Source organism: Lactococcus muris, assembly GCF_042849115.1.
Lineage (GTDB): Bacteria > Bacillota > Bacilli > Lactobacillales > Streptococcaceae > Lactococcus > Lactococcus muris.
The window spans coordinates 1-40,624 of record NZ_BAAFQO010000020.1; the positions used below are offsets into that span (position 1 = coordinate 1).

The 40,624-nt window shown below is 40.1% G+C and carries 33 protein-coding genes, 1 tRNA gene and 1 pseudogene; 34 read left to right on the forward strand and 1 reads right to left on the reverse strand.

What is annotated here, in order from left to right; all coding sequences use genetic code 11:
* From ACGHCK_RS10155 to ACGHCK_RS10285, 27 genes and pseudogenes are all read left to right on the forward strand, one after another.
* Window positions 1–148: transposase (locus ACGHCK_RS10155; RefSeq protein WP_394304575.1), on the forward strand; the 148-nt coding region annotated here is incomplete at its 5' end.
* Between the two features lie 226 nt (window positions 149–374).
* A complete protein-coding gene (gene tig, locus ACGHCK_RS10160; RefSeq protein ID WP_251423265.1) occupies window positions 375–1,658 on the forward strand; it encodes a trigger factor in 1,284 nt (427 codons plus the stop codon).
* A 156-nt stretch (window positions 1,659–1,814) separates the two neighbouring features.
* Window positions 1,815–2,501, forward strand: a complete 687-nt coding sequence (locus tag ACGHCK_RS10165; RefSeq protein WP_251423262.1) for an HAD family hydrolase — start codon at window positions 1,815–1,817, stop codon at window positions 2,499–2,501.
* A gap of 312 nt (window positions 2,502–2,813) precedes the next feature.
* Window positions 2,814–3,481 (forward strand): annotated as a pseudogene (locus ACGHCK_RS10170) (phosphopentomutase); the annotation flags it as partial.
* A gap of 205 nt (window positions 3,482–3,686) precedes the next feature.
* Window positions 3,687–3,758 (forward strand) — tRNA-Arg (locus ACGHCK_RS10175).
* A gap of 168 nt (window positions 3,759–3,926) precedes the next feature.
* The gene (rnz, locus tag ACGHCK_RS10180; protein WP_251423259.1) at window positions 3,927–4,859 is read left to right on the forward strand and encodes a ribonuclease Z; all 933 of its coding nucleotides are present in this window, start codon (window positions 3,927–3,929) and stop codon (window positions 4,857–4,859) included.
* Complete coding sequence (locus tag ACGHCK_RS10185) at window positions 4,840–5,487, forward strand: SDR family NAD(P)-dependent oxidoreductase (protein ID WP_251423257.1); 648 nt, start codon at window positions 4,840–4,842, stop codon at window positions 5,485–5,487. The genes rnz and ACGHCK_RS10185 overlap by 20 nt, the downstream gene beginning before the upstream one ends.
* A gap of 38 nt (window positions 5,488–5,525) precedes the next feature.
* Complete coding sequence (gene recJ / locus ACGHCK_RS10190; protein WP_271328259.1) at window positions 5,526–7,760, forward strand: single-stranded-DNA-specific exonuclease RecJ; 2,235 nt, start codon at window positions 5,526–5,528, stop codon at window positions 7,758–7,760.
* The gene (locus ACGHCK_RS10195; protein ID WP_202230728.1) at window positions 7,750–8,262 is read left to right on the forward strand and encodes an adenine phosphoribosyltransferase; all 513 of its coding nucleotides are present in this window, start codon (window positions 7,750–7,752) and stop codon (window positions 8,260–8,262) included. The genes recJ and ACGHCK_RS10195 overlap by 11 nt, the downstream gene beginning before the upstream one ends.
* 157 nt (window positions 8,263–8,419) lie before the next feature.
* Window positions 8,420–8,980, forward strand: a complete 561-nt coding sequence (gene rpoE / locus ACGHCK_RS10200) for a DNA-directed RNA polymerase subunit delta (protein WP_202230726.1) — start codon at window positions 8,420–8,422, stop codon at window positions 8,978–8,980.
* A 105-nt stretch (window positions 8,981–9,085) separates the two neighbouring features.
* Window positions 9,086–11,188, forward strand: a complete 2,103-nt coding sequence (gene mltG, locus ACGHCK_RS10205) for an endolytic transglycosylase MltG (RefSeq protein ID WP_271328258.1) — start codon at window positions 9,086–9,088, stop codon at window positions 11,186–11,188.
* A gap of 23 nt (window positions 11,189–11,211) precedes the next feature.
* The gene (greA, locus tag ACGHCK_RS10210) at window positions 11,212–11,685 is read left to right on the forward strand and encodes a transcription elongation factor GreA (RefSeq protein ID WP_202230724.1); all 474 of its coding nucleotides are present in this window, start codon (window positions 11,212–11,214) and stop codon (window positions 11,683–11,685) included.
* Window positions 11,686–11,932: 247 nt separating this feature from the next.
* Window positions 11,933–12,385 carry a CtsR family transcriptional regulator gene (locus ACGHCK_RS10215; RefSeq protein WP_202230722.1) on the forward strand — a complete coding sequence of 151 codons (453 nt, stop codon included), beginning with the start codon at window positions 11,933–11,935 and terminating at the stop codon, window positions 12,383–12,385.
* A complete protein-coding gene (locus tag ACGHCK_RS10220; protein WP_271328260.1) occupies window positions 12,375–14,825 on the forward strand; it encodes an ATP-dependent Clp protease ATP-binding subunit in 2,451 nt (816 codons plus the stop codon). The genes ACGHCK_RS10215 and ACGHCK_RS10220 overlap by 11 nt, the downstream gene beginning before the upstream one ends.
* Window positions 14,826–14,948: 123 nt before the next feature.
* The gene (gene hpf, locus ACGHCK_RS10225) at window positions 14,949–15,506 is read left to right on the forward strand and encodes a ribosome hibernation-promoting factor, HPF/YfiA family (protein ID WP_202230718.1); all 558 of its coding nucleotides are present in this window, start codon (window positions 14,949–14,951) and stop codon (window positions 15,504–15,506) included.
* 244 nt (window positions 15,507–15,750) lie between these two features.
* The gene (pflB, locus tag ACGHCK_RS10230) at window positions 15,751–18,084 is read left to right on the forward strand and encodes a formate C-acetyltransferase (RefSeq protein WP_202230716.1); all 2,334 of its coding nucleotides are present in this window, start codon (window positions 15,751–15,753) and stop codon (window positions 18,082–18,084) included.
* A gap of 589 nt (window positions 18,085–18,673) precedes the next feature.
* A complete protein-coding gene (locus ACGHCK_RS10235; RefSeq protein ID WP_251423248.1) occupies window positions 18,674–19,123 on the forward strand; it encodes a hypothetical protein in 450 nt (149 codons plus the stop codon).
* Window positions 19,124–19,253: 130 nt separating this feature from the next.
* Window positions 19,254–19,490 (forward strand): hypothetical protein, encoded by a 237-nt coding sequence (locus tag ACGHCK_RS10240; protein WP_251423244.1) that lies wholly within the window; start codon window positions 19,254–19,256, stop codon window positions 19,488–19,490.
* Entirely contained in the window at window positions 19,487–19,954 is a 468-nt protein-coding gene (locus tag ACGHCK_RS10245; protein ID WP_251423241.1) for a hypothetical protein, read from the forward strand. The genes ACGHCK_RS10240 and ACGHCK_RS10245 overlap by 4 nt, the downstream gene beginning before the upstream one ends.
* Window positions 19,955–20,320: 366 nt before the next feature.
* Window positions 20,321–20,932 carry a dephospho-CoA kinase gene (gene coaE / locus ACGHCK_RS10250; protein WP_251423238.1) on the forward strand — a complete coding sequence of 204 codons (612 nt, stop codon included), beginning with the start codon at window positions 20,321–20,323 and terminating at the stop codon, window positions 20,930–20,932.
* A 52-nt stretch (window positions 20,933–20,984) separates the two neighbouring features.
* On the forward strand, window positions 20,985–22,169 hold the full coding sequence (locus tag ACGHCK_RS10255) for a multidrug efflux MFS transporter (RefSeq protein WP_271328257.1): 1,185 nt from the start codon (window positions 20,985–20,987) through the stop codon (window positions 22,167–22,169).
* The gene (rpmG, locus tag ACGHCK_RS10260; RefSeq protein WP_202230706.1) at window positions 22,166–22,312 is read left to right on the forward strand and encodes a 50S ribosomal protein L33; all 147 of its coding nucleotides are present in this window, start codon (window positions 22,166–22,168) and stop codon (window positions 22,310–22,312) included. Before ACGHCK_RS10255 ends, rpmG begins: the two co-directional genes overlap by 4 nt.
* A gap of 121 nt (window positions 22,313–22,433) precedes the next feature.
* The gene (locus ACGHCK_RS10265; protein WP_202230704.1) at window positions 22,434–23,657 is read left to right on the forward strand and encodes an FtsW/RodA/SpoVE family cell cycle protein; all 1,224 of its coding nucleotides are present in this window, start codon (window positions 22,434–22,436) and stop codon (window positions 23,655–23,657) included.
* A 306-nt stretch (window positions 23,658–23,963) separates the two neighbouring features.
* Window positions 23,964–27,377 carry a pyruvate carboxylase gene (locus ACGHCK_RS10270; RefSeq protein WP_271328256.1) on the forward strand — a complete coding sequence of 1,138 codons (3,414 nt, stop codon included), beginning with the start codon at window positions 23,964–23,966 and terminating at the stop codon, window positions 27,375–27,377.
* A gap of 281 nt (window positions 27,378–27,658) precedes the next feature.
* Entirely contained in the window at window positions 27,659–29,335 is a 1,677-nt protein-coding gene (locus ACGHCK_RS10275) for a hypothetical protein (protein ID WP_394304563.1), read from the forward strand.
* Between the two features lie 244 nt (window positions 29,336–29,579).
* The gene (gene rsmA, locus ACGHCK_RS10280; protein ID WP_251423782.1) at window positions 29,580–30,467 is read left to right on the forward strand and encodes a 16S rRNA (adenine(1518)-N(6)/adenine(1519)-N(6))-dimethyltransferase RsmA; all 888 of its coding nucleotides are present in this window, start codon (window positions 29,580–29,582) and stop codon (window positions 30,465–30,467) included.
* Window positions 30,468–30,471: 4 nt separating this feature from the next.
* The gene (locus ACGHCK_RS10285; RefSeq protein ID WP_202231371.1) at window positions 30,472–31,056 is read left to right on the forward strand and encodes a uracil-DNA glycosylase family protein; all 585 of its coding nucleotides are present in this window, start codon (window positions 30,472–30,474) and stop codon (window positions 31,054–31,056) included.
* A 73-nt stretch (window positions 31,057–31,129) separates the two neighbouring features.
* Here ACGHCK_RS10285 and ACGHCK_RS10290 read toward each other — a convergent pair whose 3' ends face one another.
* A complete protein-coding gene (locus ACGHCK_RS10290) occupies window positions 31,130–31,582 on the reverse strand; it encodes a GNAT family N-acetyltransferase (RefSeq protein WP_251423779.1) in 453 nt (150 codons plus the stop codon).
* A 107-nt stretch (window positions 31,583–31,689) separates the two neighbouring features.
* Between ACGHCK_RS10290 and ACGHCK_RS10295 the strand changes: the two genes are divergently transcribed.
* From ACGHCK_RS10295 to yjeM, 7 genes are all read left to right on the forward strand, one after another.
* Window positions 31,690–32,808 (forward strand): AI-2E family transporter, encoded by a 1,119-nt coding sequence (locus ACGHCK_RS10295; RefSeq protein ID WP_271328402.1) that lies wholly within the window; start codon window positions 31,690–31,692, stop codon window positions 32,806–32,808.
* Between the two features lie 48 nt (window positions 32,809–32,856).
* Entirely contained in the window at window positions 32,857–34,185 is a 1,329-nt protein-coding gene (locus tag ACGHCK_RS10300) for a hemolysin family protein (RefSeq protein ID WP_202231374.1), read from the forward strand.
* 264 nt (window positions 34,186–34,449) lie between these two features.
* Window positions 34,450–35,244 (forward strand): pyruvate formate-lyase-activating protein, encoded by a 795-nt coding sequence (gene pflA, locus ACGHCK_RS10305; RefSeq protein WP_251423773.1) that lies wholly within the window; start codon window positions 34,450–34,452, stop codon window positions 35,242–35,244.
* A 155-nt stretch (window positions 35,245–35,399) separates the two neighbouring features.
* Complete coding sequence (locus tag ACGHCK_RS10310; RefSeq protein WP_202231622.1) at window positions 35,400–36,344, forward strand: manganese-dependent inorganic pyrophosphatase; 945 nt, start codon at window positions 35,400–35,402, stop codon at window positions 36,342–36,344.
* Window positions 36,344–37,108, forward strand: coding sequence for a DUF1803 domain-containing protein (locus ACGHCK_RS10315; protein ID WP_251423768.1), 765 nt, complete (start codon window positions 36,344–36,346; stop codon window positions 37,106–37,108). Before ACGHCK_RS10310 ends, ACGHCK_RS10315 begins: the two co-directional genes overlap by 1 nt.
* A gap of 2 nt (window positions 37,109–37,110) precedes the next feature.
* Window positions 37,111–38,358, forward strand: coding sequence for a peptidase T (gene pepT, locus ACGHCK_RS10320; protein WP_202231620.1), 1,248 nt, complete (start codon window positions 37,111–37,113; stop codon window positions 38,356–38,358).
* Window positions 38,359–38,674: 316 nt separating this feature from the next.
* Window positions 38,675–40,276: a glutamate/gamma-aminobutyrate family transporter YjeM gene (gene yjeM / locus ACGHCK_RS10325; protein ID WP_271328401.1), complete on the forward strand. Its 1,602-nt coding sequence runs from the start codon at window positions 38,675–38,677 to the stop codon at window positions 40,274–40,276.
* Window positions 40,277–40,624 lie beyond the last annotated feature (348 nt).

The window sequence follows — 40,624 nt, forward strand, 5'->3', positions numbered from 1 at the left end:
AGGCATTGTCTCATCTTGTTCCAACGGCCCATTAGAGGGAAAAAATAATCTCTGTAAGCTTATCAAACGCATTGCCTTTGGTTTTGGGCGTTTTGATCATCTTAGAAAACGGATTTTGCTCCAACAACTCCTTGTCAAACGCAACTAAAAAAGCTGTCCTAAGACAACTTTTCACACACTGCTGTAACTCATTTTTTAGCGAGTACCACCGCAGAGTTGACAGAGCCAGAGTTTTCAGCTCTTTTTTTATTTTTAAACAAAGCAGATTCTGGGGAACAACTTGCTCAAAAAGTTGAATTAAGTCAGTTTTTATGCTATTCTAATGAGGTATGAAATTTCTGAGCTCAGGGCTCATAAATAAGGAGAAATAATTAATGACTGCAAGTTTTGAAAAAACTGGTGTTAACACTGGTACACTCTCATTTTCAATCGATCAAGAAACAATCAAACAGGGTCTTGACAAAGCTTTCAATAAAGTAAAAGGTAATATCTCAGTTCCAGGTTTTCGTAAAGGTAAAGTCAGCCGTCAAATGTTTAACCGCATGTATGGTGAGGAAGCGCTTTTTGAAGAAGCTTTGAATGCTGTACTGCCAGCTGCTTATGATGCAGCTGTAAAAGAAGCAGGTATTGAGCCGGTTGCACAACCAAAAATTGATGTCACTAAAATGGAAAAAGGTTCAGACTGGGAGTTAACAGCGGAAGTAACTGTTAAACCAGAAGTTCAGCTTGGCGACTACAAAAACATAGAAGTTTCAGTAGATGCAACGAAAGAAGTTTCTGATGAAGAAGTAGAAGCACGTTTGACTCAAGAACAAAATAATCTTGCTGAGTTGACGGTCAAAGAAGGTAAAGCTGAAAATGGAGACACTGTTGTTATTGACTTTGTTGGTTCAATTGATGGTGTTGAATTTGAAGGTGGAAAAGGTGCAAACCATAGTCTAGAACTTGGATCAGGTCAATTTATCCCAGGTTTTGAAGAACAACTTGTGGGTACTTCAGCAGGTGATGAAATTGATGTCAAAGTAACTTTCCCAGAAGACTACCAAGCCACAGAACTTGCAGGTAAAGAAGCAGTCTTTGCAACTAAAGTTAACGAAGTAAAAGCGAAAGAAGTTCCAGAACTTGATGACGAGTTGGCTAAAGATATCGACGAAGAAGTTGAGACTTTAGATGAACTTAAGGCTAAGTTCCGTAAAGAACTTGAAACTGCGAAAGAGGAAGCTTACAATGATGCTGTTGAAACAGCAGCCATCGAAACAGCTGTAGCTAATGCTGAAATCAAAGAAATTCCTGAAGAAATGATTCATGAGGAAGTTCACCGTGCAATGAATGAATTTCTTGGTGGTATGCAGCAACAAGGTATTTCTCCAGAAATGTACTTCCAAATTACGGGTACAACTGAAGAACAATTGCATGAACAGTATCAAGCTGATGCTGGTAAACGTGTGCGTACAAACCTTGTTATTGAAGCTATTGCGAAAGCTGAAAACTTTGAAACTACAGATGAAGAAGTTAAAGCTGAAATTGCAGAGTTGGCTGAACAATACAACATGCCAGTGGAACAAGTTGAAAAACTTCTTCCAGTTGACATGCTCCAACATGATATCGCGATGAAGAAAGCTGTGGAAGCAATCACAAGTTCAGCTAAAGTTAAATAGAAATCATAAAAGTATATCAATGAGGTGTTACGACCATGCTTGATATGCTTTTTTATTCCTTGAGATGTATTGCTATTAGAGTTAGGCTTAATTAATTTGATATAAAAAAGGTAAAATGATAGACTTTTAATAAAGTGGGGGAGGAGATTTTCAACCATGGATGAGATAAAAAATATTATTTTTGACTGGGACAATACTCTTTTCCCTTTTAAAAAATATTGGGAAATAGCACATCGCAAGGTTTTTTTAGATTTAATTACTTTTGATAGTGGTTTTTCAATAGATGATTTTATGTGGAAATACCATGAATTTGATGCGCAACTGTGGCCGCAGGTTCATGAAGGAAAATTAACAATTGAGCAACTGCGCGAAGAACGTGTTCGTATGGTTCTGGACTACTATGCTATCAATTATAAGGAAAATTTTATTCGACTTTTTTTTGATATTTTTCTTACAGTCCTGCTTGAAGAAATAGAGAGTGATTCTACTCTTCTCGCCAAGATGAAGGAGTTATCGGAGAACTATCGTATTGCGATTTTGAGCAATGGTGAAAGTTGGGAACAGAGAGAAAAAATTCGACGTTTTGGTTTTGAAAATATGTTTCCAGTCTACATTTCCGCTGAAACAGGTTTTAGTAAGCCAGATCCTGCAGCCTTTTGTCACCTTCTTGAAAAAGAAGCTTTTGAGCCTGAGCATACTCTTATGGTAGGAGATTTATTGGAACATGATATCATACCAGCCCAGAAACTAGGCTTGGCTACAGCTTATATCGGTCATGAAAAAAATACAGTTGCAGATAAGAATTACGAAGATATTGCTGCCTTTCTTGAAGACTTTTTGTAAATGTTTGCGTTTTAGAAAATATTTTGGTTCAGTCAAGTCTTCGGGGGTAATGGCTAAAAATGGGTTACAGTGACTATAAGAAAGTTGTCGGTCTGACAGCTTTTTAGTTGTGTTTGACAAGTATTTTTTGGAGTAAAATATGTTTTCCAAGGTGGTCAAAACGCCCAAAGCCAAAAGGCAATGCGCTTAACAAGCTTCCAAAGGTTGTTGAGCCTTCTAGAGGACCAGGGGAATAAGGGGAGACAATGCCTCTTTGGATAGCAGTCTTATGCTTGAGCAAGTAAGGACAAGACTTTTTAAAATCCTCTTTTTCGCGTCATTACTTTTGGTGGTAAAAAGATTACGCTTGATGATCTGCTTTCTGCAATGAAAGTGAAAAACAATGAAATCGCAGGTGTTGATGCACCGGAGTCATGCGTTTATAATAATGGTTATCAAGTTGTTCATCTTGGTTATGGGATTGATAAAAATGTGCAGACACCGGCCATTTTGGATAAGAAAGGAATTACAGTTTCGTTTTTAGGCAAAGTAGCGGACATTATCCAAACGAGCAGTACCTGACTTTTTCCTGGTGTCGATTCAGACATACTGTTTGACGACCTGATGAGTGAAGTTAAAGATATAGACAATGGATTTGTCGCATTGAATATCCAAGAAACGACCTTGCTGGACATGCAGAAGATGTGATGCGCTATTCTGACCGTTTAGAACGTAGTGATAAGCGGCTTGAGGAACTCCTTCCTTTAATAAATGAAGGAGATGTACGCATAGTTATGGCAGATCATGGTAATGATCCAACGATTGGACATTCTAATCATACGCGTGAACGTGTTCCCCTACTTATTCACAGTCCAGGCATCTATGGCAAGAATATCGGAGAAAGAAAGACGATGGCTGATGTTGGAGCGACAGTCGCAGCTTATTTTGGCGTTGATTCGCCCCAAAACGGGAAATCTTTCCTAAGTGAAATTTTTGAATAAGAGGACGACCTTATAGTGGGGAAATTTCCTTTCGTGATTTAGAATTCAAGGTTAAGAAGCCTCAAAAAGAACAAAGTAAATAGCGAAGTGAGCTGAGACGAGCAACTCTATTGAGTTGAGTGATGAAAGATTTTGAGTAATTTTTTGTAGATAAAGGGACTTGAAATTTCCTTGCTTTTCCTGTAAAATGATAGAGTTGTCAGTGCCGTCTGTAGTGTAATGGATATCACGCAAGATTCCGGTTCTTGCGATGGGGGTTCGATTCCCTCCAGACGGATAAATTTTTATGTTAAGCACTGTAAAACATTGTGAACTGCACAATGTTTTTTACATTATGTTCTTCTTTTTACCCTAGAAGAATGCTGTGAACTTCAAGGTAGTAGATATTTTTTATCTGCTGACATCAGTGAAAAACATAGACTACAAATAGAAGATTGAGGGAAATATGGAAATTCAATTCTTAGGGACAGGTGCAGGTCAACCTTCAAGAACCAGAAAAACTCAAGCTATTGCTTTGAAAATGCTGGATGAACGAAATGAAATATGGCTTTTTGACTGTGGGGAAGCGACGCAGCACCAGATATTGGAAACATCAATAAGACCGAGGAAAATTACAAAAATATTTATTACTCATTTGCATGGTGATCATATTTTTGGTTTGCCTGGATTTCTCTCAAGCCGCTCTTTTCAAGGCTCAAGTAAGGATGAGGAGCATACGAATTTAGATTTATATGGTCCAAAAGGTTTGAAGGACTTTGTGATGACCGCTTTGCGCGTATCTGGTACACGTCTTGGTTATAGGATTAATTTTTATGAGCTTGATGAGGCTGGGAAAATCTTTGAAGATGATACTTTTGAAGTTTATGCAGACATCTTGGACCATACGATTTTTTGTCTAGGTTATCGTGTAGTTGAAAAAGACCGTGTAGGGGAACTTGATGCTGAGGCACTGAAAGCAGCCGGCTTGCCTTTTGGTCCGCTCTTTGGCAAAATTAAGAAGGGTGAAACAGTGGAGTACGAAGGGAAGGTGTTTCGACCTGAAGATTATATCGGAGCAGATAAACGTGGAAAAGTAGTGACGATACTGGGTGACACACGACGTACATCAAGTGCAGTGAGACTTGCTGCTGGTGCAGATCTCTTGGTTCATGAGGCGACTTATGAAGCGAAAGAGTCAAAAATGGCGCGACGTCATGGACACTCTACAGCAAAACAGGCAGCTGATGTTGCAAGAGAGGCAGCTGCCAATCGCTTGATATTAACGCACATTAGTGCACGTTATGTTGGTCCCTTGGTTGCGCAGCTTGCGCAAGAAGCAAGAGGCATTCACGAGAATTCCTATGTGGCAAAAGATTTTTATGAAGAAAAAATTGACTAGAAGAAATATCGTCATCACTGGAGCTAGCGGAGATATTGCCCAAGAGCTTATCCAACGTTTACAAAATGATAATCTTATCTTGATGAGCCGCTCTCTCCCTTATCCCGAAATTCCTGAAAGAGTAGATATTCTTATCAATAACGCGGGTTTTGGTGAATTTGAAGAACTGGAAAATCTTTCGGATGACCAGATTGAGGAGATGTTTAAGGTCAATACGCTGGACTTGATGAAGCTGACACGTGACTTGCAGCCCCAAACACAAGTCATCAACATTGCTTCAATGGCGGGAAAGTTACCTACAGCTAAGTCAACGGTATACGCCGCCTCAAAAGCAGCAGTTCTGGCTTTTTCAGATGCCTTACGTTTAGAAAAGCCCGAACTGATTGTTACCACAGTTAATACTGGGCCTGTCCGGACAAAGTTTCATAAGGACAATAGGGCTTATCTTGAAAAGGTAGGCAAAAATGCAATCAGTGCGGCATATGTTGCTTCTAAAATTGAAAAGGCGCTTGGAAAAAGGAAAAGGGAAATAAATCTCCCTGTTCAGCTTGCTGTCGTTGCAAAGCTACGTGCTCTTTTTCCAAGGAGTGTTGACTTTGTAGGCAGAAAATTTTTCAATTACAAATAAGTTTCTAAAAAAATAGTTGCAGATGAAGTGGAGGAAACTTGATTAAATCAAAATATATATGGGATGTCACTGAGTCGGAGTTGCCGGATGAGTTTCTTAAGTTAAGTAAGAAATATAAATTAGACAAGTTGGCAGCACAAATCTTATGGCAACGGGGGATAAGGGAAGAAAAGGAAGTCAAATCCTTTTTGAATCCAGACCTTCAAGACTTGCATGATCCGTTCTTATTGCATGATATGGACAAGGCGGTAAAGAGAATACTGAAGGCCGTTGAAAATGGTCAGAATATCTTAGTCTATGGAGATTATGATGCGGATGGCATGACGGCCAGTGCTGTGATGAAGACAGCTTTGGATGAATTAGGTGCGGAAGTTCAAGTTTATTTACCTAATCGCTTCACGGATGGTTATGGTCCGAACATTGATGTTTATAAGTATTTTATCCAAAACGAAGGCATTGACTTGATTATCACTGTGGATAATGGCGTGGCTGGACATGAAGCTATTTCTTATGCGCAAAGTCAAGGGATAGATGTCATCGTGACGGATCACCACAGTATGCCAGAAGAATTACCTGCCGCTTATGCTATCGTACACCCAGAGCATCCTGAATCAGAGTATCCATTCAAATATTTAGCGGGTGTTGGTGTGGCCTTTAAGATAGCGACAGCTCTCCTAGACTATATCCCCTCGGATATGCTGGATTTAGTAGCTATAGGAACTATTGCTGACATGGTCAGTCTTACAGATGAGAATAGAATTTTAGTCAGTCAAGGTCTTAAGGTATTAGCAAATACAGAGCGTGCGGGATTATTGGAGCTGATGAAGCTTTCAGAAACGAATTTTGATCAGATAAATGAGGAAACAATTGGCTTTCAAATTGCGCCTCGTCTTAACGCTCTTGGACGCTTGGCTGATCCCAATCCAGCGATTGAATTGTTGACAGGATGGGATGAAGAAATGTCAGCGGATATTGCTCAGATGATTGATGAGAAAAACAAGGAACGTAAGGCCATTGTTGAGACTATTTTCAATCAAGCAATAACCATGATGACAGACGAGCCTGTACAAATTCTTTATCATAAAGATTGGCACAAAGGTGTGCTGGGCATTGTTGCTGGACGTCTTCTTAACCAATTTCACAAACCAGTACTTCTTTTAGCTGAAGAAGAAGGTATCCTTCGAGGCTCTGCGCGCTCTACTGAGAGTTACAATATTTTTGAAGCTTTAGATGCACATCGGGATTTATTCATTGCTTTTGGCGGACATAAACAAGCAGCTGGCATGACTTTTTCTCTAGAGAATCTTGATGCGATTAAGCAAGTGATGCTTGACTTTATTGCGGAAAATGATATTGATATGTCAAAGAAGAGCACACTGGGCGTTCAGGGGAGACTTCAGTTTGAACAAATAAGTTTAGAAACGATTCACAGTTTGTCTAAGCTCGCTCCCTATGGTATGGACAATCCAAAACCTCATTTTCTTATTGAGAACTATAAAGTTGAGCAGGCGCGCAGCATGGGTAAAGACAACAGTCATTTGAAGCTAAAGCTAAACCAAAACGGACAGATGTTAGATGCTGTTTATTTTGGGCATGGTTCTGAAAGTCTGGAGTTTGAGCAAAGTGATACAGAGCTTGTGGCCAGCTTATCAAGCAATACTTGGAACGGCACAACAGCGGTTCAGCTTATGGTCGAAGACGCTAGAGTGAATGGCATAGAGCTTTTAGATATACGAAGCCGACAAATTGAATTACCTCAAAATACAGTACGTTTTGTCCATAATGAAGTGAAAAATGGTACAATGGAAGAAGTGCTTATTATTGAGGAAGCCCCAACAAACAAGCTCGCTTTATCTGTTTTGGCTAAATTAATACATGAGCAGGATTTTGCATTGATTTATTTTAAAAATAACATCAAGAAAAATTATTATTTGACAGGAGCAGGGACCCGTGAACAGTTTGCCCGTTTCTATAAAACGATTTATCAGTATCCGGAATTTGATGTGCGCTTTAAGTTGAAAAACTTGGCAAATTATTTAAAAATACCAGAAATCTTGTTGGTAAAAATGATTCAAATTTTTGAAGAATTGAACTTTGTGACGATTGAAGACGGCATGATGACTGTTAACAAAGCAGCGGAAAAACGGGATATCTCTGAGAGTGGTATTTATCAAGAACTCCAAGAAATTGTGAAATTTCAAGAGCTTTTTGCCTTATCGCCTGTCAAAGAAATCTATAAAAAATTAAAAGAGGAAAATGCAGATGCAACTTAAAGATTACATTGCAACGATTGAAAATTATCCAACCGAAGGTATCATTTTTCGTGATATCTCACCACTTATGGCTGATGGCAATGCCTACAACTATGCAGTGACAGAAATTGTGCAGTATGCACGTGATAAAGAAATTGACGTGATTGTTGGACCAGAGGCACGTGGATTTATCGTTGGCTGCCCAGTTGCTTTTGCACTTGGCGTAGGATTTGCCCCTGTTCGTAAACCAGGGAAGTTACCACGCGAGGTTATTTCAGCAGATTATGAAAAAGAATATGGGACAGATACTCTGACGATGCACGCAGACTCTATTAAGCCAGGGCAACGTGTTTTGATTGTTGATGACCTACTGGCAACAGGTGGGACGGTAAAAGCAACCATTGAGATGGTTGAACGTCTTGGAGGTATCGTTGTAGGCTGTGCCTTCTTTATCGAACTGGATGCACTCAAAGGGCGTGAAAAGCTTGGTGACTATGATTACAAAGTTTTGATGCATTACTAAAAGTTACTGAGAGACGGTTTTGGCTGGACTTTCATTGCTATTTTGATGTTTACTAAAACCTACACATGATGAACCGCGTTAAATCCGTTTACATATTGACAATGGCGCGAATTTAATATAATATAGAAAAAGAAAATCTGAAAGAGAGCACAAAAGTTTGAAAATTGAAGCATTAGAAGGACAAAAAATTGAAGAACTTTCAATGATTGAAGTTGCTCATGCAATTTTGGAACAGAACGGTGAAGAAATGGCTTTTGCTGAAATTTTGAACACAGTTCAAGATTACTTGAAGAAGTCCGATGATGAAATTAAAGCCACAATTGCACGCTTTTATACAGAAATGAATACAGATGGAAGTTTCATTCCACTAGGAAATAATGTTTGGGGCCTTCGCTCATGGTATGCTATTGATGAAATAGATGAGGAAGTAATCGCTCTTGATGAAATCGAGGACGAAGAAGAAAAAACAGCGAAAAAACGAACAAAAGTCAATGCATTTGGTATCGAAGATGAAGTGGATCCTGAAGATGAACACATTGATAAAGGCAATGAGACGGATGATCTAACTTATGACGATGAAAATCCAGACGATGAAAAAGACGAAGTTCAGGCGTATGATGCTGAGCTTGCAGAAGTGGAACTGGATAATGTGGATGAAGACGTTGAACTTGATGAAGAGGACGACGATGACGACGACAGTGACTCAGAAGAGAGCTAAAATATAAAAGAGTGAGGTCCCTGACCTCGCTTTTGTAAATATTACCTAACAAACTTGCGCTTTATCCTCTCTTTGATAGGACAAGCGTGATAAGGAGGATTAACCTTGGTAGATAAAGACACGGAGAAGTTTTCGCGAGAGAGTTTCAAAGAAAAAATCTTGCGTGAACTTGAAGAAGGAAATCGAGCGAATACGGATGGAACCTTTGAAAACTATGCGCGTAAATCTAACAAAGAGCTTTCTTCATCTCATAGTAGACGTTCTCGACGAGAACTGACTGATTTTTCAAATTTTAAACGTCCAACGACATTTAAGTTAACTGAAGAACTTGATAATCGTCAAACAAATAGTAAGAGAGAAACTTCGGAAGTTTTAGAAGGACCTGACAATACAGTTTCTGAAAGTGCTGTATCTAGAGAGGAACCTGACTTTGCAACGGTTCGAGCACAAATGCTTCAGTCCATGCGTGCGCAAGAATATCCAGAGCTTGAGACACAAGCCAACGGGGCTGGGCATGGTAGCTCTTCATCTGAAATGGTTGAAGGATTGGCTGCTAATGAAACAAAGGATAGTCCAAAGCTTCCAAAAACTCCAGAGTCACCTGAGAGTAGAGTTTCTGACAAAACTGTATCAGGGACAAAATCTGACTTTGAGACAGTTCGAGCACAGATGCTTCAGTCCATGCAAAAGCAAAGCTATTCAGAGTCTGAAGGACAGGTAAAGGTGCCTAGATATGGTGGTTCTTTATCTGAAATATCTGAAGGACTTAGTGTGCATGAAATAAAAGATAAGGTAGAAAGCTCAAAAGTTTCAGAAGCATCAGAGAGTATAGCTTCTGAAAAGCCTGTATCGGGGGCAAGCTCCGACTTTGCAGCAGTTCGAGCGCAGATGCTTCAGTCAATAAATGGACAAAGTTATTCAGAACCTGATGGCCATCCAAAAGGAACAGGTGCTGCTTCGTCAGAAGATTCAGAAGGAGAAGCGCCTACAGAGGAGATGCAAAGCAAGCGAAGAAGTCGCCGAGCGAAAGCAGAGAATTCCGAGAGACCTTCCAAAAAGTCTAAGCAATCAAAAGCTCCGAAGAAAGTTTCTTCTGGCAAGATTATTGCCATTATCGTAGCAGTTTTAGTCCTAGCGGCTGCGGGCACAGGCTTTTACGGATATAACTTTATCAAAGAAGGGGTGCAACCCCTGAATGCATCAGAAACAACGAAGCGGCCTGTTAATATTCCAGCGGGAGCGAGCAGCAAACAAATCGGTGACATCTTACAAAAAGAAGGCATTATTAAAAATGGAATGATCTTCCAGTATTATACGAAGTTTAAAAATTTCAGCGGTTTCAAGAGTGGTTATTACAATCTTGCACCAAGTATGAGTTTATCTGAAATCGCGACCCTTCTAGAACAGGGAGGAACGGAACATCCTGTGGAACCAACTCTGGGTAAAATTTTGATTCCAGAAGGTTATACATTGGAGCAAATTGCCCAAGCTGTTACTGTCAATTCAGACAGCAAGGATGAGAAAACTCCTTTTAGTAAAGAAGACTTCATGAAGGTGATTCAAGATCAAGCTTTCATCGAAAAAATGAAAAAAGAGTTTCCGAAACTTCTCGCAAGCTTGCCAGCAAAAGACAGTGGCGTGAAGTATCAGCTCGAAGGTTATCTCTTCCCAGCGACTTATGAATATACGAAGAAAACAACTGTTGAAAGTCTGATTCAGACAATGCTTTCATCAATGAATACCCAACTTGAACCACTCTACGATAAAATGGAAGCTGCAGGTCTTTCAGTTAATGAAACACTGAGTTTAGCAGGTATTGTTGAAAAGGAAGCAAGAAGTGATGATGACCGTCGCAATGTGGCGCAAGTCTTCTTTAACCGCAGGGATTTGGGCATGACCTTAGACTCAAATACAGGTATCTTCTACGCTGAAGGAAAACTTGGTAAGGATACTTCACTTGATCAGCAGGCTGCAATTAATACACAACTAGATTCGCCATTTAATACATACTTGTACCCTGGATTTGGTCCAGGACCAATCGTCAGTCCAAGTTTGTCGGCAATCAAAGCGGTATTAAATCCGACTGCGAATAACTATCTCTACTTTGTTGCAGATACAGAAGGGAAGATTTATTTTGCCCAGACACTTGAAGAGCAAAATATAAATGTTCAAAAGTATGTCAATGACGCGATTGCAGCAGGTAATTAATTAACTTAAAAAAGGATAAAAAAATGGTAGAAAAAACTTTCCCTATGACCAAAGAAGGTCTGGAAAAACTAGAACAAGAATTAGATAACCTTAAATTGGTAAAACGTCCAGAAGTTGTTGAGCGCATCAAAGTCGCCCGCAGCTACGGAGATCTCTCAGAAAATTCAGAATATGAAGCAGCAAAAGATGAGCAAGCTTTTATTGAGGGACGCATTTCTACAGTGGAAACAATGATTCGTTACGCTGAAATCGTGGACAACGCCAATATCGATAAGAATGAAGTTGCACTTGGTAAGGCTGTAGTTTTCCAAGAAGTAGGTGATGACGAGGAAGAAGAATATCAAATCGTTGGTACTGCTGAAGCAGACCCGTTTGCAGGAAAAATCTCGAATGAGTCACCAATCGCTCAGGCTTTGATTGGTCGTAAAGTAGGTGATGTTGTAAACATTCCATTACCTATGGGTGAAATCGAAGTCAAGATTGTGGATGTAAAATAAAAACTTATCTCTATAGGATGGGCGCTGAAAAATATTTGACATATTTTCTTAAATGAAATAAGCCGTTTAAAGATAAGTAAGTGCTGCTTGTATTTTGTATAAAAAGTCGAGAAAGATGATTTTCTCGACTTTTTCATCAGTCCTTCGAGGATACTTTTATTTATTAAGGAAGCTCCAACCACTATTTTTGGTAAAAAAGTAAAAAATTCGATATAATAGTCAATAAAGGTCAAAGATTGGAGGTTCTATGTCTGCTCAAAATACTTCAGATATTATCGAAGCTTATTTGCGAAAGCTGTTGGAAGAAGCACGTGAGATTGAGATTAAGCGTGCAGATTTAGCCAACCAATTTGATGTGGTGCCTTCGCAAATTAACTATGTTATTAAAACACGCTTCACACCGTCAAAAGGCTTTGATGTAGAGTCAAAACGGGGTGGCGGCGGTTATATAAAAATATTCAAATATCATTATTCAGCAAAACACGAGTTTCTGCTTGATTTGATTCAGAAGTTGCCAGAAAGTTTGACAGAGAGCATGGCTCAAGATGTTTTGCAACTTTTATTTGATGAAAATATTTTGACTGAACGAGAAGGCAATCTTCTCCTGTTGCTTCTGGTTGATAGTGATATTTCTAACAGTTGCAGAGCAAAAATGATGATAAAAATACTACAGAGATTGGATCGAGATGATGAAATTTAATGAAAAGGAATTTACACCGCAAGTCATGCGTGTACTTCAGAAGTCTATTGACTATGCCTATAAGTTTAACTATGCCTGGGTGGAAAGTTCGCACCTCTTGGCAGCATTGGCTGAAGTTCCCTCTTCATTGGCATTTACCCTATTAAATTCTGAGCAACTTGATTTAGAAGAGATGTTAATCGACATTGAGGACTTTTCAAGTCAAGTCAAAACAAAAAAATCAGAAATAAAATTTAGCCCAAGAGTAGAAAATATTATTGAGCAAGCAAAAGTTTTAGCACAAAACAACGATAAAAATCGTGTGGGAACGGAACATCTGTTGTACATGGTATTGGCTAACGAAGCGAGCTTTGCGGCACAACTTTTACGGGAGCAGAATATCAATACTGCAAATCTTCGAAAAAAACTGGAACAAAAAGCATATTTACGTGTTCCAGAACGTCGGAAAGCTGTAACACCGGCCTCAAAGAGAAATCTCTCAGGGAAAGTTTCAGAAACCACGACAACGCCCACATTGGACACGGTATCCACAGATTTAACCAAAGCTGCTCGTGAAGGCAGGCTTGATCCAATGATAGGAAGAACGCGTGAAGTGGAACGCCTTATCCATATTTTGAGTCGCCGTACTAAAAATAATCCTGTCTTAGTCGGAGAGCCTGGTGTAGGTAAATCTGCGATTATTGAAGGCTTTGCAACACGTGTGGTGCAGGGAGATGTGCCTGCTGATCTCCGGGGCAGCCGCATCATGGCTTTAAATATGGCCATGGTTGTTGCTGGTACGAAGTTCCGCGGTGAATTTGAGGATCGTTTAACAGCTATTGTGGATGAAGTAACCCATGATAAAAATGTTATTGTGTTTATTGATGAACTCCATACGATCATCGGAGCTGGTGGAGGAATGGACTCTGTAAATGATGCTTCAAATATTTTGAAGCCCGCACTCGCGCGTGGAGAATTTCAGCTTATTGGAGCAACGACTTATCAGGAATACCAGAAATATATCGAAAAGGACGAAGCTCTGGAGCGCCGCTTTGCGCGTATAAATGTCGAAGAACCGTCAGAAGACGAGACCATTGCCATTTTACAGGGGCTGAAAGAAAAATTTGAAGTTTATCATACAGTCAAGTTTGAGGATGGAGCCTTAGAGCGGGCAGTAAGTCTGAGTAACCGATACATGCCAAGTCGCCGTTTGCCAGACAAGGCCATTGATCTTCTTGATGAAGCGGCGGCAAAAGTCAAGATAACGCGTAAGACAAACCATAGTAAATTGGATGAATTAAAAGCAGAGCTGAAAGAAGAAGAAAGGAAGTTACAAGCTGCGGTTGTGTCTCTTGATATCCTCGAAGCACAAAAAATTGAAAAAAACACTCAGAAATTAGTCCGTAAGATTGATAATTTTCCGTTATCTGAAGAAGATATTCCCCTCGTTCAAGAAAGCGACGTTTATGCTGTTGTTTCAAATCTTACAGGGATTCCTCTACAACAAATGACGAAAACAGAAAGTGAGCGCTTGATTAATCTTGAAAAAGAGTTACACAAGCGGGTTGTTGGACAAGAAGAAGCCATAACAGCGGTGTCTCGCGCAATTCGGCGGGCACGTTCAGGAGTTGCTGATACGAGACGCCCTCTAGGGTCATTTATGTTCCTCGGTCCTACAGGTGTCGGTAAGACAGAGCTTGTCAAGGCCTTGGCTGAGAGCGTCTTTGGCAGTGAAGAAAACATGATTCGTGTAGACATGAGCGAATTTATGGAAAAGTTTTCCACTTCACGTTTGATTGGCGCTCCTCCGGGATATGTGGGATATGATGAAGGGGGTCAGCTCACAGAGCAGGTGCGTAATAAACCTTACTCGGTTATCTTACTTGATGAAATTGAAAAAGCCCATCCAGATATTTTCAACATTATGCTACAAATTTTGGATGATGGTTTTGTTACAGATACCAAGGGGCGCAAGGTTGATTTTCGTAATACAATTATCATCATGACCTCCAACCTTGGAGCGACAGCGCTTCGGGATGATAAAACAGTTGGTTTTGGTGCAAAAGCAATCGCAAAAGATTATACAGCTATGAAGGCTAGGATTATGGAAGAATTAAAGAAACACTACCGCCCTGAATTCCTTAATCGCATAGATGAAACAATTGTCTTCCATTCCCTCACGGAAAAAGAAATTGAACAAGTTGTGAAAATCATGAGTAAGTCGCTTGTTTCGCGCTTAAAAGAGCAAGATATTAAAGTGAGGTTTACACCATCTGCCTTAAAAGTCATCGCAGACAAAGGTTTTGACCCTGAGTATGGTGCACGCCCACTGCGTAAAGCGCTCCAACGAGAAGTTGAAGATCTCCTGAGTGAACAATTACTGACCGGAGATATTCAGCCAGGGAATACAGTGTCTATAGGTTCTTCTAATAAAAAAATTAGAATACATGTTATCGATTGACTTGAAAGCGATTATATATTATAATTAAATTAGAAATAAAGAAAGGACGGTTCTTAAGACTTGACTGTCCCGCAGATGCAAAAACAGTGAAGATTCACCAAAAGAGCCGTTAAGGTAAACTCTATGATCAAATATAATATCCGTGGTGAAAATTTTGAATTAACAGATTCAATCCGCTCATATGTTGAAGATAAGGTTGGAAAGCTTGAAAAATATTTCAACGATGGTCATGAAGTGACAGCCTATGTAAACCTCAAAGTATACTCAGATAAACGTTACAAAGCAGAAGTTACAGTTCCAGCTAAAAATGTAACTCTGCGTGCAGAAGATACAGCAACTGATATGTATGCAGCTATTGACTTTGTTGAGGAAAAATTAGAACGTCAAATTCGTAAGTACAAGACACGTGTGAACCGCAAGTCTAAAATCAATGTTCCTACAGGTCAAGCCTTTGGTGATGAGTTTGCTCCACTTGAAGAAGTTGAAGAAGTGAACGAAGAACAAGTAAAAATTGTCCGCACAAAGCATGTTTCTCTCAAGCCTATGGACTCAGAGGAAGCAGTTTTGCAAATGGATATGTTAGGACACGATTTCTATATCTTTACAGATGCTGATACAGACAGTACAAGTGTAGTTTACCGTCGTACAGATGGAAATATCGGTTTGATTGAAACAAACTAATCTTAGAAGTGAAGCGTTTCTATCAAGTAAAAGAGTCAAGCCTCAGGCTTGGCTTTTTGTATATTGGTAACTTTATATGATAAAATGAATTTTTTTCATATAAAAACTATAACAGATTGTCACAAAAATAAAACTGTACTAGTAAAGAAAGTGCAATCATCCGCGTATATCGCTTGAATTTAGTGAACTGTATGATATAATGAAAGAGTAATCTGAAACAGAAAGACCAAAGGAGATTTTCGATATGAAAACAGAAACTAAAGAAATCTTTGAGCAAGCCTGGGAAGGTTTTAAAGGAACAGACTGGCGTGATAAAGCGAGCGTAACACGCTTTGTTCAAGCCAACTATAAACCTTACGATGGAGACGAGAGTTTCCTTGAAGGCCCAACAGAACGTACGCTTAAAGTAAAAGACATCATTGAGACTACAAAAGCGCATTATGAAGAAGTAGGCTTCCCATTTGATACAGACCGTGTTTCTTCTATTCACAAAATCCCTGCAGGTTATGTAGACCCTGAAAATAAAGACCTTGAATTAATTTATGGTATGCAAAACAGCGAACTTTTCCGTCTGAACTTCATGCCAAAAGGTGGTCTTCGTGTAGCAGAAAAAATCTTGACAGAACATGGACTCAGTGTTGATCCTGAATTGCATGATATTTTGGATACAACAATGACTTCTGTAAATGATGGTATCTTCCGCGCTTATACATCAGCTATTCGTAAAGCGCGTCACGCACATACAGTAACTGGTTTGCCAGATGCTTACTCACGTGGACGTATCATTGGTGTTTACGCACGCCTTGCGCTTTATGGTGCAGACTATCTGATGAAAGAAAAAGCACGCGAGTGGGATGCAATCACTGAAATCAACGATGAAAACATTCGTCTTAAAGAAGAAATCAACATGCAATACCAAGCACTTGACCAAGTGGCTAAGTTTGGTGATCTTTATGGGCTTGATGTTCGCCGTCCAGCTTTGAACACGAAAGAAGCTATCCAATGGATCAATATTGCTTACATGGCTGTATGTCGTGTAATCAATGGTGCTGCAACTTCACTTGGTCGTGTGCCAATCGTTCTTGATATCTTTGCTGAACGTGACCTTGAACGGGGTACATTCACTGAAAAAGAAATTCAAGAATTCGTTGATGATTTCGTATTGAAACTCCGTACAATGAAGTTTGCGCGTGCTGCTGCCTATGATGAGCTATACTCTGGTGACCCAACATTCATCACAACATCTATGGCTGGTATGGGTAACGACGGTCGTCACCGTGTTACAAAAATGGACTACCGTTTCCTTAACACATTGGATACTATCGGTAACGCTCCAGAACCAAACTTGACTGTTCTTTGGTCTGATAAGTTACCACATGCCTTCAAACGCTATGCAATGTCAATGTCTCATAAACACTCTTCTATCCAATATGAAGGTGTTGAAACAATGGCTAAAGAAGGCTACGGCGAAATGTCTTGTATCTCATGCTGTGTATCACCACTTGATCCAGAAAATGAAAACGAACGTCACAACCTCCAATACTTTGGTGCGCGTGTCAACGTTCTGAAAGCAATGCTTACTGGTTTGAACGGTGGTTATGATGACGTTCATAAAGACTACAAAGTATTCGACATTGAACCTGTCACTGACGAAGTCCTTGACTACGATACAGTTATGGAAAACTTTGACAAATCATTGACTTGGTTGACAGATACTTATGTGGATGCAATGAACATCATTCACTATATGACGGATAAGTACAACTATGAAGCAGTGCAAATGGCCTTCTTGCCAACACGCGTTCGTGCCAACATGGGCTTCGGTATCTGTGGTTTCGCCAATACGGTTGACTCACTTTCAGCCATCAAATATGCTAAAGTTAAAACAATTCGTGATGAAAACGGCTATATCTACGATTACGAAGTTGAAGGTGACTTCCCACGTTATGGTGAAGACGATGATCGTGTAGACGATATCGCTAAACTTTTGATGAAGATGTACTACGAAAAATTAGCTTCACACAAACTTTACAAAAATGCTGAAGCTACAGTTTCACTCTTGACTATCACTTCAAACGTTGCTTACTCTAAACAGACAGGTAACTCACCAGTTCATAAAGGTGTATTCCTCAACGAAGACGGTTCAGTGAATAAGTCTAAAGTAGAATTCTTCTCACCAGGTGCTAACCCATCAAACAAATCACGTGGCGGATGGCTCCAAAACTTGAACTCACTGTCTAAACTTGACTTCGCACATGCAAACGACGGTATCTCATTGACAACCCAAGTTTCACCGCGTGCACTTGGTAAAACACGTGACGAACAAGTAGAGAATCTGGTTCAAATTCTTGATGGCTACTTTACTCAAGGTGGTCAACACGTTAACCTTAACGTTATGGACCTCAAAGATGTTTACGGCAAAATCATGGCTGGTGAAGACGTTATTGTCCGTATCTCTGGTTACTGTGTAAACACTAAATACCTTACACCAGAACAAAAACAAGAATTGACTGAACGTGTATTCCACGAAGTGCTTTCACAAGATGATAACGAAGTAATGCACACTTCTAATATTTAAAACAGTAAAAACAATTTATCTTTCAGATAAGTTGTTTTTTTTTTATATTCTTTCTAAAATAAGCAGGAAGGAAATCACTTTTACTAAAAAGTAGCTTCCTTGATTTTCCTGCTATAATTAGAGTCTAAAAATATCTAACTTGTTGAAAAGACTGTGAAAAACAAGCTTTCCAAAAAAAAGAAAAAATAAAATTCACAAAATGTACACAGAACAAGATGAGAGACAGAGTGCTCTTTTTTAAGGATTTAAATTTGGATGCGACAACGCGACACCCTAACTTTTGTTATAATTATGCAAAAAATAATTGTAGTATTGTAATAATATAAAACATGTGTTAGAATGTATACGAAAAGCAGGTGTTAAGAAAAAGTAACAATTTTTAAATATCTATGGAAGAATTGCGGATATAAATGATTGTGGACAAATGTACTTCAATGGCGGCACTTACGGTGCTCTGATTAAAGCGCGCTCCCCCGCTTCCTACTATACAAGCTCAGACAGTGGTTATCATGAAATGGCGTTTGCATCGTGGACTCCAAAATCGGGAACAAGCTATGAAGTATATAATAAATAGAATGAGGCATGTGATATGAAAAAAACTACTACATTACTTACTGTCACAGGAGTTTTATTATTATTATTGGGTGGAATATATATTAGGGCCGGTCATGAGAATAAAGTTCAAACAATTGCAGGCAGTGAATCAAAAACATCAATAAGTAAAGAAAGGAAGAAACGTCCAATTCCCTATAGAGATAACTATACTGTTCGAGGATGCATTGAAAAATTCCGCACATATAACAATTTTGAAAATGCAATTAAGGATTCAAGTTTTATGACTGATGATACCGTTGTTATTTTAGAACCAGACGTTAATCCTGCTGAAGCAGCATTGTGGGTTCCTGGAGATGGCATTTCACATTTGATTAATTTTAAGACAGGAGAAACAAGTAAACCAATTACTGATAAAGATCCTCGAGCAACAACAATAAAACATATAAAGGAAGCGTTAAAAGTTGTTGATGAAAATGGTAAATGAGAAAGAGGTTACTCATGGCAGACACAATGGTACTGCCAACACAGCGATGGTTGAACAAAACCTATGGACACATTCCTGAGTTTGACAAGTGTCCAGAAGACGGCAGGCAGAGTGGCGAGTTCAAGTCTTTTTGAGGAAAGACACTGTTGAAGAAACACAACCCAATGATATATCAGCATATAACATGCTATTAAACGTTTCTAATATTGTTGCGGAAGCTAGCGATGAGGTAAATTTGATTCGAATTTTTGAAACTTTTGCAAGTATGAATACTCAAACTCCTGATAACTACTCTCATACCATTGCCGCAGGAGGAATGATTGCAACATTTGGAGCAGTAATGCTAGCCTTACTGGTGCTTGTATGATGAATAAATATTTTAAAAAGAAATTACTTTTGGTGGGTTTACTGCTTTCTTTGTTTGTTATGTTAGGCGCTTGTTCTAGAAATAATAAAGAAAACCTAGATTATAAAAAACTTACTCCAATAGAGCAATTTAACAATGTCGCAAAAGCTTCTGACCCCAATCTTAAAGAGTTTGAAAATACGTTTGGAAAAGGAGCGAGCTGGGAAATAATAGGTGCACCTATCGGTTCGGATATTTCAAATGAGTATGAATTTAGATTAAAGCTTAAGAAGATAGGACCTATAGAGCAATCTACATTTGATGAAATCAAAGTAAAAGCTCAACCCTTTACCGATAAACTTTTAGATGAAATGAAAAAAGTAGGAATTGAACACCCTGTAGTTAATTTGAAAATCCTTGATGAAAATAAAAATCAATTCAAAGGGAGTGAACATCTAACAACTACATATCGACTGACTAAGTAAAGAATTATTAATAAAGTTTTATCTGTGCTTGCATTTTTTAATTGACAGATATATAAAGTACAAAAAACCAAGAGTTTAGGGGAATTCTTGGTTTTAACTTTAGATTTTTATTTTTTCTTCGGAAAAGTAGGCATGAGTATATCTGGTTCAAATCTCTCCATAGAATCAGCAGCGCAGGTTAATACTGCATGAGCTATGACTGACTCTGCCCTTGACTTTGAGTTTATATATGGAAGGATAAACGCGTAAGAGCTGAATAACGCTCGGCATTACCAATATTAGGGAGAAGCTATCGAATTAACCAATGTATCAGTGGGTAGAAAGATTAACCTAGTACCCGAACGATAATTCTGCTATAATAAAGCTATGAATAAAGTAATCGGTTTGACAGGTGGAATAGCTTCTGGGAAATCAACAGTGGTTGATTTTTTGCGTTCTCAGGGTTATCTTATTATTGATGCAGATCAAGTAGTGCGAGAACTACAGGCACCTGGAGGGCTGCTCTATCAAGCAATCATGCAAGAGTTTGGCGGCACGTATTTTGATGAAAAAGGACTTTTGAATCGTCGAAAGTTAGGAGATTTAGTTTTCTCAAATGACGAAGCGCGGGAAAAACTCGCACATTTGCAAAATCACATCATTCGCCAAGAGATTTATGACAGACGTAAAGCTCTACTCAGCAAAGATAAATCAGGGAAAGCACTTTTTATGGATATTCCTTTGCTTATTGAGCAAGGCTATGATGGTTTTGATGAAATCTGGTTAGTAGCGGTGCCTGAGGAAGTTCAGATTGAACGCATCATGACAAGAGATAAGATGACAGAAGCAGAAGCGAAAGCACGTATTCGAGCCCAAATGCCTTTGTCAGAAAAGAAAAAATATGCGACACGCATTATTGACAGTTCGGGAAAAATTTCAGAAACAAATGAAAAAATTCGCGAACTCTTAAAAACGATAGAAATAGAAAAGAGGAATTGACACGAGTAAGTCAGCTAAAAATAAAAATGTAAATTGGAAACAAAATTTATGGGTGACATGGATTGGATGTTTTATTGTGGGTTCATCCTTTTCTTTAGTGATGCCTTTTTTACCACTCTATATCCAAAGTTTAGGTGTCACCGGAGCCAATGTGGAGTTATTCTCTGGATTAGCTTTTGCTTCGACAGCCTTGGTATCCGGTCTAGTAGCTCCAATGTGGGGGAAACTTGCGGATAAATATGGCCGAAAACCGATGATGGTGAGAGCTTCTTTTGCTATGACCTTTACAATGTCTGCTATAGCTTTCTCACATCAGATGGGCGGTTATTGGTGGCTTCTCCTCATGCGGAGCCTCATGGGCTTCTTCTCTGGCTTTATCCCCAACTCAACGGCGATGATTGCCTCCCAAGCACCGAAAGAACGCTCAGGTTATGCTCTGGGGATTTTATCTACTGCCATGATTACAGGCACTCTGATTGGTCCTTCTATAGGAGGTCTACTTGCGCAGTGGTTTGGAATGGCCAATGTCTTTCTTATCGTTGGTGCACTTTTAGCCTTGGCGACTCTTTTGACGGTTTTCTTTGTTCATGAAAACTTTGAACCTGTAGCTAAAAGTGAAATGCTTTCTACAAAAGAAATTATCAGCCGTGTAGGGGATAAACACATCCTTTTTGGCTTGCTGATTACCAGCTTTATTATTCAAGTAACGACACAATCTATAGAACCCTTTGTCACCTTGTATATCAAGACATTGTCAACAAATACAAATAATTTGATGTTTATTTCTGGTCTTATCGTTTCAGCTGTTGGCCTTTCAGCTATGATATCATCAAGTACTCTAGGAAAATTGGGAGACAAATATGGGGCGCATCGTTTAATCTTGCTTGGCTTAGTTTTTAGCTTCGCCATGTATTTGCCAATGGCCTTTGTACAGACACCTTTACAACTTGGTTTGCTGCGATTTATGCTTGGCTTTGGTACAGGAGCACTTATGCCTTCCGTGAATTCACTTTTAGCAAAGATTACTCCAAAAGAAGGCGTCTCGCGGATTTTTGCCTACAACCAAATGTTCTCTAACTTTGGGGTGGTTGTAGGTCCGATTTTTGGTTCAGCTATTGCGGGATGGGTTTCCTACCGTATGGCTTTTGTCGTAACAAGCCTCTTTGTCGTGCTTAATTTCTTCTGGTCTCTGATTAATTTCCGGAAATACCTAAGAAAACGGAGTATAGTAGAATGAGAGTAAAAATAACATTAGCTTGCACAATCTGTAAAAGTAAAAACTACATAAGCAGTAAAAATAAAAGCAACCATCCAGAAAAGGTAGAGACAATGAAGTTTTGCCCAAAAGAGCGGATGGTAACTCTACATCGTGAGATATAAACTTTATAAGTCAAGTTTTGACCTCATACTTTTAAAAGAATTGCACATCTCTAAAAATGATTTTGGAAAAATGTTATAATAAAAAATGTTAAAAATAATAGAAATGAAATGATAACCTAAAATGAAAGATGGATTGAAGAAAGCAAACTTCCTGAATTATTCTATTTTGATTCCTTATCTGATTATGTCAGCTATAGGACTTGTAATGGTTTTTTCAGCAACAGTTCCCTATCAGCTGGCGCGAGGTCTTTCGCCTTATAGGATGGCAATCAGTCAGGGCGCTTTTATGCTCCTAAGTTTTGTTGCTATTGCTGTTATTTATCGTATGAAGCTTCGTGCGCTTAAAAGCAGAAAAATGATTGGCTGGGTTCTTTTCCTGCTGATTGCTTCTATGATTTATGCACGAGTTGGACCGGGAACATATGCCAATGGTGCTCATGGTTGGATTCCGATTCCAGGAGTTGGGACCATTCAGCCAGCCGAATATGCAAAGTTTTTTGTCGTCTGGTATCTGGCTTCTGTTTTTTCAGAAAAGCAGGAAGAAATTTATGAAAAAGATATTTCAGCGGTCTTCAAAGGACAAACCATCTGGCAAAAGGTGTTTGGAGGCTGGCGCTTTTGGATATTCTTAATGCTGGGCATCTTGCTCTTAATGCCTGATATAGGTAATGCGACAATTATGGCTTTGATTACAGCAGTAATGGTTGCTTCTAGTGGCATTTCTTGGCGCTGGTTTAGTGGCTATGGGAAGATGCTGTTAACAGCTGTCGTCGCTTTTATCATTTATCTCTACGCAGTCGGGGGAGATGTTATACCAGGGCACTATGTCAATGCTCGCTTTAAAGCAATGGTTAATCCCTTTTCGGGTTTATCCACTTATGGACATCAACTTGCTAACTCTTATTATGCTGTGAGCAATGGAGGCTGGTTTGGGCGCGGTCTAGGTAACTCGATTGAAAAAAATGGATATCTGCCAGAAGCTCATACAGATTTTATCTTTTCGATTGTCATTGAAGAGTTGGGCCTGATTGGGGGGATTATCGTCTTGGGTGTATTGTTCTTCATGATTGCACGCATCCTACAAGTCGGTATCCGCGCAAAAAATGCCTTTAATTCGCTCATTTGTATTGGGATTGGCTCGACCCTTTTAATTTCAGTATTTATCAACATTGGTGGAGCTTTTGGAATCATTCCTGAAACAGGAGTAACTTTTCCCTTCTTGTCACAAGGTGGCTCTTCTTTCCTTGTCTTGTCGCTGGGGATTGCCTTTGTTCTAAATATTTCAGCAGATGAGAAGCGGAGAGAAGTAAGAGAACTTTCAAGTACATATGTTAGAAATACTTAATGTTAAGTGAAATGCTAGAGTCAAAAAGCTAATAAAATTAGCTTTTTTTATAAAATTTGTATGTTGTGAAAATTCTTAATTTGGTTGCTGATGCTTTATAACACTCTATGTGTATAACGTTCTGAAGTGGGGCGTTCAAATGCTTGCCTCAGCAAGAAACACATCATTTTTCTTACGGCAAGACGTAACATACTTGTAATGTCGTGGCGTGTGGGGTAAAATAGTACTTTAGAGGCTATAAAATATCATCAACCATATTAAATAACACACAACATAACATATAGGGAATTAAAGATAGGGGATTATATGAAAAAATTGCTCGTTGCCAACCGTGGTGAAATTGCCATCCGTGTTTTTCGTGCCTGTAATGAACTTGGGCTGTCCACTGTGGCCATCTATGCAAAAGAGGATGAATATTCTGTACATCGCTTTAAAGCAGACGAAGCATATCTGGTCGGGCAGGGTAAAAAACCGATAGATGCGTATCTTGATGCAGATGACATCATTCGTATTGCTCTAGATGCAGGAGCGGATGCAATTCACCCAGGATACGGTTTGCTTTCTGAAAACTTAGAATTTGCGACAAAGGTCCGTGAAGCTGGCTTAGTTTTTGTGGGGCCAGATTTAAAACACTTGGATATTTTTGGCGATAAAATTAAAGCTAAGAAAGCAGCGGATTTGGCGCAAATTCAAGGTATTCCAGGGACTGATGGCGCTGTCGATTTGGATGGGGCCCTTGCCTTTGCTGAAAGCTACGGTTACCCTGTCATGATAAAAGCAGCTCTCGGTGGCGGCGGACGTGGAATGCGTGTTGCTCGCAACGATGAAGAAATGCGTGACGGTTATGCACGTGCCAAGTCAGAAGCCCAAACAGCCTTTGGATCAGCAGAAATTTATGTTGAAAAATATATTGAAAATCCGAAGCATATCGAAGTACAGATTTTGGGAGATACGCATGGCAATATTGTTCACCTCCACGAGCGAGATTGTTCTGTACAACGCCGAAATCAAAAAGTTATTGAAATTGCTCCAGCGGTAGGGCTAAGACCAGAATTTCGTGAGGAGATTTGTCAAGCGGCTGTCCAACTTTGTAAAGCAGTCGGCTATGTCAACGCGGGTACAGTCGAGTTTTTGGTAAAAGATGAGGAATTTTACTTTATCGAAGTAAATCCACGTGTGCAAGTTGAACATACGGTTACGGAGATGATTACAGGCGTTGATATTGTTATAGCGCAAATCCTTATCGCACAAGGTAAAGATATTCACCGTGACATTAAAATCCCAGCGCAAGAAGAAATTCCATGTTTAGGTGCGGCTCTTCAATGTCGTATTACAACTGAAGATCCTGAGAATAACTTTCTCCCAGATACCGGTAAAATCAATACCTATCGTTCACCAGGCGGTTTTGGTGTGCGCTTAGACGTAGGGAATGCTTATGCTGGTTACGAAGTGACACCTTATTTTGACAGTCTCTTAGTAAAAGTATGTACCCATGCGACTAATTTTGAAGATGCTGTGCATAAAATGCAGCGTGTATTAAGAGAGTTCCGAATTCGTGGTGTGAAAACAAATATACCTTTCTTGGAAAATGTGATTGAAGATGAACAATTTACGAGCGGTCAAGCGACAACAACCTTCATTGACACCACACCTCAGCTTTTTAACTTCTCACACAAACGTAACCGTGGAACAAAAATCTTGAAGTATATCTCGAATATTACGGTCAATGGTTTTCCGGGAATTGATAAAACAGAAAAGCGTTATTTTGACCAAGCAAGACAGCCTAAAATTGAGCAGTCTGACCGTCCAACGACTAAACATATTCTTGACAAAGAGGGAGCTGAAGCAGTGGTTGACTTTGTCAAAGCTTCCGATGAAGTGCTTCTTACAGATACAACTTTTCGTGACGCTCACCAAAGTCTTTTAGCAACGCGCTTACGCCTTCAAGACATGAAAGGCATCGCGACAGCTGTTGACCAAGGGCTTTCTGACTTGTTCTCTGTTGAGATGTGGGGCGGTGCGACTTTTGATGTAGCCTACCGTTTCTTGAATGAATCTCCTTGGTATCGCCTGCGAAAACTTCGTGAGCAAATGCCCAATACACTTTTCCAGATGTTATTCCGTGGTTCAAACGCTGTCGGCTATCAAAATTATCCAGATAATGTCATTCAGGAGTTTATCCGCAAAGCAGCAGCAGAAGGTATTGACGTTTTCCGTATCTTTGACAGTCTCAACTGGCTACCGCAGATGGAAAAGTCCATTCAAACCGTGCGGGACACAGGAAAGATAGCAGAAGCAACCATCTGTTATACAGGGGATATCCTAGATAAAACACGTCCAAAATATGATATAAAATATTACAAAGATTTGGCTAGGGAGTTGGAAGCTACAGGTGCACATATCTTGGCTATTAAAGATATGGCTGGTGTATTGAAACCTCAAGCTGCTTATGCTCTTATATCAGAGCTGAAAGAAACAGTAGATTTACCGATTCATCTGCATACGCATGATACAGCAGGAAACGGCATCATTACCTATTCAGGCGCAATTAAAGCGGGCGTTGATATTGTGGATGTGGCCACTGCTTCGCTTGCTGGTGGTACTTCACAGCCATCTATGCAATCACTTTATTATGCCTTGGAACATGGTGGGCGTCATGCGGCACTCAATATTGCTAATGCAGAACAGATTGACCATTATTGGGAAGACACACGCCGATATTATGCGCCTTTTGAAGCAGGAATTACCAGTCCTAAGACGGAAGTTTATAGGCACGAGATGCCAGGAGGACAATATACCAATCTTAAGGCGCAGGCTGCCGCTGTAGGACTTGAAGCACGTTTTGATGAAGTCAAGGCTATGTATAGCAAAGTGAATATGATGTTTGGCGATATTATCAAGGTCACACCAAGTTCGAAAGTTGTTGGAGATATGGCGCTCTTTATGGTACAAAACGACCTTACTGAAGAAGATGTCTACGCTAAGGGAGAGGAGCTGAATTTCCCAGAGTCAGTCGTATCTTTCTTCCGGGGAGATCTTGGTCAACCTGTGGGAGGATTCCCAGAAAAGTTACAGTCTCTTATTTTGAAAAATAAAAAGGCATTGACAGACCGCCCAGGGCTCCATGCTCCAGCGGTTGACTTTGCTCAAGTGCAGAAAGAGCTATCAGAAAAGCTGGGCTATCCAGCGGAAGAACATGAGGTTTTAAGTTATATCATGTATCCGCAAGTTTTCTTGGATTACCAAAAAATGCAAGATGCTTTTGGATCAGTAACATTGCTTGACACTGAAACCTTCTTGCATGGTATGCGCATGGGCGAACAAATCGAGGTACAGATAGAAAAAGGAAAAACCTTGATTATCCGCCTCGATGAGATTGGTGAACCAGATATCTCCGGAAACCGTGTCCTCTTCTTTAACCTTAACGGTCAAAGAAGAGAGATTAGTGTCAATGATCATTCGATTAAGACACAAGTTGTAGCGAAACGCAAAGCAGACAGCACAGATTTTCATCAGATAGGTGCAACGATGCCTGGCTCTGTTTTAGATATCTTGGTTAAGGAAGGTGAACAAGTTAAAAAAGGCCAAGCACTTATGGTTACTGAGGCGATGAAGATGGAAACAACAATCGAAGCACCGTTTGATGCTAAGGTCAAAGCCATCCATGTCCTTTCTGGCGAAGCCATACAAACTAAGGACCTCCTTATCGAATTAGCCTAATAAAAATTTAATAGAGAAATATCTAAATACCATGACTTCCATGGGACGGATTTTTAGAATCCATCACATGGAGGTTTTTTTATTTTTTATCCACTTTTCAGGCACGGACTACGGAAGTTGAGAGCAAGGTCAAGTGAAAGACTTCCCCGCTTTCTCATCAAACACTCATTTCATTTGACCTTTTTTTTTTTTTATACTATAGACTCAGAAAGTAAACGTAACATTAGAAATACAAATGTAAAGAAAAATCTAAACCACAGGTTACGTCAAAGGAGGAGTTTATGACACCAGAAAAGAAAAACCAGCGGCGGCTGCGCAACCTCGCACTCCTGTCGCTCTTGCTACTCGCAGTAGGCGGCACCTTCGCCTTCCAAGCCTTCAACCAGCGGGCCATCAATGACCGGCTGAATGAAGTAGAGATCAATGTCGGTGGCCGTGTCCACGACTACTACAACCGTGACACCGAAAACAAGGACGTCTTCGTAGAAAACTATGGCGAACGGCCGATTATGGCCCGGATACGCCTGTCCGAGTTCCTCGAAACCCGCCAACGTGATGAAGCCAACTTCACCCCATTAGTGGCAGGAACCAGCCGTGACGATGTAGAAAACTGGACCACATGGATTCCCAGCGCAAACGACATCACCGACCGTGAAAACACCAATGCCTCAAATGCCTTCGATCAGTACGCCAACCTCATCTTTGGTTGGGAACGTTCCGGTCAAGATGCCCCATGGTATATGCCGACCTTCAACCATGACAACCTCGACCAGAGAACAGCAGCGGCAGGTCATGCGCGGGACTGGATCGAAGGGAACGGTGCAACAGATGCGGTCACAGACGGTGCGACACATCCGGGTGACGGAACAGATGCCTACTGGTCAGCAGGCGGCAGCTTTGACAACAGTGGTCCAGTCTGGCCGGGAGAAGAAGTGACCAACCAAACCGCCCAAAACCTCCCCCAAGACCGTGCCCCAATGACCATGAACCAGTGGAGCAATTTGCCTAACGAAGACAAGATAGGAAACTTCTGGGTGGTTGACCCGAACACGGGCTGGGCCTACTGGGCCAACCGACTGGACCGGGAACAAGCCACCTCTTACCTGCTTGATGCAGCAGAGATGACGGCTGCCATTGAGGACAAGGTCTTTAACGGCTTTTACTACTATGGTATTCATGTCGAGAGTGGCTTAGTGAGTCCTGACCAACATGAGGAATTCCTCAATGACGGTGAGCAGCACCATGCGGAGCTGGAAGACTTTCTCCAAGGTATCCAGAATGGGGTGATGTACGATGACGGACAGAACCCATTGCCTAACGAGGACAGTGCCCCTGCAGCCTTTGACTTTTCGACCATGCGTCCGGTCCGTATCTTTACCATGGCAGGGGAGCAGTATCGTTATCTTGAAAACATGGGTTCTGGTAATCATATGATTATCCGGAATGAGGCGATACGCAATACGAGCTTCGTAGAGCAAGCAACAGTTTTAGAAGACTTTTATAATCAATCTCTTACTCAAGCTGTTAAAGATATGGTTGCTCCTGTGTCAATAGCCGATGAAGTACCAAACCTCAGATCGATGCTTATGTCTTGGCCGGAAGAGGGGCCTTATACTCGTTGGTTACCTACTAATTGGGATGAGCCTCATCCAGAGGTGGATGTGGCTCGGGCAGATGTGACTACTGTCAATCAAGCGGAGGGTGTACCACAAGCCTTCTCTCTTTCTCTTGCGGATGTTATCCGGTTATCAGGTGAAGGGCGAGGTTTTCCTCATCATGCAGGGCGTGTAGGTGGACATAATACATGGTGGTCATTGCGTACTGCAGGTCATGGTGAATCTGCTTGGACTATACGTTGGGGCGCATTTAGAGGTAACTTGCACGGCACTTTCCCAGGAACAACGAGTGATGACTATGGTGGTGTCCGTCCCGCCCTCATCATCAACTCTTCCAACTAAGAAACAAATATGCAAAACAAAAAATCACTCAAGGTAGCATTTTTGCATGCGACAGTCTGAGTGCTTTTTGATTGTCCTGTTTTTAATTTTATGTCCTTTTACGAGACAGCTCCTTTTTTTCTTAAACCGAACAAGACTTCATTGACAAAATATTCCGACTGAGTGAAGCTAAAAGGAAAGCAATTACTGTTCGGAAGGACTGTATTGAGAAACAGTTTCCCTGTTTTTCTGCTATAATAAGGTTATGACAACTTCAAACCTAGACCGTATCTCCAATGTTATACGCACGCAAGATATTTTGCGCCGACATAACTTTAATTTTAAGAAAAAATTTGGTCAAAATTTCCTGACTGACCATAATATTTTGGAAAAAATTACAGCAACGGCAGAGCTCTCTAAACAAGTGAATGTGATTGAGATTGGACCAGGTATTGGCTCCCTAACTCAGTATTTGCTTGAAGAAGCGGCGGAAGTCATGGCTTTTGAAATTGATAAAAGCTTGATTCCGATTTTGCAAGAAACTCTGGCCTCTTACGATAATTTTCAACTGGTGAACGCAGACATTTTAAAAGTAGATATTCAGGAACACATAAAGCACTTTAAAAATCCTGATCTGCCTATAAAAGTTGTGGCTAATCTGCCTTACTACATCACAACGCCGATTCTTATGCATTTGATTGAGTCGAAGGTTCCCTTTACAGAATATGTAGTTATGATGCAAAAGGAAGTGGCTGACCGCATTGCAGCTCGACCAAGTACAAAAGCTTACGGTTCGCTTTCGATAGCAGTGCAGTATTACATGGAAGCCAAAGTGGCATTCACAGTACCCCGAACAGTCTTTGTACCTGCTCCTAATGTGGACTCGGCCATTTTAAAAATGACCCGACGTGCACAACCTCTAGTTGCCGTTAAGGATGAGACCTTCTTTTTCAAGACAATGCACAGTGCTTTTGTCCATCGCCGTAAGACCTTAATAAACAATCTGCAATCTGCCTTTGGTAAAGACAAGAAAACGCAAATTTTAGAACTGCTCGCGCAGGCAGATATTTCTCCAACTATCCGTGCAGAAGCACTTTCAATTCCTGAATTTGCTCGTTTAGCGGATGCTCTACTCCCACTGAAAGAAGGTTAAACTGATGGACAAGCTGTCGAATATTTTTCAAGCCATAAAAGATGACCCCCAAAATGCAGCCTATACAGAGCAGGGGATTGATCCCCTTTATTCCGCTCATCCAGAGGCAAAAATTCTCATTGTGGGTCAAGCACCGGGGAGACAAGCGCAAGAAAGTCATCTTTTCTGGAACGATCACTCAGGAGAACGTCTTCGTGACTGGCTGGGGATTTCTTATGAGACATTTTATAGTTCAGATAAGTTGGCTATTTTACCCATGGATTTTTATTTTCCGGGTAAGGGAAAGTTTGGAGACCTGCCACCACGCAAAGGCTTTGCTGAAAAGTGGCATAAATTATTGATTGACGAAATGCCTGAACTTGAACTTATTATTTTGATTGGTTCCTATGCTATTACTTATTACCTGCATTTACCAAGAAAGATGCGGGCGACAGATGCTATTCGTGATTTTAGACAGTATTTGCCTCACTACTTCCCGATTGTCCACCCTTCCCCCCGGAACAATATCTGGTTACGCAAGAACCCTTGGTTTGAGGTAGAAGTAGTGCCAGAACTGCAAACAAGAGTAAAAAAACTCCTCGACACCTAGGCCGAGAAGTTTAGTGTTTTAATAAAAGCAGAAGAGACACCTTTTAGAAGTACATACGAGGGTTTCTTTTTTTCTACTCAGTAAATTTATCATACGTCATTGTGATGTGGTCAATACCTGCCTCCTTAAAAATTTCACCTTGAACTTCAAAGCCAAATTTTTCATAGAGGTCTTTTGCACTGAGTTGGGCGTGAAGGGTCAAAAGAGTAAGACCAGATTTTTTTGAAAATTCAAGTAGCTGTTGCAAGAGGGCGTTCGCGTAGCCTTTACCCCGTGCTTCTTTTAAAACAGCCATGCGCTGTACCAGAGCATGTGTTTTATCGCTAGGATCGACCAAAAGACGAACGGTAGCTAAAGCGTTGCCAGCTTCATAACCTACAAAATGAACCGAATGTGCTTCGTCAACGGGACTACCAACCTCCAGTTCGAAAGGGACACCTTGTTCCTTAACAAAAACAGTATTACGGATACGTAGCGCATCGCAGTATATTTCAGACATGGTGTCACGAGTTTGCTTGATTTGCATAAATTTCCTCTCAAAATCTTGAATTTGCGTAAAAATCTTATTTCAATTATAATATAAATAACTTTAAAAAGAAAGAAAGGGTCTCTTTTCATCTTTAGGTAGATATTATGTTTAAAAACAGTAAATTATTTTTCTGGACGGTTGAGATATTAGCAGTGACGCTGCTTATTTTTATGCTTATGCAACTGGACTTTCTCTTCCAACCCATCCAAACTCTTTTAGCTTTGCTTTTCATTCCATTTATTATAGCTGGCTTTCTTTATTATATTTTCAAGCCGGTGGTTATTTTTATGGAGAAACGCTGGAAAATCAAGCGTTTCTTTGCAATTTTGATTGTTCTGCTAAGTTTATTAGGAATTGTGATTTGGAGTGTTGCTTCAATCATTCCAAATGTTGTTTCTCAGCTGACTAGCTTGATCAATGCCAGCTCAAGAGCCGTTCCTGAACTTCGTGACTGGATTTCTTCCTTGCAAAGTGATCCACGTTTTTCTGCCTTTTATCGCCAGCTAGACGTTGATAGTATAGTTAGCAATATCAATCTGTCTTATACAGATATTTTAAACAAGTTGCTTCAGAATTTGACAGGAAGCTTGGGGAGCATCGTGAGCATCATTTCATCTGTAGTTATGGTTGCTATCCTAGTTCCTATCTTGCTTTACTACATGCTTAAAGACGGTGAAAAACTGCTCCCTACTCTAAAGCAAACGATTTTTAGGGAAGATCCGCTCGGCATCATTGAACTTTTAGAAAAGATGAATGCAACGATTTCTCGTTATATCTCTGGTGTGGCTTTAGATTCGCTACTGGTGTTCATCTTTGTCTTTGTTGGTTATATGCTCTTTGGCATTCCTTATGCTTTCTTGTTTGCAAGTTTCTCAGCAATTACAAACCTCATCCCGTATGCAGGGCCTTACATTGGTGTAATACCTGTTATTTTCACTTTGGCCTTTACTCAACCTTGGACAGCTCTTCTCGCAGTAACTTATGTTTTGGTCCTTCAGCAGATTGATGGCAATCTCGTTTATCCAAAAATAGTAGGAAATGCTGTGAAAGTCCATCCTGTTACGGTCATGATTTTGATGCTAGTATCTGGAAGTTTGTATGGTATTCTAGGTATGATTATTGCTGTCCCTGTTTATTCACTGGTCAAAGAGATTGTGAAATTCCTTGCTGGCCTGTGGCACAATCATCGTGAACAGCAAAAGAAAAAAATTATTTCAAAATAATAAATTATGGTATAATAATCTTCATATTACAAAAAAATAGGAGTAAAAATGGCACACCCTGACCCCGAGAGTAGCTCGGTAATTTTACAGATTTTGTTACTTGTTTTTCTTACTGCTTTGAATGCATTTTTCTCAGCAAGTGAGATGGCGCTCGTTTCTTTATCACGTTCACGCGTGGAGCAAAAGGCGAGTGAAGGAGACAGTAAATATCAGTATTTACTGCGTGTAGTTGATAATCCGACACACTTCTTGTCAACGATTCAAGTTGGGATTACTTTCTTGAACATCTTTGCAGGTGCAAGTTTGGCTGATACTCTAGCTGCACAGCTTGCACCACTGTTTGGGGATACAAGCTTCGCGCAAACATTGAGTAAAATCATTATCTTGGTTATTTTGACTTTCTTTACAATCGTGTTTGGTGAGCTTTTCCCTAAACGTATTGCGCAAGCGCTTAAGGAAAAGGCAGCTTTAAAAATGGTTCGCCCTTTGATGAGTATAGGTGTTGTTTTAAAACCCTTTATCTGGCTCTTGACGATTACTATCAATGGCTTGGCGCGTGTTTTTCCTATCAAATTTGATAGCAGTGATGATGATATGACACGTGATGAAATCGAATATCTCGTTCACACAGATGAAACAGCGTTGGATGATTCAGAGCGTGAAATGATTACAGGTGTTTTCAGTCTTGACGAGCTTGTGGCGCGTGAAATCATGGTCCCTCGTACAGATGCCTTTATGATTGATATCAATGATGAGCCACGGGAAAATATCGAGAAAATGCTCAGCGAGTCCTACTCGCGTGTCCCAGTTTATGATGACGATAAAGACAACATCTTAGGAATTATTCATACAAAACGTCTCTTGGCCCGAGGTTTTGCGGACGGCTTTGATAACATTAATTTCCGTGAAATGCTGCAAGAACCGTTGTTTGTCCCTGAAACAGTGTTTGTGGATGACTTAATGCTGCAGATGCGTAATACGCAAAACCAAATGGCGATTTTGCTTAACGAATACGGCGGCGTTGAAGGTATCGTTACTCTGGAAGACTTGATTGAGGAAATCGTTGGTGAAATTGAGGATGAAACAGACGTTGCTGAAACAGATGTTTACAAGATTGGTGAAAACATGTATGTTGTGCAAGGGAAAATGACAATCAATGACTTCAACGACGAGTTTGGCACACATTTAGTCAATAATGATGTGGATACGATGGCCGGCTTCTTCCTTTCAGAAACAGGGCAGATTCCTGAGAAAGGGCAGCAAGTGATGTGTGAAATCGACAATGATGAGGATCACTTCTCCTTGACTAGTCTTGAAGTAGACGGAAACCGTGTCTTGAAACTTCGGGTAGAGTTTGATATGGAGCCCTCTGAGTAAAGCTGTAAACGAAATAAAGAACGGAACTTGATAATCCGTTCTTTTTTTGCTTTTACGAACTTTTTTAAAACGATGAGCAAGAGGTAAAAGTAGAAGATACAGTAAAAAGTGTGAAAGGGAAAGAACATTTGGCTCATATGAAGGATGCTTTTTTGTGCCATTTATGGCAGTCGCTGATTATTGTGGCTGGTCTTATGGAAAAGCATTTGATAATAAATAAGATTTGAGGTATGATAAAAGCATACCGAAGAAGAGGAAAAGCTCATGACAGATATAAATATTGAAGAAGCAAAAAAAGTAACTGGTTTGGTTCATTCTACAGAGTCTTTTGGTTCTGTTGATGGTCCTGGCGTCCGTTTTATTGTTTTTATGCAAGGATGTCCGATGCGTTGCAAATATTGTCATAACCCTGACACTTGGGCCTTGAAAAGCGAAAAAGCAACCATACGTACAGTAGAGGATGTGATGGAAGAAGCTCTACGTTTCCGAGGTTTCTGGGGAGAAAAAGGAGGCATCACTGTCTCAGGTGGTGAAGCTATGATGCAGATTGACTTCGTCATTGCTCTTTTCCAATACGCCAAAAGTCTGGGAATTCACACAACCTTAGATACATCAGCCCGTCCTTTTAGAACAGATGAGTATATTACCTCTCGGATTGATGACCTTCTTGAAGTGACGGATCTTGTGTTGCTTGATTTAAAAGAAATTGATTCAAAACGTCACAAAGCCCTGACTGGACATCCGAACGAAAATATTCTAGAATTTGCCCGTTACCTTTCAGATAAGGGACAAGGCATGTGGATTCGTCACGTCCTCGTTCCCGGAGAGACAGATATTGATGAGGACCTGGAAAAGCTAGGTGAGTTTGTTAAAACTCTAGATAATGTACTCAAATTTGAAATCCTGCCCTATCATACGATGGGGGAGTTCAAATGGCGTGAATTAGGCTGGAAGTATCCCCTTGCTGGAGTAAAACCACCAACAAAAGAGCGTGTAGCCAATGCCAAAGAAATCATGAAGACCGAAACATATCAAGATTACTTGCAGAGAATCAGATAAAAAACTTAAAGGCTGAGCAGTTTAGCTTTTAAGTTTTATTTTTATTTTTATTCAAAAAATGAGAAAAGTAGCAGGGGAGATGCTTTGAAAGTGTGCGTAAATTCTCTTTTTTTGGTATAATGAGAAAAACATAAATATAAAAATGAGGTACAGAAATGTCGGATAAAATTCTCGTCTTTGGTCACCAAAAACCTGACACAGATGCAATTGCATCATCTTATGGTTTTTCATACTTGAGCAACCACCGCCCAGTTGGCGCTTTGAATACAGAATGTGTGGCTTTGGGTACACCAAATGAAGAAACACAATTTGCTTTGGACTATTTTGGTGTGGAAGCACCACGCGTGGTAACATCAGCAGCTGATGAAGGTGTGGATACAGTTATCTTGACGGATCACAATGAATTTCAACAATCCATCGCGGATATCGCTTCTTTGAATATCTTTGGCGTTGTGGACCACCACCGTGTGGCTAATTTTAATACAGCTTCACCTTTATTCATGACAATTGAACCTGTTGGATCAGCTTCATCCATCGTTTACCGCAAGTTCCTTGAAGCAGGCGTGGAAATACCACGTGAAGTGGCTGGCCTCTTACTTTCAGGTTTGATTTCAGATACATTGCTGTTGAAATCACCAACAACACATGCGACTGACCACAAAGTTGCAGAAGAATTGGCGAAGATTGCTGGTGTAGACCTTCAAGAGTACGGCATGGCTATGCTCAAAGCTGGTACGAACTTGGATAACAAGTCAGCAGAAGAACTCATTGATATTGATGCGAAAACCTTTGAACTTAACGGCAGCCGCATCCGTATCGCTCAAGTAAATACAGTTGAAATTCAAGATGTACTTTCTCGCTTACATGATGTCAAAGTTGCCATCAAGAAAGCGATGGAAGTCGAACATTATGATGACTTTGTCTTCATGATTACAGATATCGTAAATTCTAACTCAGAAATTGTCGAGATCGGTAGCCACAAAGATAAGGTTGAAGCAGCTTTCCACTTTACACTTGAAGACGATCACGCTTTCTTAGCCGGGGCCGTTTCACGTAAAAAACAAGTTGTGCCACAACTTACAGAAGAGTTCAATAAATAATGCCTATTCACGTTTTTAATAAAAATAGGCTGACACGTCAGCCTTTTTTCTTAAAACTGATTAATTATTTGGAGCTGCATGAAGATGTAACCTTGCGCCAAATTCATAAAGATTTTGAAGAAATAAAAAACATAGATCGTCAACTGGACAGTTTTATTGCGGCAAATTTTATCTGGCGTAGCGATAAACGTTATGGTAATAATTTTAAAGTTTTTAGGGATGATGATTTTGATTTAACTTTAAAACCAGAGCTACCAGCTATTTACACCTATAACAAACCTTTCTTTGTAGAGGCGGGAAGTCAGCTAGAAAGAAGACTTAATCAGTCAATTATCCAGCAAAGGTTGAAAAATCAAACGAATGCAATTTGTTTACATTTTTCTAGTCAATATGATTTGACGACTGATAATTTGTTCAACTATTTTTATAAGCTGGCAAACGATTTACCATTGACAGTGCTGGAGTGCGAAGTTTATCAGATTATGGGCGATGTTAATCCGGAGTACGCTTTAAAGTACATGACAAGCTTTTTGCTCAAATTTGCCCGTAAACCTATTGTTAAAGCGCGTTCAGATATTTTTATTAGAGTTTTGGAGAAGTACGGTTATATTGAGGCGCTGGGCGAAAACAGCTATAAAACTCATTTGAAGTTTGATGAGACAGTCCAGCTTGACGAAGTCCATTTCGACCAAGCTCAAGACTTCATTGCTGCCCAAATTCAACAGACAAAAGTATTAAATAACTTCATTTCCATAGGAGGATAAAAATGAAATACGAAAAATTGTTACCCCGTTTCCTTGACTATGTCAAAGTGAACACACGCTCAGATGAAAATTCAACAACTGTGCCGTCAGTTCCAGCTCTTGTTGACTTTGCACACAAGATGGCAGACGAAATGCGTGCCATTGGTATTCAAGATGTTCATTATCTTGAATCAAACGGTTATGTGGTGGGTACTATTCCAGCAACAACAGATAAAAATGTGCGTAAAATTGGTTTGATTGCTCATATGGATACGGCGGATTTCAATGCGGAAGGTGTCAATCCACAGATCCTTGAAAACTACGATGGAGAGTCTGTTATTGAACTTGGAGAGTCTGGTTTTAAACTTGATCCAGCTGAATTTCCCAACTTGAAAAACTATAAGGGACAAACCCTCATTCATACTGATGGTACAACGCTGTTAGGTGCCGATGACAAAGCAGGTATCGCTGAAATTATGACTTTGGCAGACTATTTGATTAATGTTAACCCTGATTTTGAACACGGCGAAATCCGTATCGGTTTTGGTCCTGATGAAGAAATCGGAACAGGTGCTGACCGCTTTGATGTTGAAGACTTCAATGTTGACTTTGCTTATACAGTAGATGGTGGTCCACTTGGTGAGTTGGAATACGAAACATTCTCAGCTGCTGGTGCTGTCTTGGAGTTCCAAGGTAAAAATGTTCATCCCGGTACAGCTAAAAATACAATGGTCAACGCCTTGCAATTAGCAATAGATTACCATACACAATTGCCAGACTTTGATCGTCCAGAAAAAACAGAAGGACGAGAAGGCTTCTTCCACCTTTTGAAACTGGACGGTACTGTTGAGGAAGCACGTGCACAGTATATCATCCGTGACCATGATGAAGATAAGTTTAATGCGCGTAAAGCGTTGATGCAGGACATTGCGGACAAGATGAATGCTGAACTGGGTTCAGAACGTGTAAAAGCGACAATCAAAGACCAGTATTACAACATGGCTAAAGTCATTGAAAAAGACATGTCTATCATTGATCTTGCGGAAGAAGCGATGAAGAACTTGGGAATTGAACCAAAAATTGAACCTGTCCGTGGTGGGACAGATGGTTCTAAAATCTCCTTCATGGGATTGCCGACCCCAAACATCTTTGCTGGTGGTGAAAACATGCATGGACGCTTTGAGTTTGTAAGTCTGCAAACAATGGAAAAAGCTGTAGATGTTCTTCTTGAAATGCTGAAACTTAACAATATCTTGAAAAATGAAGAATAATGCGCTAAAATAGTTTTAGGGCTTATAGGAAAGCCCTTCCAGTAAGTTTTATATAAACTTTACCTTCCTTATAATTTAAAGAACAAGTCGCCTTCGGGCGACCTGTTTTAGGTTATTTTTAAAATTGTCGCACAATTGTAGTTAATTCTAGTTATGAATGTTTTATTCTATCTTTTATAGAAGGAGTAAACTTTGGATTTTATGGTGGAAAGCATCATATATCTCTAGATTATGGTAACTATGCAAGTAAAATATTTACTTGATTTACAAATATTTTTAATCAGCAAGTCTGATTTATAAAAAAGGAGGACATTTGATGTCTGATAAAGCAAAAGGGAAACTTTCTCTTGTCGGCTTATGCCTGATGATTTTCACCTCAGTTTATGGATTTAACAATATCCCGCGTGCATTTTACATGATGGGTTATGCTGCTATTCCATGGTATATCGTTGGAGGACTCTTCTTCTTCCTACCCTTTGCCTTTATGGTAACTGAGCTTGGTTCAGCCTTTAAGGAGGAAAAAGGGGGAATCTATTCTTGGATGGAGAAAGCGGTTGGTCCGACTTTCGCCTTCATTGGAACATTTATGTGGTATGCCTCTTACCTCGTATGGATGGTCAATGTTTCTAATGGTATCATGGTCCCTATTACCAATATGATTTTTGGTAATTCCCTTCATGTACCAGATCCATGGATTCTTTCACTCATCGCCATGGCCTGGATTGCTGCGATTACCTTTTTTGCCCTGCGTGGTTTGGATGCGGTCAAAAAATTCGCGACACTTGGTGGTATTGCCGTTCTCTCATTGAACGCTATTCTTTTAGTTTGTGCGCTTTTGGTCCTTATTCTTAATGGACAACCAACAACACCAATTACTGCGGATGCTTTTGTTACAAGCCTTAACCCTAACTTTAATAACGGTTCAGCAATTGGTTTCATCGCCTTTATGGTATTTGCAATTTTTGCCTATGGTGGTGTTGAAGCTGTTGGAGGCTTAGTTGATGAAACAGACAAGCCTGAGAAAAACTTTCCTCGCGGTGTTGTAACCTCAGCACTGATTATCGCTATCGGTTACTCTGTAATGATTCTCTGTGTTGGTTTCTTCATGAATTACCAAACAGGTGGAGCTTTCTACGAAGGCGTTAAAGCTGGAACAATCAATCTTGGTAATGCAGGTTATGTAACAATGCAATACTTGGGTGAAGCTTTAGGCGATGCTTTCGGATTAGATCACTCAGGTGCAGTCGCTATTGGTTCAATTCTTGCGCGTTATATGGGTCTTGCAATGCTACTTTCATTGATGGGAGCTTTCTTTACCTTAATCTACAGCCCGGTAAAACAAATCATCTCTGGTACACCAGACAAACTATGGCCGGGTCGTTATGGACAGCTTGATGAGGAATCAGGCTTGCCTAAATTTGCAATGATGGTTCAATTTGCTATCGTATTTGTCATCATCTTGCTTAATATGCTTATCAACCTAGGTGGTGGTGCGGAAGCAGCAGCTAAGTTCTTTGCCATCTTGACAAATATGGCCAACGTTGCGATGACATTGCCGTACCTCTTTATTGTTATTGCCTATGCAAAATTCAAACTTAATGATGATATTGAAAAACCATTTACACTTTACAAATCTAAAGGTATTGCTATGGCAGCTGTAACTGTGACCTTCCTTGTCGTTGCTTTTGCCAATGCTTTCACAGTTATTCAACCGATCACAGATTACTTTGCTTTGCCAGTAGCTGATCGTCCAGCTGTTCTTGGGGATACTGTTCAAACCGTAGTATCGATGATTGCGGGTCCTCTTATCTTTGGTTTGGTTGCCTTCTTTATGATGAGTCGCTATAAAAAACGTTACCCTGCAGAATACACTGCGTTGACGGAACTTTCTGAAGACGAACGTCATGAAGAAAAATAAAGTCTATAAAACAGGAAAACGCTCGATTGAGCGTTTTTTTATGTCTGGACACCCTTCCAAGGCGTTTCCCGTATGCAAAGGTCTAGTTCCGCAGACAAGAACAAGCGGTTCTGTATAATCTGTGGTGGTAGATTAAAATCTACTGCCCTTTTTTTATACAAGAAAAGCCATAGTAATTCGCTAAAATGTAGTTACCACACAAACACTTTAGTTAAGGATTACTATGACTCATTCCGATTTTATCACATTGATGCTAGACTTGAAAGCCTCAGACCTCATTTTCCCTGAAGAAAACTACTTCCGACTTGGTTTTACAAAGCTGACAGGACATCATCAAGCACAAATCTT

Excerpts from the sequence above, each read along its gene's own strand:
- rsmA (WP_251423782.1), top strand. The coding sequence starts at position 29,580 with ATGACAACTTCAAACCTAGACCGTATCTCCAATGTTATACGCACGCAA.
- ACGHCK_RS10315 (WP_251423768.1), top strand. The coding sequence starts at position 36,344 with ATGCCTATTCACGTTTTTAATAAAAATAGGCTGACACGTCAGCCTTTT.
- ACGHCK_RS10235 (WP_251423248.1), top strand. The coding sequence starts at position 18,674 with ATGAAAAAAACTACTACATTACTTACTGTCACAGGAGTTTTATTATTA.
- ACGHCK_RS10295 (WP_271328402.1), top strand. The coding sequence starts at position 31,690 with ATGTTTAAAAACAGTAAATTATTTTTCTGGACGGTTGAGATATTAGCA.
- ACGHCK_RS10285 (WP_202231371.1), top strand. The coding sequence starts at position 30,472 with ATGGACAAGCTGTCGAATATTTTTCAAGCCATAAAAGATGACCCCCAA.
- ACGHCK_RS10265 (WP_202230704.1), top strand. The coding sequence starts at position 22,434 with ATGAAAGATGGATTGAAGAAAGCAAACTTCCTGAATTATTCTATTTTG.
- pflA (WP_251423773.1), top strand. The coding sequence starts at position 34,450 with ATGACAGATATAAATATTGAAGAAGCAAAAAAAGTAACTGGTTTGGTT.
- hpf (WP_202230718.1), top strand. The coding sequence starts at position 14,949 with ATGATCAAATATAATATCCGTGGTGAAAATTTTGAATTAACAGATTCA.
- tig (WP_251423265.1), top strand. The coding sequence starts at position 375 with ATGACTGCAAGTTTTGAAAAAACTGGTGTTAACACTGGTACACTCTCA.
- greA (WP_202230724.1), top strand. The coding sequence starts at position 11,212 with ATGGTAGAAAAAACTTTCCCTATGACCAAAGAAGGTCTGGAAAAACTA.
- ACGHCK_RS10275 (WP_394304563.1), top strand. The coding sequence starts at position 27,659 with ATGACACCAGAAAAGAAAAACCAGCGGCGGCTGCGCAACCTCGCACTC.
- ACGHCK_RS10245 (WP_251423241.1), top strand. The coding sequence starts at position 19,487 with ATGATGAATAAATATTTTAAAAAGAAATTACTTTTGGTGGGTTTACTG.
- ACGHCK_RS10165 (WP_251423262.1), top strand. The coding sequence starts at position 1,815 with ATGGATGAGATAAAAAATATTATTTTTGACTGGGACAATACTCTTTTC.
- ACGHCK_RS10300 (WP_202231374.1), top strand. The coding sequence starts at position 32,857 with ATGGCACACCCTGACCCCGAGAGTAGCTCGGTAATTTTACAGATTTTG.
- pepT (WP_202231620.1), top strand. The coding sequence starts at position 37,111 with ATGAAATACGAAAAATTGTTACCCCGTTTCCTTGACTATGTCAAAGTG.
- coaE (WP_251423238.1), top strand. The coding sequence starts at position 20,321 with ATGAATAAAGTAATCGGTTTGACAGGTGGAATAGCTTCTGGGAAATCA.
- ACGHCK_RS10185 (WP_251423257.1), top strand. The coding sequence starts at position 4,840 with ATGAAGAAAAAATTGACTAGAAGAAATATCGTCATCACTGGAGCTAGC.
- yjeM (WP_271328401.1), top strand. The coding sequence starts at position 38,675 with ATGTCTGATAAAGCAAAAGGGAAACTTTCTCTTGTCGGCTTATGCCTG.
- ACGHCK_RS10215 (WP_202230722.1), top strand. The coding sequence starts at position 11,933 with ATGTCTGCTCAAAATACTTCAGATATTATCGAAGCTTATTTGCGAAAG.
- ACGHCK_RS10270 (WP_271328256.1), top strand. The coding sequence starts at position 23,964 with ATGAAAAAATTGCTCGTTGCCAACCGTGGTGAAATTGCCATCCGTGTT.
- ACGHCK_RS10220 (WP_271328260.1), top strand. The coding sequence starts at position 12,375 with ATGAAATTTAATGAAAAGGAATTTACACCGCAAGTCATGCGTGTACTT.
- ACGHCK_RS10195 (WP_202230728.1), top strand. The coding sequence starts at position 7,750 with ATGCAACTTAAAGATTACATTGCAACGATTGAAAATTATCCAACCGAA.
- pflB (WP_202230716.1), top strand. The coding sequence starts at position 15,751 with ATGAAAACAGAAACTAAAGAAATCTTTGAGCAAGCCTGGGAAGGTTTT.
- ACGHCK_RS10310 (WP_202231622.1), top strand. The coding sequence starts at position 35,400 with ATGTCGGATAAAATTCTCGTCTTTGGTCACCAAAAACCTGACACAGAT.
- ACGHCK_RS10290 (WP_251423779.1), bottom strand. The coding sequence starts at position 31,582 with ATGCAAATCAAGCAAACTCGTGACACCATGTCTGAAATATACTGCGAT.
- rpmG (WP_202230706.1), top strand. The coding sequence starts at position 22,166 with ATGAGAGTAAAAATAACATTAGCTTGCACAATCTGTAAAAGTAAAAAC.
- rnz (WP_251423259.1), top strand. The coding sequence starts at position 3,927 with ATGGAAATTCAATTCTTAGGGACAGGTGCAGGTCAACCTTCAAGAACC.